Below are 57,671 nucleotides of genomic sequence, written 5' to 3' on the forward strand. Positions count from 1 at the left end.
CCGACAGCGCCAACCCCAACACCGCCTCCTACCACATCACCATCGACAACCTCGCCAACTGGATCGCCACCCGCGGCTACAGCACCACCTGACACCACCCGAACAAACAAGGGCCCGACCCCACGAACACGGGGTCGGGCCCTTTCGCGTATCGAACCGCTGCCTTCCGGTCACCTCGCGGCCACGTCGGCGACGTCACCCGGACGGCTCGCCCCACCACGCTGGGTGGCATCGGACGGTCTACCAGCGGAGGAGCAACAGTGGCAGCCGAGGAGCCGACGGACCGCCCCGACGTCAGCGTGATCGTGCCTGTCTACAACACGCTGCGCTACCTGCGGGCCTGCCTCGACTCACTGCTGCGGCAGACCATCGGGCTCGACCGGATGGAGATCGTGGCGGTGGACGACGGGTCCACCGACGGCAGCGGTCGCCTGCTGGACCGGCTCGCCGCGCGGCACCCCGGCACCGTCCGGGTGGTTCACCAACCCAACTCGGGTGGCCCCGCCGCGCCCTGCAACCGAGGGTTGGACCTGGCCACCGGCCGGTACGTCTTCTTCCTCGGCTCGGACGACCGGCTCGGCCCGGAGGCGCTGGAACGGCTGGTCGCCGCCGCCGACCGGTACGGCTCGGACGTGGTGCTCGGCAAGGTCGTCGGCGTCAACGGACGGCACGTCTTCTCCGACGTGTTCGCCGCCGGCAACGCCGTCGACGTGGACCTGTTCGACTCGGCGCTGCCCTGGTCACTGGCGAACACGAAGCTGTTCCGCCGGGACCTCGTCGACCGGCTCGGGCTGCGGTTTTCGGAGGACATGCCGGTCCTCAGCGACCAGCCGTTCACGCTTGCCGCCTGCTACCACGCCCGGCGGATCTCGACGCTCGGCGACTACGACTACTACCACGCGGTACGCCGGCTCGACGCCGGCAACATCACCTACCACAGCCGGATCGAGCAGCGCCTGGTAAGCGTGGAGCGACTGTTCGCGTTCGTCGCCGAGCTGATCCCGGCCGGTCCGCGGCGGGACGCCGTGCTGCGCCGCCACGTCGGGCTGGAACTGGCGAACCTGGTCGGCGACGACTTCCGCCGGCTGGACCGGGCCGCGCAGGAACGGGTGCACGCGACGGTCCGCCGGCTTGTCGAGCGGCACGTCACCGACGGCCTGCGGAACCGGCTCGACATCGAGGCCCGGCTGCGCCTGGGCGCGGTGACCGGCGGCGACGTCGACGATTTGCTTGCCGTCATCGACCAGGACACCCGACACGGCGTGCCGGACACGGTGGTGACGGGCGGCCGGTGGCATGCCGGTTATCGGGGCGCCCCGGCCGCGTGGACCGACGTCACCGACGTGCGCGCCGACTGGCTGGCCCGGCTGGACACCGTCGAGGTGAGCTGGGTCGACGGTCAGACCGTGACGGTGACCGCGCGCAGCCCGTACCCCCGGTTCGCCGTGTCGGCCGGCCCGGTCCGGCTGGTGGCCGGCCAGGTCGCCGGCGCCACCCGGCTGGACGCCCGCGACCCGACCGGCCGGACCGTGCGTACCGACTTCCCGGCGGACCGGCTCCTCGCCGCCAGCGCGGCCAGCGGCCAGCGCCACCCGGTGCGCGCCGAGGTGGACGGCGACCAGGGTCGCGGCGCCGCGCCGGTACGCGCGCCCCGCCTCGCCGCCGGCCGGCCCCGCCTGCTCCGGCACGGCGCCCGGCTGTACGGGGTGGCCGCGACCGTCGACCCGCGCAACGGCCAACTCGTCCTGTCGGTGGTGCCGGTGACCGTGGGCCAACTCGTCGGCCGGTTGCGCCGCCGCTGGCGGGGCAGCCCGCCTTCGGTGGCGTCCCGGCCGGCCCCGGTTCTGGTCCCGGCCGCCACGCCGCGTCCCGGGCCGGGCCACCACGCCGAGCCGGCGCCGACCCGGGTGGAGCGGTTGACCGTCACCAGCTAGCTCGCCGCGACGACCCGGACGGGGTCGGGCACGACGGCGTCAGCCCGAGGGTGGCATCGGGACCTGGAGGTAGGTGGTGCCACGCAGGTCCAGCCAGGCCCGCTCCGGCGCCCGGACCAGGCGCACCATCACCCCGGTGCAGGCCGGGCAGCGCCCCACCAGGCCCGGTGCGTGCGAGTAGACGTGCAGGCCGGCCATCGGGCCGGTCATGCCGCAGCTGTCGCAGCGCCCGGTGGTGGCGCTGAGGTCGACGGCGAAGAGTTCCCGCAGCGGTCCGTCGAGCATGTTGCCGTCCAGGTAGGACAGGTCGGTCATGTGCCCTCCTCGGGTCGTCAGCCGGTCGGGCCGAACCGCTCGGTCCGCACCCGCCGGGTCTGGTGGCCCAGCCCGACGAGCAGGTCGGCCACGGTCTCCACGAACCCGGTGGGGCCGCAGACATAGCAGAGCGGCTCCAGGTCCGGCGGCCAGCCGTGACTGTTCACGTCGGCCAGCCCGATCCGGTGCGGCTCGCCCCGCCAGCCCTCGGGCGCCGCCCGGGTGTAGACGTACGCGACGTCCAGGCCCTGGTCGTCGCGGGCCCGGCGGCGCAACTCCTCGGCGTAGATCACGTCGTCCGGCGTCCGCACCGAGTAGACGAGCCGGAACGGCGTCCGGCTGCCCGCAGCCCGACGGGCCCGGACCATGGCCATCAGCGGCACCACGCCGGAGCCGCCGGCCACGAGCAGCACCGGCGCGGTCTCGTCGGTACGCCACACGAACCAGCCGCCGACCGGCCCGCGGACCTCCACCGGGTCGCCCTCGGCATAGGTGTCCACCAGGTACGGCGACACCTCGCCGTCGCGCACCCGCTGGACGGTCACCTCGATCCGCTCGCCGTCGGCCGGGCCGGCGAGCGAGTAGGAGCGGGCCGCCTGGTAGCCGTCCGGGGCGGTCAGTCGCACGTCGACGTGCTGCCCGGGCAGGTGGCCCGGCCAGCCGGGCACGTCAAGCACGAGCGTCTGCGCGGTCGGCGTCTCGACCCGTCGCTCGACCAGCCGGGCCACCCGCCAGGTCAGCGGCGCCACCCGGCTCCCCGTGGCCGGTGCGGTCACCTCAGTCGCCCTGGTAGCGCTGCTCGCGCCACGGGTCGCCGTAGTCGTGGTAGCCGGCCGTCTCCCAGAACCCCGGCCGGTCGTCGGTGAGCAACCGGATGCCGTTCACCCATTTGGCGGACTTCCACAGGTAGAGGTGCGGCACGAGCAGCCGGGCCGGGCCGCCGTGCTCGGCCGGCAGTGGCCCGCCGTCGTACGTGTGCACCACCCAGGCCCGCCCGCCACGGAGGTCGTCCAACGGCAGGTTCGTGGTGTAGCCGCCGTACGAGTGGGCCAGGGCGTAGCGGGCGGCGGTGTCCACGCCGTCGAGCAGCGTGTCGAGTGAGACGCCCTGCCAGGTGGTGCCGAGTTTGGACCAGCGGGTGACGCAGTGCAGGTCCACCGTCGGCGTGTCCTGCGGCAGGCTCATCATCTCGTCCCAGGACCAGCGGTGTTCCGCCCCGGTCTCGCTTGTCAGCACGAACTCCCAGGTTTCCGGCGACACCCGCGGCGTCGGTCCGGCGGAGAGCACCGGGAAGTCCTCGGTGAGATATTGCCCCGGCGGCAGGTCCGGGGCGGACGAACGGGGCCGGCCCTGAAAGCCCGGCGACACGATTCCCACCCGTCAGTCCTACCACCCCCGACGGCGTCCGGGAACGGCTTCTGCGGTGTAAGGCGGGGGCCCTTCTTAACACGCGGTGTTAAGAAGGGCCCCCGCCTCTACCGAAAGCGTTAAGCGGGGCCCCCGCCTTGCACCTCGTGCACGACGGTGCGGTCGCTGTCGCGGGTGGCGCGCAGGCTGGTGATGGTGACGATCACCAGGACGCCGATGATCACACCGAGCGAGGCGAGCGTCGGGATCTGCGGCACGCCGGCCCAGATGCCGTGCGCCCAGTGCAGGCCGAGCTTGAGCCCGATGAACGCCAGGATGACGGCCAGGCCGTAGCTGAGGTGCACCAGTCGGCTCAGCGCGGCGTGCAGCACGAAGTAGAGCGCCCGCAGGCCCAGCAACGCGAACGCGTTCGTGGCGAAGACGAGGTAGGGATCCTCGGTGATGCCGTAGACGGCGGGCACCGAGTCGACCGCGAAGACGATGTCGGTGGCCAGCACCGCGACCACGACAAGCGCGAACGGGGTGAGGGCCCGGCGGCCGTGCTGGCGGATGGTCATCCGGGTGCCGTGGTAGTCCTCGACCACCGGCATGACCCTGCGGAGCAGCTTCACCGACCGCATCTTGTTGATGTCGACCTCCTGCTCGTGCCCGGAGAGGGCGTCGCGCAGCAGCTTGATCGCCGTGGCGACCAGGATGACGGCGAAGAGCAGGAAGGCGAAGTCGAGCGTCTGGAGGGCCGCGGCGCCGAGCGCGATGAAGATCGCGCGCAGCACCAGCGCGCCGGCGATGCCGTAGAGCAGCACCCGCTGGGCGAGCACGGCGGGCACCGCGAACGCGGCGAGCAGCAGCATGAAGACGAAGAGGTTGTCCACCGAGAGCGACTTCTCGACCAGGTAGCCGGTGAGGTACTCGATGCCCTGCTGGCCGCCCCAGCGGGACCAGATCCAGGCGCCGAAGGCCAGCGGCAGGGCGATGTAGAAGGCCGACCAGGCCAGCGCCTCCCGGATGGAGACCTCGTGCGGCTTGCGGGTGACCAGGAAGTCCAGCACGAGCAGGGCGAGCACGCCGGCGATCGTCACCGCCCACAGCGTGGGCGTGCCGATCGACGACAGCTCACTCGCGGACAGGTAGGACACTTCGGTCATGGGGCCTCCTCGAACACCGTGTCATGTTCGAGGTCTCCTTCACCCACCGTTCGTGGGCAACCACCCGAGGCTCGCCCCGGGGCTCGCCGTACTGACCGGAATGGTTCGTGGGAAGTACTCCCCTCGCCGACCCCAGGCTAGGCCAACCGGGGGCCGGACGCCAAGTGGGACCCCCGTTGATTGCCCTGGTCAACCGCTGTGCACGTAGGTCGGGCGTGGCGTCGGCCCGACCCGGACCCTAGGGTGACGCGGGTGAGCAACTCCGGACCGCTTACCGGCGTACGGGTGATCGAGCTGGCCGGCATCGGCCCGGGCCCGTTCGCCGCGATGATGCTCGCCGACCTGGGCGCGGACGTGGTGCGGGTGGACCGGCCGGGCGGCGGCGGCTTCGGCGCCTTCCCCGGTGACCTGCTGAACCGCAACCGCCGCTCGGCCGCGCTGGACCTCAAGCACCCGGACGCGCGGGATTTGGCGCTGACCCTGGTGGCCGGCGCGGACGTGCTTGTCGAGGGCTTCCGGCCCGGGGTCGCCGAGCGGCTCGGCCTCGGCCCGCGGGAGTGCCTCGCCGCCAACCCACGCCTGGTGTACGGGCGGATGACCGGCTGGGGGCAGGACGGGCCGCTCGCCCGGACGGCCGGCCACGACATCGACTATCTGGCGCTGACCGGCGCGCTGCACGGGGTGGGCCGGCCCGGCGAGCGTCCGGTGCCCCCGATGAACCTGCTCGGCGACTTCGGCGGGGGCGGCATGATGCTGGCCCTCGGCGTGGTCGCGGCGCTGTACGCGGTCCGCGGCGGCGCTCCCGGCCAGGTGGTCGACGCGGCCATCGTGGACGGCGTGTCGGTGCTGGCCACCCAGGTTCACGCGCTGCGCGGCCTCGGCCTCTGGCAGGATCCGCGCGGCGTGAACCTGCTCGACGGCGGCGCCCCGTTCTACGACACGTACGAGTGCGCCGACGGCCGGTACGTGGCGGTGGGCGCGCTGGAGCCGCAGTTCTACGCCGAACTGGTCCGACTCACCGGTTTCCCGCTCGACGGCGACGAGGCCCACGACCGGGACGACCCGGCGAACTGGCCGGCGCTGCGGGCCGCCTGGACGCGGCTGTTCCGCACCCGCACGCGGGACGAGTGGGCGGAGTTGCTGGCCGGCACGGACGCCTGCGTGTCGCCGGTGCTCGACTGGGCCGAGGCCCCGGACCACCCGCACCTGGCCGCCCGTGAGGTGTTCGTCGCGCCGGAGGGGGTCACCCAGCCGGCGCCGGCCCCGCGTTTTTCGGCCACGCCGACCTCGGTGCGCCGCCCGCCGCCGCGACCGGGCGAGCACACCGACGAGGTGCTTGCCGAGGCGGGCGTCGACGCGGCCCGGATCGCCGCGCTGCGCGCCGCCGGCGCGATCGGCTGAGCGCGCCCGCCAGCGCCGGCCAGGGCCGGCCAGCGCCGACGGGCGGGGTCAGCGCCGAGGGGCGGCGGCCGGCGCGAGGGCCGGCTCCACCAGGTCCCGGTAGTCGCGGGGCAGTTGCACCACCACGTCGGAGAACTCGCCGCCGCTGATCGCCTCGTGCAGCGCGGTGAACACGGCCCGCGCCGCGCCTCGGGCGGTGTTCTGGTCGCATTCGGCCCGCCGGGCGACGCGGGCGACGAACTCGGCCGCGCCGAACCGCTCGGCCGCCTCGGTACGCGGGTGCGGGCGCAACATGGCCCACAGCGGCTTCGGCAGTTGCGCGGCGAGGTCCAGCACCTCACCGCCGGTCAGCCGTTCGGCGAGCGTCTCAAGCGTGGCCGCGGTGAGCGTCTCGGCCCGGTCCCCGGCGGTCCCGGTCAGCCCGGCGACCCGGGCCACGAACGTGTGATGGTCCATCGGTTGCTACCCCCTTCGGTGCGCGCAGGGCGGCTACCCGTCCCGGCGCGGCGGAAACAGCGGAGGATCACGGGCGTGAGCCGCCGCCCGACGGGTAACCGCCGCGCGGTCACTACCCGACGACTGGCGCGAGGAGCCCGGCCCATGGCGAGTTATTCGGACGTCCTTGAATACCTGTCCGCGCTTGACTACCCGGCGGGGAAGGACGACGTCATCCGCGAGGCCGAGCGGGAGGGCGCGCCACCGGACGTGTTGCGGGCGTTGCGCGCGCTGCCACCTGTGGACTACGCCAACGGCGTCGAGGTGGCCCGGTCCGCCGGGATCGACGCGGCGCCCGAGTTGGACCGGTCGCAGCGGGCGGCGCAGGCAAGGGACGACCACACGCGCGTCTCGCAGCACCTGCGCGGCATCTGAGCCGCACGCCTGACGCCCGGTCGCCGTCGCGGCCGGGCTCGGCGCTGGCTAGGTCAGGGCTGGGCTGGGCTGGGCTGGGCTGGGCTGGGCTGGGCGAGGTCGGCCCTCGACAGGCGGGCGCCCCGGGTCACGAACCGCGACCTGGGGCGCCACGCAGCACCTGTGCCTGACGGTCCGCGCCCGAACCGGGTCGCGATCACCAGGCGGTGGATGTTCGCCCGAACCGGGCGGGCATCACTGCCACGATCATCATACGGTGCGGCATCAGCCGAACGGGTGAGATTCGCGAAAGTGTGTCACGCGGCACGTGGCCGGCCCGGACGCGGAAGTCAGCCCCGCACGCCGCCGCTGCGATCGCGGGCCTTGAGCCGGGTGGTGGGCAGCGCGGGCGCGGGCAGCGGGGGCGCGACGTCGTCGGCCACCGTGCCGAACCGGCGGCCGGCCGCCCAGTCCTCGCGGGCGGCGGCGACCTCCTCGTGCGAGCGACCGACGAAGTTCCACCACATCACCAGCGGCTCCTCGAACGGCGCGCCGCCGAGCAGCAGCAACCGGCTGCCCGGTGCGGCACGCAGCGTCAGCGACGTTCGGCCGGAACCGAGGTAGAGCAGCGCGCCGGGGGCGAGCGCCACGCCGTCGGCCTCGGCGGCGCCGGACATGGCGAGCATTCCGTACTCGAAGTCGGGGCGCAGCGGCAGCGTGGCCGGCGCCGGCCCGCGCGCCTCGAGCTGCACGCCGAGCAGCGGGGTGTGCGCGACGGCAGGCGAGCGTTCCCCGCCGAACTCGCCGACGAGAAGCGTCAGGTCCAGATCGCCGTCGCGCCATCCGGGCAGCTCGGCGTGGTGGGCGAAGTCCGGCTCGCCGGCCCGGGCCGGGTCGGGCAACGCCACCCAGAGCTGCACGCCGTGCATCAGCGGCGGGTGGAACCGCGGCGAACGCTCCGAGTGGGCGATGCCCCGGCCGGAGGTCATCACGTTGAGCTGGCCGGGGCGGATCGGCTGCACGTTGCCGAGGCTGTCCCGGTGCAGGATCTCGCCGTCGAGCAGCCAGGTGACCGTCTGGAGCCCGGTGTGCGGGTGCGGCGGCACCTCCATCCCCGGACGTTCGGCGACGTCGTCCGGGCCGAAATGGTCGACGAAGCACCACGCGCCGACCATCCGCCGCTGCCGCTGCGGCAGCAGCCGGCGCACCGTCGTGTAGCGGCCGAGGGGAACGTCGTGGCCGGGCAGCAACACGCTGCCCGGGTCGGTGGCGCCGACGCCGGGCGGGAGCGTCTGCGCGGGCAACGATTCGGTGCGGTCCACCGACCGAACTGTACGCTCAACCGGCGGTGACGCTCACCGTGTTCGCGCCGGCCACCAGGTCGAGGTAGAGCCGGTCGCCCGCCCGGTCCCAACCCGGCGAGCTGACCACGTCGCCGGCGGCGATCCCGCCGTGGCTGTCGTCGTAGAGGGACAGCGAGCCGGCGCCGGCGGCCACCCGTACCCGGGCCGGCGGCCCGCCGGGCACGGTGACGGTCAGGTCGCTCACGCCGCCGCTCATCCGCACGGCGAGCGTGCCGTCCAGCGGGGGCAACCGCAGCCGGGTACGCGCCGCGCCGCCGATCAGGTCGATCCCGGCGAGCCGCGCCGCGCCCAGGTCGAGCTGCTGCTCACGGACGCCGCCGACCAGCCGCAGTCGCCAGGTCAGCCGGGAGTTGAGCACCACCTCCACCGCGGCCGGGCCGGGACGGCGGTTCTCGACGATCCGCAGCCGGACCCGGTCCCCGGTGACCTGCGGGCGCGGCGTCACGCCGGCGCCGTCCGGCGCGCCGATCCGGTAGAGATCGTCGCCGAGGTCGGCGGCCCGCAGGGTGAAGCTGGTCAGGCCGTCGGCAAGCTCGAAGTCCGCCCGCCGGCGGTCCCCGCGCGGGGCGGTGAGCGTCTCGGTGGCGGCGACCTCGGCCCCACCCACCCCGCCCGAGCCGGCGTCCGTGGCCGGCGAGTCCGCGCCGCCGGAGAAGACCACCCCGAGTCGGGCCGGGTTGGACATCGTCGCCGCGACCGCAAGCGCGCCGAACGCCACCACCACCACGGCGGCGGCGACAAGCAGCCGGGCGGCCCCGGACCAGCGTGTGTCGGTCAGGTCAGCGTCGTCTCCCGAAGGTGCAGTCATGGTTGTCCCCTCTCACCGGTCCCCACCGGGTCATACGTCTCCGTTTCCGCTCCGGTTCATTCCCGCGGCGGGGATCGGCGTCCAGATCATGTCGTCCACCCGGCCGGTGAACCGGAGCGCGGTGACGATCCGTACCCGGGGGCGGCGCGGGCAACGGTGCGCGTGCCGGAGGCGGAAGGACGTGTCCGTGATGCCGGAGCCCGTCGAGACGGTGTTCGCCAAGGTGGTCGCGCGCAATCCCGGGGAACCCGAGTTCCACCAGGCGGTCCGGGAGGTGCTGGAGAGCATCGGTCCGGCGCTGCACCGCCACCCCGGGTACGCCGAGGTGGTCGAGCGCGTCTGCGAACCGGAACGGCAGGTCATCTTCCGGGTGCCGTGGGAGGACGACCACGGCCGGGTCCGGGTGAACCGCGGCTTCCGGGTGGAGTTCAACAGCGCGCTCGGCCCGTTCAAGGGCGGGCTGCGCTTCCACCAGTCGGTCTACCTGGGCATCGTGAAGTTCCTCGGGTTCGAGCAGATCTTCAAGAACGCGCTGACCGGGCTGCCGATCGGCGGGGGCAAGGGCGGCGCCGACTTTGACCCGAAGGGCCGCTCCGACCGGGAGGTGATGCGGTTCTGCCAGAGCTTCATGACCGAGCTGCACCGGCACATCGGCGCGCAGACCGACGTGCCGGCCGGGGACATCGGAGTGGGCGGCCGGGAGATCGGCTACCTGTTCGGGCAGTACAAGCGGATCACCAACCGGTACGAGGCGGGCGTGCTCACCGGCAAGGGCCTGACGTACGGGGGCGCGCAGGTGCGCCGGGAGGCGACCGGCTACGGCGCGGTCTTCTTCGCCGAGGAGATGCTGAAGCAGACCGGGGACAGCCTGGACGGCAAGCGGGTGGTGGTGTCCGGCTCCGGGAACGTGGCCATCTACGCCGTCGAGAAGGTGCACCAGCTCGGCGGCACGGTGGTGGCGTGCTCCGATTCGGACGGCTACGTGCTTGACGAGAAGGGCATCGACCTGGCGCTGCTGCGGGAGTTGAAGGAGGAGCGCCGGAGCCGGCTCGACGACTATGTGCGGCACGTGCCGCACGCCGTCGCGGTCCCCGGCCGTACCGTCTGGGAGGTGCCGTGCGATCTGGCCTTGCCCTGCGCGACGCAGAACGAGATCGGCGGCGCGGAGGCCGCCGCGCTTGTGGCCGGCGGCTGCCGCACCGTGGTCGAGGGGGCCAACATGCCCACCACGCCGGAGGCGGTGCGGATCCTCGGGCGGGCCGGGGTGCGGTTCGCGCCGGGCAAGGCGGCGAACGCCGGCGGGGTGGCGGTGAGCGCGCTGGAGATGCAGCAGAACGCCAGCCGTGACTCGTGGACGTTCGCCCGGTCGGAGCAGCGGCTGCGCGAGATCATGCGGGACGTGCACGAAAGGTGCTGGGCGACCGCCGAGGAGTACGGCCTGCCCGGCGACTACGTGGCCGGCGCGAACATCAACGGGTTCCGGCGGGTGGCCGAGGCGATGCTGGCGCACGGCGTGGTGTGATCGGCCGGTGTCAGTCCTCGTCGGCGCCGTACCAGCCGCCCCGGTAGACGGTGCCCGGCCGGGGTGGGGCGTCGGGCGTCGGGTCGGACCGGCGGGACCGGCGGACCCGGCTCACCACGAACCAGCCCACCCCGGCCACCACCGCCAGGATGACCACGTTCTGCAACGTGCCGGCGTACGCCTCGACCACGTGCCAGTTCTCGCCCAGCAGATAACCGGCGAGCACGAACGCGGTGTTCCAGATCAGACTGCCAAGCGCGGTGAAGAGCAGGAACACCGGCACCGGCATCCGTTCCACGCCGGCCGGGATCGAGATCAGGCTCCGGAAGATGGGAATCATCCGGCCGAAGAAGACGGCCTTGACACCGTGCCGCAGGAACCACGCCTCGGTGCGGTCCACGTCCTCCACCTTGACCAGTGGCAGCCGCCCGACCAGGGCACGCATCCGGTCCCGCCCGAGGGCCGCGCCGACGTAGTAGAGCGCAAGCGCGCCCAGCACCGAACCGAGAGTGGTCCACGCGATCGCGCCGAGCAGGCTCATCCGGCCCTGGCTGGCGGTGAACCCGGCCAGCGGCAGGATGACCTCGCTCGGGATGGGCGGGAACAGGTTCTCCAGGGCCACCGCGAGCCCCGCGCCCGGGCCGCCGAGCCGTTCCACCAGGCCGGTGACCCAGCCGACAGGTCCTTCGCCGGCCGGCTCCGCGGCCCGCGCGGCACTCGCCCGGGGTCCGGCGAGCAGTGGTGCGTGTCCGATCATCCGACCACGTTACGGGGCGAGGTGGGCAACGGCCACGCAAAGCCGGGCCGGTTACGCTGCCGCACATGCGTACGCCGCTGCGGATCGCGGTCGCCCAGCCGCTCACCCTCGCCCACGACGTCGCCGGCAACGCCGAACGGCACGCCGCCGCGGTCCGGGCCGCCGACGCCCGGGTGGTGGTCTTCCCCGAGCTGTCCCTGACCGGGTACGAGCTGGCCGCCGCCGAGCTGGACCCGTCCGACGCCCGGCTCGCGCCGCTGCGGGCGGCGTGCGCCGGGACCGGGACGCTGGCGCTTGCCGGCGCGCCGGTGGCCGGGCCGCACATCGCGGTGCTCGCGGTCGACGGCGAGGGCGTGCGGGTGGCGTACCGGAAGATGTGGTTGGGTGGCGCGGAGCCGCAGCGGTTCCGTCCGGGTCGGGAGCCGGCGGTGCTCGCCGTCGACGGCTGGCGACTGGGCCTCGCGGTCTGCAAGGACACCGGCGTGCCGGCGCACGCGGACGCGACAGTCGCCGCGGGCGCCGACGCCTACCTGGCCGGGGTGCTGGAGTCGGCCGACGACGCGGCGGTGCCGGACGAACGCGCCCGCCGGATCGCCGCCGCGCACGGCATCTGGGTGGCGATGGCGAGCTTCGCCGGGTCGACCGGCGGCGGGTACGCGCACGCGGCCGGCGGGTCGGGTGTCTGGTCGCCGGCCGGCGTGCCGGTGGCCCGGGCCGGTACGGCCACCGGCGAGCTGGTCACCGCCACCCTGCGCTGAGGACACCCATGAGGCGGCGGGGCGGGCTCAGCCCTCGTCGCGGGCGGCGCCGCGCAGCCGGTCGTAGGCGTCGAGCACCTTCCGCAGGGCCGTGGCCGTGGCACCGTCGATCTTGTCGTCGTCGGCGGCGTCCTCGATCCGCTCGTGCAGGTCCTCGACCCGCTTGGCGTGCTCCTTCGGCTTGCCCCGGTCCAGCTCGGCGGCCTTCTTCCGCAGGTCTTCGGCGGTCTTGCGGTCGACGAGCCGGGCCGTCTCGGCCCGATCCAACAGGTCGGTGAACCGGTCCGCGAGCTGACGCGCGGTGACCGGTTGGGGCGCCCTGGACGTCGGCCCGGGGCGGGTCGACGCGGGCCGGACGGCGGGGCTCTTCGACGTGGCCGGCGGGGCGGCGGCGGGCGACGGGCCGGAGCGGCCCTCGAAGACCAGCGCGCCGACAAGCGCGAGCAGCAGCACCACCGCGCCGGCGACAAGCACGCCGGTCAGCCGGTTCGGCGAGACCTCCGGCCGGGCGGACGGGACCGGACGGGCCGGCGCGGGTCGCCGTTCGACGAGCGTGACCGGGCGCTCGGCGCGGGGCACCGTGGGCAGGAACGCGGTCGGCGGATCGACCGGTCGGCCCGCGCCGAGCCGCTCGGCGACCTGGGCCGCGGTGGGCCGCCGCGCCGGCTCCACGGCCAGGCAGGCCAGGACCAGGTCGGCGACGTCGGCGGGCAGCCCGGGCACCCGGAGCGGCGGCACCGCGGGGCGCCGGTCCCGCAGGTCGAGCACGTCGTCCCAGGTCCGCACCGGCAGCGGGGGCCGGCCGGTGAGGCTGCGGTAGAGCAGCACGCCGAGCGCGTACACGTCACCGGCCGGGTGGGTGGGGCCGGGATCGAGCCGCTCCGGGGCGGAGTATGCCGGGGTGCCGGCCAGTGGCTCACCGGCCGGCCCGGTGACCGGCTGGTGCGGGCCGGCCGGCGCGGCGATGCCGAAGTCGAGCACCTTCGCGCCGGTCTCGGTGAGCATCACGTTCGCCGGCTTGACGTCGCGGTGCACCACACCGATCCGGTGCGCGGCGGCCAGCGCGGCGCCGACCTCGCCGGCGGTCCGCACCGCGTCCGGCCAGGCCAGCGGACCGCCGGCCAGCCGGTCGGCGAGCGTCTGCCCCTCCACAAGTTCCATCACCAGGTACGGCGTCACTACGCCACCGGGCAGGGTCGCCTCGCCGTAGTCGTACACCTGGGTCACGTGCGGGTGCGTGAGTCGCGCCGCCGCGCGGGCCTCGCGCTGGATGGTGGCGCGTAGCTGCGGGTCGGCGGTGAGGCGGCCGGCGAGCGCCTTGACCGCGACCGGACGGTGCAGCACCTCGTCGTCGGCGCGCCACACCTCGGACATCCCGCCGAGCCCGATGCGCTCGCGCAGGACGTACCGGTCGTGCAGCCGGAGGTCGGGCGTGAACGGCGACATGATGAATCCAGTCTGCCCGCCGGGCCCTGGGTCGCACCAACCCCGCACCCGGTTCGTCTCGGTTGATGGAGTCAGGGCTTACGGGCCACCCCGCCGTAGAGGCTCACGTCGACGGCCGCGGGTCGGGGTTCGGGCTCACCCTCGGCGCGCCAGTCGGCCACCGGGCAGACGCCCGGCTCGACCAGATCGAGGCCGTCGAAGAAGCGCGTGAACTCGTCCCGCCCGCGCACGTTGATCATCCCGTGCGGGCCGCCGCCACGGGCCGTCGCCTTCGCCTCGGCGGCGAGGTGGGCCGGCAGGTGGTCATGGGTGGCGTGCGAGGCGGCCAGGTAGCTGCCGGCGGGCAGGGCGTCGAGCAGCCGGCCGACCGTGGCGTGGGGGTCGTCCGCGTCCGGCACGAAGTGCAGCACCGCCACAAGCATCAACGCCACCGGCTCGGACAGGTCGAGGGTGCCGCGCAGCTCGGGGTGGACGAGGATCCGCTCCGGGTCGCGCAGGTCCGCGTCGAGGTAGGCGGTGGCGCCCGCCGCCGAGCTGGTGAGCAGCGCCCGGGCGTGGGCCAGCACGATCGGGTCGTTGTCGACGTAGACCACCCGGGCGCGCGGGTCGACGGACTGCGCCACCTCGTGGGTGTTGTCGGCGGTCGGAATGCCGGTGCCGATGTCGAGGAACTGACGGATCCCCGCCTCGGCGGCCAGGTGCCGCACCGCGCGGCGCAGGAACCGCCGGTTCTCCAGCGCGCTGACCCGGATGGTCGGGAAGCGGGCGGCCATCGCGTCGCCGGAGTCGCGGTCGGCCTGGAAGTTGTCCTTGCCGCCCAGCCAGTAGTTGTATCGCCGGGCCGGGTGCACCACCGAGGTGTCGATCCGGTCGCCCGGGCGCTCCGGCTCGGTCACCGTGCCGTTCGCGTCGCTGGTCAAGGCCGCCTCCACGACTCGCGTGCCACCGCCGTGGCATGGCGTCCGTCCACTGTCACCGGTGTGCCGGTCATGGCATCTCCCGCCGCCACGACGGTCAGGCCGGGTAGAGCTCGTCGCGGATGCGGGCCAGCAGCTCGCGGGTGCGCTCCGGCGGCGCGGCCTCGACGCACAGCCGCTCCATCGCCTCCGCGTAGTAGTCGAGGTCGTCGCGCTTGTCGAGGTAGATGGCGCTGGTGAGCTGCTCGATGTAGACGACGTCGGGCAGGTCCTCGTCGCCGAAGCGCAGGATGCTGAAGGCGCCGCTGGCGGCGGCGTGCCCGCCGGCGGTGAACGGGACGATCTGGAGCCGCACGTGCGGCGCGGCGGTCGCCTCGATCAGCGCGTCCAGTTGCTCACGCATCACCGCGGCGCCGCCGATCGGCCGGCGCAGCACGGCCTCGTCCAGCACCGCCCAAAGCTGCGGGGGGTTCGCGCGGCGCAGCAGCCCCTGGCGCTCCATCCGCAGGTCGACCCGGCGATCCAGCTCCGCCGCCGTCGCGCCGCGATGCCCGAGCAGGATCACCTCCCGCGCGTACGCGGCGGTCTGCAACAGGCCGGGCACGAACTGCACCTCGTACGTGCGGATCAGCGCGGTGGCCGCCTCCAGCCCGAGGTAGGACTGGAACCAGGCGGGGAGCACGTCGCTGTAGCGGTGCCACCAGCCCGGGCTGTTCGCGTCCCGGGCGAGCTTGAGCAGCGCGTCCCGGTCGTGCGGCGCGGTGACCCCGTAGAGCGTGAGCAGGTCGGCCACGTCACGCTCCTTGAAGCCGACCCGGCCCAGCTCCATCCGGCTGATCTTGGACTCGGAGGAGCGGATCTCCCAGCCGGCGCTCTCCCGGCTGACCCCGGCGCCCTCCCGCAGCCGGCGTAGCTGCGCCCCGAGCAGCATGCGCAGCACTGTCGGACCGCTTGTCGGTCCGCCCTCGACAGGCACCGTCGTCACCTGACCGCCCCTCGCATCCCGGCCGCTCCCGGACCGGGCGCCCGCCCCGGCCGACGAGTAAGCATGCCATGAACCGACAGTGAGGTGAACTCCTCCGGACGGGCGAATCAGTCCCGTGTACGGGACGGCGGGATGAGGTGGTCGAAGTCCCCGTCCCGGGCGCCGAGCACGAACGCCGCGATCTCGTCGACGGTGTAGATCAGCGCCGGCCCCTCGGGGTGCCGGGAGTTGCGCACCGCGATGCCGCTGCCGCCGGGTAGCTCGGCCAGCTCGACGCAGTTGCCGCTGGGATTGCTGCGGCGGCTCTTCAACCACCTCATCGGGGGCAGGTGGGGCACGGGTACGCCGTTCGGAGGCGGTTGCATGGGCGTCCTTCGGGAAGGCCAGCCGAGGCCGCGGGGAGGAGCGGTGGGTGGCGACGTCTGTCGACTGAGGAATGAGATGCACGTGCATCTGCTATTGCATCTGCAATGGACTGCGAGCATGATAACCGAACGTACGGTGTGCCGGGTCGCTCACGTTCGGTGACCCGAACCCGGCCCCCGGAAGCCGCCCCGCGCGGCCGGGGACTGCGGTGAGGAGGACGCGTGCCGGATCCGATGACCGTCGCCTCCGGCATCTCCGCCGCCGGCGCCCTGATGTCCGCCTGGCAGATGCGCCGGCGGGCCGTGCGCGCCGAGGCCGAAATCGAACTGCTCCAGGCCGAGCTTGCCGCCGAACGGCACGCCGCGAGCCACGACCCGCTCACCGGCCTGCCCAACCGCCGCGCCTTCTTCCGGCTGGCCGCCGCCCTGCTCACCGACCCCGCCGGCCAACCGCTGGTGGCGGTGGTCCTCGACCTCGACGGGTTCAAGCAGGTGAACGACCGCTACGGGCACGCCGCCGGGGACCAGGTGTTGATCAGCGCGGCCCAGCGGTTCGCCGCTTTCGCCGGCAACAACCTGGTGGCCCGGCTCGGCGGCGACGAGTTCGCCGGCCTGCTGGCCTGCCCGACGACCGACCGGCGGTGGATCGAGCACGCCACCCGCCGGCTCTGCGAGGCGCTCGCCGCGCCGATCCCACTCGGCGGTCGCAGCATCCGGGTCACCGCCTCCGTCGGGCTCGCCCCGGTGCACGGCCCCGCCCATCTCACCGACGCGCTCTGCCGCGCCGACGCCGCCATGTACGAGGCGAAGACGCTCGGCGTCGCCCCCTCCCACCGCCAGCTCGTCGCCGAGCACTGACCGGGGCCGGCCCGCGCCGCCGCGTCAGCGCCAGCCGCGACCGGCCCACGCCGCCGCGTCAGCGCCAGCCGTAGCCGGCGCGCAACGCCTGGCCGACCCGGTCGAACCGGGGCCGGTCCAGCACCGCGCCCTCCCGGCGGATGCTGTCCTCGCGCATGGTGAGCACCCGGTCGAGACGCACCCAACTGGGCCGCTTCTCCCGGTCCCACTCCCCCGGGCCGAGTGACAGCCAGTGCCGCTGGCCGTCCCGGTCGCTCTGGCTGGACAGCATCAGCCCGAACAGCGTGCGGCTGTGCCGGCCCACCACAAGCACCGGACGGTCCTTGCCCTGCCGGGGATCGTCCTCGTAGGGCACCCAGGTCCACACGATCTCGCCCGGGTCCGCCTGCCCGTCCGGCTCCGGCGCGTACGACAGCTCGCGGCGCTGCAACGCGCTGACCTGACGGCGCCGGGCGGGCTGGGCCGGAATCGGCCCGCCGGTGCGGTTCGGCGCGGCGGCGCCCCCGGTGATCCGGCCGAGCCGGGACGCCACGTTCCTCAACAGTCCTGCCACGGCGGGCAGCCTATCCCGCCGGTGCGCGGCGGAATCCGGTGGCGGTCGCGCCGCCCGGTTCACCACCGTGCCCCGGCGCTGCCGGGCAGCGGCGACTCGCCCCGGCCCCGGCGGCGGATCGCCCCGGCCGGGCGAGGACTCGCCCCGGCCGTGGCCGGCAGCGGCCCCGGTCGGGCGCGCGCCGGCCGATCAGGGCGACCGGTCAGGCCGGACGGCGGGCCAGGGCCAGCGTCGTGCGCAGGTCCAGCACGACGGTGCCGCCGAAGCCGTCGACCGCCGCGCCGACCGCGGCGCGGACCCGCTCGCGCAGCTCGGGCGGGCGGCGCAGCTGCGGCGAGAACGTGCCGACCAGCCGCAGGTAGGCCGCGGTGTCCAGCGGCACCGCGCGACGGAACCGGGACAGCCGCACGTCGGTGAAGCAGCCGCTGTCGGCGATGTCGTCGTGGAACCAGCCGTCGGGCCGGTCACCCCGGTCGCCGGGGTCGGCGGAGGCGAACGCGGCCCGGATCGCCTCGGCCTGCTCCGCCTCGACGTAGGCGTAGCGGTGGCCGAGGACGGCGAGCGTGCCGCCCGGGCGCAGGGCGTCGCGGGCGCGCTGGTTGCGGGTGGCCGGGTCGAGCCAGTGCCACGCCATCGCGCACGCAAGCACGTCGACGCCGCCGACCGGTGGGCTCCACCGCTCGAAGCTCTCCGTCACCACCTGCACGCCCGGGAACCGCCGGGCGAGCACCCGGGCCATCCGGGTGTCCGGCTCGACGCAGGTGGTGGCCGCGCCGAGGGCGAGCAGCGTCGCGGTGGCCAGGCCGGTGCCGGCGCCGACCTCGACCAGGGTGTCGGGCGGCCCGCCGTGGTAGTCGCGGACGGCGTCGGCGACCTCGACCGGGTAGCCCGGTCGCGCCTCGTGGTAGGTGTCGGCCGTCTCCCCGAACAGTTGCGACATGCCGCCATCCTCCCAGGTTCGGGCGATGTCGGATGCCCGTCACGCGCCGCGCCCGCCGGGCCGGCGCCCGACGGCGACGATGAGCGGAGGTGAGGAGGACAGCCGTGGGTGGTCTGGTGCAGGAGTTGGTGAAGAAGCTCGCCGAGGAGCTGTTGAGGATGCTCCTCACCTGGGTCGTCCCGAAGGTGCTGCGGTCGGCGCCGCAGTTGGCCCCGCCGGACTGCCCGCGCTGCGGCGGGTACGGCGTGGCACGGTGGGCGCCACCGTCGGCGACGGCGGTGTTCGTACTCTCGCTGCTGACGTTCGTCTGGGGATTCGCCGCGACCGTGCTCGGCGTACCCGTGGCCGTGCTCCTCGTCGCGTTCGGGGTGCGTGACGCCTGGGCGGGTGACCTGACGGCGGCGCTGCCCGGACTGGCCGCGCCGCTGGGTCTGGTGGCGTCCGGCACGGTGATGGTGGCGGGCGCCGCCGGGATGGCCTGGTACCACAGCTTCCCGCCGCGGGTCTGCCGGCGCTGCCACGGCCGGTGGCCCCGCCGGGACCGGGCGGAGTACCTGCGGATGGTGCGGTCGGTGGTGTTCGCCTGCCGGTGCGGCCAGCGGCTGCGCGCGCCGGGTGCCCCGGCCGGAGTCCGGGTGCGTTGCCCGGGCTGCGGCACGGAGCGGGTCGCGCCGGTCGTCAAGCCCGGTGCGGAGAGGGGCCCCTTCCTTCACCGGAGGCGTTGAGCGGGGCCCTCCTTAGGCTGCGGGCATGGAGTTGCCGAGCGATCTGCCGCTGTTCGAGCGAAGCGCGGTGCGGGTGGTGGTGCTCGACGCCGCCGACCGGCTCCTGCTGTTCCACACCCGCGACCCGGAGCACCCCGACCTGGGGGTGTGGTGGGAGCTACCCGGCGGCGGGCTGGACCCGGGCGAGACGTACCGGGAGGCGGCGGTGCGCGAGCTGCGCGAGGAGACCGGCATCGTGGTGACGCCGGACGACATCGGCGCGCCGAGCTGGCGGCGGCGGCCTGCCGGCACTGTTGCCGGCGTTCCTCGCCGGCGAGGAGATCGACGAACCGTTCGAGCTGTGGTCCTGACCGGCGTGCCGGTGGGCGCGTCAGCGGGCAGAGTGGAGCGGTGATTCCTCTCCACGCACCCCTGGCCCACTACGCCGAGCGGCTGCACCGCGCCGCCGGTGAGACCCACCACGTCGCCTCGCCGCTCGGCGCCTGGCTGCTGCTGGCGCTGACCGGCCCGGCCGCCACCGGACAGGCCCGGTCGTCGCTCGCCGAGGCGCTCGGCGTCGACCCGGACGACGCCGCCGCGGCGGCCCGGGCGCTGCTCGCCGCGCCGCACCCGATGGTCGCGGCGGCCACCGCGCTGTGGGAACGGACGCCGTTCGAGGAACTGGCCGAGTGGCGGGCCTCCCTGCCCGCGCACACCGAGCGCGGCCCGCTGCCCGACCAGGCGGCGCTTGACGCCTGGGCCCGGGAGCGCACCGGCGGACTGATCGATCGGTTCCCGGTCGACGTCGCCCCGGAGACGCTGCTCGTGTTGGCCAGCGCGCTTGCCACCCGCTTGTCCTGGGCCGATCCGTTCGAGGTGGCGCCGGGCGCGGAGCTGGGCGCGGACAGCGCCTGGGCCGGCCGGCTGCGGCAGGTGCTCCGGACGCCCCCGGTCGGGCACCGCTGCTGGGTGTCGGCCACCGACCGGGCCGGTGACGTCGCGGTGCACGTGGCGCCGGCCCGGTCTGACGACGACGGGGCGGGAATGCTCGTGGTGTCCGTGGCCGCCGCGCCGGGCGTGCCGGCCGGCGAGGTGCTGGCCACCGCGTGGGACCTGGCCGTGGCCGCCGCCACCGTCCCGGACGGGCCGGTGCCGGGCCGCCGGTCGCTGTTCGACCTGCCGCTGGGCGAGAGCCCGCTGTGGGCGGTGCGCGAGGAGCCGACCCGCACGTTCGCCCGGGACGGCCGGGAGGAGCGTGCCGCCGCCGTGCTGCCGTGCTGGGCGGCGCGGAGCCGACACGACCTCACGCCGCCCGGGTTCGGCTTCGACGCGGCGGCCCGCGCGTTGGGTGAGCTGCTCGGGCTGGTCGAGCCGCCGTTCTCCGCGGCGCAGTCGGCGGTGGCGCGGTTCGGCCGCTACGGCTTCGAGGCCGCCGCGGTGACCGCGTTCGGGATGGTGGCCGGGCTGCCGCCGGAGGGCGTCGCGCGCATCGCCGACCTGCGCTTCGGCCACCCGTACGCGGTGGTCGCGGTGGCCACGGACGCGGCGGGCGGCCCCTGGCACGGCCTTCCGGTCTACTCCGCCTGGGTCGCCGACCCGGAGGACGTGCCCGCCGACGAGGCCGGCTGACGACCACCGTCGAGGATCTGCTCGCGGAGGATGTCCGCGTGTCCACAGTGCTGCGCGAGTTCGCGCAGCACGTGCAGATACACCCACCGCAGCGGAAGCGGGCCCCGCCGGTGCCCACGAAGGATGTCGTCCAGCCCCAGGGCGGACGTGGCCCGGCGGGACGCCGCGCAGGCGTCGCGGTGCGCCCGCCGGACGGCGGGGATCGTGTCGTCGGCGTCGAGGACGAAGGACTCCCCGGAGTCCTCCGGGATGCCGATCTCGGCCCGCGACCGGCACGTGACGGCTTGGTCGAACCAGACCTTCTCCACGAAGGTCGCGTGTTTCACCAGACCCAGAAGCGTGGTCCGGGAGGCCACCAACGATCGGCGTGCCTGTTCCTCGGTCAGCCCGTCCAGGCAGGCGTTGAGCGCGTCACGGTGCTCGTCGAGGAACGCCTCGAACTGGGCGCGGGCCGGCAACGCGACGACCCGGTCCGCGAAGGTGGGCGGAAAGGAGGGCATGAGCGAAGCATTCCAGACCGTCGTCCCGGCGAGGGTCCCGTTCTGTCGACGGACCGGGGTCAGCCCGCGCTGAGGTCGGTGCGGCGGACGATCCACCAGACGGCGAGCAGGGCCAGCACGGTCAGACCCAGGTAGCCGGACGCGACGATCAGGTGGAAGTCCGGGATCCGGCTGCCCGGCTGGTACAGCAGGTGCTGCTCAAGGTGGTTGTCCGCGAAGCAGGCGAGCGTCTCGCCGGTGCCGTTGTCGGGCTGGCAGAGGCGTTGCAGCTCGACGCCGGTGAGCTCGCGCCCGGAGGCGGTGAACGCGCCGGACGGCCCGTCGATGCCGTAGTCGATCATGCCGCCGTCGACGACCAGGGCGTTGCCGCGAAGCACATCGAGGTTCGGCCCGCCGATGGGGCGGTGCACGGACAGCGGCTCCATCAGGGTGGGATAGCGCCACTGGACGAGGTAGGTCAGGCCGATGAAGCCCGCGATCACGACGAACACGGCGGGGAGCGTGCGTCTGATCACGGCGCCGAGCGCGACGCCGACCGCGAACCAGGCGACGCTGATCGCCACCGGCAGCATCCCGGTGTTCAGGAACGGCAGGTAGTCGAAGAGCGTCACCGGGCCGACCAGGGCGGTCGTCCGCTGGAGGTGGTCGCTCACGACGCCGACGACCGCCGTCACCGCTGCCACGAACAGGCCGAGCGCGCCGAGCCTGGTCCACAGCCAGCGCGTCGGAGAGACGTCCTGGCTCCAGGCCAGCAACAGCGTCCGCTGCTCGTGCTCCCGGCTGAGCACCGGAACGCCGATGAACAGGCCGACCAGCAGCGGCATGTACTGCACCAGCCGCTCCAGGGCGGCCAGGGTCAGGCTCAGGGGTGCGGACCCGCCGAGCCGCCGGCCCTGCGGGGACGTCTCCGGGCAGAACGTCTGGTGGCACTGGTGCCACAGGTCGGTCAGCTCCATCGACAGGTAGGTCATCCAACCCGCCAGGACCCCGGCCAGGACGAGCGTGGCGACCAGGGTCCAGCGGTGCTGGCGCCAGGTCAGCCACAGCAGGCCGCGAAGCCCCGCGCCGGACCCGGCATCCTCCTGGCGCTGCGCGGGGGCCGTGTCGACGACCACGTTCATGAGACCGCCTCCAGATTGCGGGATTCCGTGGCCGACGCCCTGAGGTAGGTCAGGATCAGCTCGTCCAGGGTGAGGGGCTGGGCCGCCCAGCCGGGCGCGACCATGGCGTGCGCCGTCGGGGTCGCCGGCCGCCGGAGCACGAACGTGGACTGGCGGTCGGTGTGCCGCGCCTGGACGATGACGCCCGGGCCGGGTGGCTGGTCCGCGCGCGGCCCGGTCATCCGCACGTGGCTGTCGAGCAACTCCTCGACATCGCCGGTGAGCACGGGACGGCCCGCGTCGAGCAGCAGCAGATGGTCCCCGACACCACTGAGCTCGGCGATGATGTGGGTGGACAGCATGACGGTCATGTCACCGTCGGCGGCCTCCGCCATGAGTTCGCCTGTCACCTCGGTGCGGGCCACCGGGTCCAGATTCGCCAGCGGCTCGTCGAGCAACAGCACCGCCGGGCGGGAACCCAGGGCGACCGCCAGCGCGACCTGCGCCCGCTGCCCGCCGGAGAGCCTGCCGCAGCGGCGGTCCATGGGGATGTCGAAGCGTTCCAGCCAGGACAGCGCCCGCCGCTGGTCCCACACCCGGTTGGTCGACCTGCCGAAGCGGAGCATGTCCGACACACTGAAGTCCCGGTAGAGCGGCTTGTCCTGGGCGAGGATCGCGACCCGACTGCCGGCGGAACCGCCCTCGTCGCCGGACCTGCCCCGCACCACCGGCCGGCCGTGGACCAGCAGCGAGCCGCCGGTGGCCGCCAACGTGCCGGCGATGATGCTCATCAGCGTCGACTTGCCCGCGCCGTTCGCGCCGACAAGCGCGATGATGCGGCCGGCGGGCAAGCGGAAGCTGCACTCCCGCAGAGCCCACACGCTGCCGTAGCGCCGGCTCACGTCGCGGGCCTCCACGGCGACGGACCGATCGGTCATGCCGCGCCCTCCTTCTTCCCGCGGCCCGCGACCGGCGCCGGCGTCGCGGCCCGGCGGGTGGAGTTCTCGACGATCACCGAGGCGAGCAGCGCCTGGACGTCCTCGTCCTCCAGCCCGGCCTCACGCGCCTGGTCGAGCCAGCGGGCCAGGCTGCCGCGAAGCCGGGCCATGACGTGCGGATCGGCGTGGCCGAGCGTGCCGCTGACGAAGGTGCCCGCGCCCTGCCGCGCCTCGACCAGGCCGGACAGCTCCAACTCCCGGTAGGCCTTGAGCACGGTGGTCGGGTTGACCGTGCACGAGGTCACCACGCTGCGCACGGTGGGGAGCTGATCCCCCGGCCGCAGCGTCCCGATCCGGAGACCTTCGCGCACCTGCCGCACCAGCTGCGCGTACGCGGGAACGCTGCTGGACCGGTCGACATGAAAGTTGATCACCTGATGTCCTCCAGATTGTTCTGCTCTAGTAGAACACCAGCTAACCAGTATGACAAGAATCGCGTAGTCACGATCCGGCGTGTTAAAAGGGGGCCCCGCCTCTACCGGAGGCGTTAATAAGGGCCCCCGCCTTGCACGTCAGGGGCGGGGGCCCAGGAACAGGCCGCCGCTGGCGTCGATGACCTGGCCGGTGATCCACCGCGCGGCGTCGGAGGCGAGGAACGCGACCACGTCGGCGACGTCCCCGGGGCCACCCAGCCGGTCGAGCGCCGTCATGCCGGTGATCAGCTCGACCAGGCCGGGCGTCTCGAAGACCGGCCCGTTGGCCGGGGTCCGGGTGGCGCCCGGCGCGACCGCGTTCACCGTGATGCCCCGGGCGCCGAGCTGGTTGGCCAGGGTCAGGGTCATCGTCTCGACCGCGCCCTTGGTCATGGCGAACGAGGTCTGGGTGGCGTTTGCCATCCGGGTCGCCACGGACGAGAGGGTGATGATCCGGCCGCCGTCGCGGAGCAGGGGCAGCGCCCGTTCGATGATGAAGTACGGCGCCCGCACGTTGACCGCGAACAGCCGGTCGAACGCGGCGGGCGTGGTGACGCCGAGCGGTCCGGCGGGTGGCGCCGCCGCGTTGTTGACGAGGATGTCGAGAGGCCGCCCGGCCAGGTGCTCCTGGACACCCGCGAACAGCGTGTCGACGTCGCCGTCGACGCCCAGTTCCGCGCCGACGGCGTACGCCGTGCCGCCGGCGCGCGTGATCTGGTCGATCGTCTCCGTCGCGCCGTCCGCGCCGGTGCCGTGGTGGGCGATGACGACGGCGCCCCGCGCCGCCAGCCGGACCGCGATGGCCTGGCCGATGCCGCGCGACGCGCCGGTGACAAGCGCCGTCCTGCCGACAAGTTCACTCATGATGTGAGCCGCTCCCAAACTGGTAGTAACTATCAGGCTGATAGTGTCTACCAGATGGATGGGCGGCACTCAACGCTGCGGGAGCAACGGCGGGCCGATACGCAGCGCATGATCCAGGCGCATGCGGTGCGGTTGTTCGTCGAGCGCGGCTACGACGGCACGACCGTGAACGACGTCGCCGAGGCGGCGGGCGTCTCACCGATGACCGTCTACCGGCACTTCCCGACGAAGGAAGATCTCGTGCTCGTCGACCAGAACGGCCCGCTTGTCGCCGAGCGGATCGCCGCGACGCCGGCCGGGCAACCGCTCGTCCGCCGCATCGGCGCCGCGCTCGTCGACTCGGCACGCACGCTTAGCGAGGGCGACGACAGGTTCCTGCTGGCCCGCCTACGGCTGATGATCTCGACGCCCGCCCTGCGCGCCCGGCACCTGGACAACCACTACGTGCTGCAACAGGCAATCGTGGACGGCCTCGGCGACGGCGACACCCCGGAGGCGGCCTTCCACGCCGCGGCGGCGGCCAGCGCCTGCCTCGCCGCCATGCACACCGCGCTGGTCCGGTGGGCGGAGGACGACGGCCGCGACGACCTGGCCGACCTGATCACACATGCGTTCGCGGCGGCCTTCGGCGACCAGGCCGCGGCCGGCGGGACGCCGGCACACCCGTGAGCGACAGGACCGCGCCGGGCCCGGACCGCGATGGTGGACCACGGGTGTTGGTGGGAGCCGGATCGGCTCAGGACGTCGCCGCCCGCGGGCCGTACCGTTCGGCCGCGCGCGCCTTCGCCTTCGCGGCCTCCACCTCGCGGTCCCGGGAGGGCGCCTTCGTCACGAGGTGGTCCAGCAGGGTCCGAGTGGCCTCGGTGACCGCGCGGACCGCCTCGTCGAACGCCTCCTCGTTGGCCGCGGACGGCCGGGTGGCGCCGCTGACCTTGCGCACGTACTGCAGGGCGGCGGCTTCGATCTCGTCATCGGTCGCGGGCGGCTCGAAGTTGTGGAGCACGCGAATGTTGCGGCACATGCCTCCACCATGCCAGCCCGGTCCGACACCCGCACCGCCCCGGCGCTTGACAGGGTGAGGTCAGACCGGGACGGCCTCCCGGGCCTCCGCCTTGGCGGCCAGGCGCTTCTCCCGCTCCTGGGCGCCGATCAGGTCGTCGGGCAGGGAGTCCTCGACCTCCAGGTCGAAGCGGCGCAGCAGCCGGATCGCGAAGCCGCCCACGGTGATCAGGATCAGGACCACCCCGAAGCAGACGTACGCGAAGCCGATGCCGCGGCCCGGACCGGTGCCGATCACCTCGCCCACGGTGCCGGCGAGGGTGCCGTCCGGGGCGAGCATCGGCTCGAACAGGGCGGTGGCGGCCGGCGCGAGCAGCGCGAACCCGATCGGCAGCGTGGACCAGGAGATGGTCTGGTTCAGGCTGAACACCCGGCCGTGGAAGCGCTGCGGCACCTTCACCTGGACGATCGTCGCGTAGATCGACTGCGCGGTGGTCATCGCCATGGCCAGCCAGCAGAAGCCCACACAGATCATCACGATCGACGCGTCCAGGCCGATCAACACGCAGCCGATCGCGGTGCCCAGGTTGCCGATCAGCACGCCGATCATCCGCCGCTTGCGCGGCCCGCCCCACAGCGACATGAGCACGCCGCCGAGCACCGCGCCCACCGCCTCGGCCAGCGCGACCTGCGCCACCTGGGTCGGGCTGCCGAACGACAGCACCAGTGGGGTGGTGAGCACAAGCGCCGGCGCGAGGAAGACGTTGCCGAGCGCGAAGTAGCCGAGCATCAGCCGGAACCCACGGTGCCGCCAGGAGTAGCGCAGACCGTTCGCGATGGCCACCAGCAGCCGTTCCCGGGGCCGCCAGCCGAGCAGGTCCGGGAAGCGCACCACGGCCAGGGTGAGGATCGCCACCACGTAGCTGGCCACGTCGACGACCAGGATGCCCTTCAGCTCGATCGCGGCGAGCAGGCCGGCGGCGAACGCCGGCATCAGCAGCGTGGCCACGCCTGTGGAGAGCTGGGTGATGCCCATGGCGTGGCCGAGGTAGCGCTTCGGCACCAGTTGCGGCACCGCCGACTGGAACGCGATCCGCTGGAACGACCCGGCCACCGAGCTGAACGCCACAAGCAGATAGATGTGCCAGAGCACCAGGTTGTCGGTCCACAGCAGGGCGGCCAGCACCAGTTGGACCGAACCGGCCACGGAACTCGCCAGCATCATGATCCGACGCCTGCTGACCCGGTCGACAAGGGCGCCGGCCACCGGCAGCATGAGCACGCCGCAGATCAGCGCGAGCGCCCAGAGCAGGCCGAGGTCGGCCACCGAGCCGGTCCGGCTGAACAGCCAGATCGGCAGCGCGAACGCGGTGAGCGCGGAGCCGGTGCTGGAGACGAGCTGCCCGACCGTGACGGCCAGGAACCGGCCCATGCTCGGCTTCACCGTGGCGGCCGGCGGCCCGCCCGTACCGACCCGCAGCGTGTCGTGCACCGCCCAGCCGGCGTCCTCGCCCCGGGCCTGCGGGTCGAGCGCGGTGACGTCACCGGCCACCACCGCGGGATGCACCCGGTTGACGATCTCGGCCAGTTCCTCGGCGCGGTACTTCAGGAAGAAGTGCCCGGCCTGGTCGAGGACGACAAGCCCGAGCGTGTCGCTGAGGAACTGCCACTCGGCGTACCGCTCGCGGTGGTAGTCGGTGACCGGGTCCTCGGAGCCGACCACCGAGACGATCGGCGCGCGCAGCTTCGTCGCCTGCCGGTCCAGCAGCCCGGTGAAGTACTCCTCCGAGGCGCGGGAGTCGGCCCGCATGTTGCTGATGATCCGGTCGGCCTGCTCCGGGTCCAGCTCGTCGGTGTCCACGCCCATCGACTTGAGCCAGCTCGCGTAGTGCTTGTTGCTGCGGAGCTGCTCCAGCCGGTTGCGGGCGGCTGAGAACACGCCCTTCGGGCGGGCGAACGGGAACATCGCGCCGATGTAGACGGCGGCGAGGTCCCGACCGGCCGCCTCCACCTTGCGGGCCACCTCGGCGACGATGGCGCTGCCCACGCCGCAGTGACCGTAGAGCGCGAGAGGCCCCTCGACGCGCTCCATGATCTCGTCGGCGACCCGGGTGGTGAGCTCGTCGAACGGCAGCGCGTCCTCGCTGAGACCGACGTCGTGACCGGGGATGGCGAGCGACCACAGCGCGTGCCCGGCCGGAAGCGCGTCGGCCAGGGGCTGGTAGACGATGGCGCTGCCGCCGCCGTACGGGACGCAGACGTAGGTGAGCACCCGCTTGCCGGCGGGGATCGGCCTGGTCAGCTCGTAGAGCAGGCGGCGCGGCCCCTCCTGGGCGGCGTCGCCGGCGACGAACACGGCCAGCTCGCGGATGGTGCGCTGCTGGAACAGGTCCATCACGCCGACCGCCCGGCCGCCCAGTTCGGCCTTGCGGATCCGCGCCACCACCTGGGTGGCGAGCATGGAGTGCCCGCCCAGGTCGAAGAAGTCGTCGTCGATGCCGAGCGTGTCGACGCCCAGCACCTCGGACCAGATCACGGCGAGCGCGCGCTCGGTGTCGTCGCGCGGCTCGACGAGCGCCACCGACGCCTCGCGGGTGACCACCGGGGCGGGCAGCGCCCTGCGGTCGAGCTTGCCGTTGGGGGTCAGCGGCAACGCGTCGAGCGTGACGAACGCGGCCGGCACCATGTACTCCGGCAGCGTGTCCTTCAGCGCCGCCTTCAGCGCGGCGTGCTCGGCCGGCCCGACCAGGTACGCGGTGAGCCGCTTGTCGCCCGGGCTGTCCTCCCGGACGATCACCGTGGCCTCGGTGACACCCGGCTGCCCGCGCAACGCGCTCTCGATCTCGCCCAGCTCGATGCGCAGGCCGCGCAGCTTCACCTGGTGGTCGATCCGGCCGAGGAACTCGATCACTCCGGCGCCGTCCGGCCCGACGACCCAGCGGGCCAGGTCCCCGGTGCGGTAGAGGCGGGCGCCCGGCTCGGCCGCGTACGGGTCGGGGACGAACCGCTCCGCGGTCAGGGCCGGCCGGCGGTGGTAGCCGCGGGCCAGCCCGACGCCGCCGATGTGCAGCTCACCGGCGACGCCGACCGGGCAGCGGGCGCCGGACGGGTCGAGCACGTGCAGCCGCAGGTTGGCGATCGGCGCGCCGATCGGCACCGCGCTCACCTCGGCCAGCCGTGCCGGCTCGCACTCCCACGCGGTGACGTCGATGGCCGCCTCGGTCGGGCCGTAGAGGTTGTGCAGGCCGCACCGGGGCAGCCGGGCGGTGAAGTCGACCGCCGTGGCCAGCGGCAGCTCCTCGCCGGAGCAGATCACCCGGCGCAGCGCGGTGGCCGCCTCGACGCCGTCCTCGGCCAGGAAGACGGTGAGCATCGACGGCACGAAGTGGGCGGTGGTGATCCGCTCGGACACCAGCAGGTCGCGCAGGTAGCCGGCGTCCTTGTGCCCGCCGGGGGTGGCGAGCACCAGGCGGGCGCCGGTGCGCAGCGGCCAGAAGAACTCCCAGACCGACACGTCGAAGCTCGCCGGGGTCTTCTGGAGCACCGCGTCGTCGGCGCCGAGACCGTACGTCTTCTGCATCCAGTCGAGCCGGTTGACGATGCCCCGGTGGGTGTTCGGCACGCCCTTGGGCCGGCCGGTGGACCCGGAGGTGTAGATGACGTACGCCAGGTGCGCCGGCCCGGCGAGCGGCGCCGGGTCGGTGGCCGGCTGGTCGGCCCAGACCGCCGGGTCGTCCAGGTCGAGCACGGTGGCGTCGGTGGCCGGCAGCACGTCGCGCAGGCGCCGCTGGGTCAGCACCACGGGCGCGTCCGCGTCGGTGACCATGAAGGCCAGCCGGTCGGCCGGGTATTCCGGGTCCAGCGGCAGGTAGGCGCCGCCGGCCTTGAGCACGCCGAGCAGGCCGGCGACAAGCTCGACCGAGCGTTCCGCGCACACCCCCACGAGCGTCTCCGGGCCGACGCCGACCGCGCGCAGCCGGTGTGCGATCCGGTTGGCGTCCGCGTTCAGCTCCGCGTACGTGCGGCTGTGCCCGTCGATGGTGACCGCGACCGCGTCCGGGGTGGTGGCGGCGCGCTCCTCGATCGGGACGTGCAGCGTCTGCGCGTGCGGAAAGTCCGCCGCGGTGTCGTTCCAGCCGGCCAGCAGCGCCCGCTCGGCGTCGGGCAGCAGCGGCAGCCGGGAGATCGGGGTGTCCGGCGCGGCGAGGACCGCGTGCAGCAGGGTGGTCCACCGCTGCGCCATCCGCTCGACGGTGGCCCGGTCGAACAGGTCGGTGTTGAAGACCAGCTTGCCCCAGAGCCCGTCGACGGTCTCCACCGCGTGCAGCTCGAAGTCGAACCGGGTCGCCTTCAGCTCCATCGGGGTCCACGCGAACGTGACGTCGTCGGCCCCGGACACGCCGCGGAACCGGCCCATCTCGTAGTTCTGGAGCACGAACATGGTCTGGAACACGGGTGAGCGGCTGACGTCGCGCGGCAGCCCCAGCTCGTGCACGACCTTCGCGAACGGCACCTCGGCGTGTTCGAAGCCGTCAAGCACGGTAGGCCGGGTGCGGGCCAGCAACTCGGTGAAGGTCGGGTCGCCGGCCAGGTCGGCGCGCAGCGGCAGCATGTTGACGAACATGCCGACGACGTCCTCCAGCTCCGGCGCGGACCGGCCGGCCACCGACGCGCCGACGGCGAAGTCGTCCTGCCCGGCGTGCCGGGCCAGCAGCACCTGGTACGCCGCCAGCAGCGTCATGAACAGCGTGCCGCCGCTGTCCCGGGTGAGCGCGCGCAGCGCCTCGGTGGCCGCCGGGTCGAGCTGGAACTCGACGAAGTCACCCCGGTAGGTCTGGGTGGCCGGGCGGGGCCGGTCCAGCGGCAGTTCGAGGGGGGTGATCCCGGCGAGGCGCTGCTTCCAGTAGTCCACGTGCGACCGGGCCCGCTCCCCGTCCAGCTCCCGCGCCTCCCAGACGGCGAAGTCGCCGTACTGGATCGGCAGGGCCGGCGGCTCGCCACCGCGGTAGAGCGTGATCAGGTCGCGCAGCAGCACGTCCACCGACCAGCCGTCGCCGACGATGTGGTGCTGGCCGAGGAAGAGCACGTGATGATCGGCGGCGACCTGGATCAGCAGGGCGCGCAGCAGCGGCCCGTGCGCCAGGTCGAACGGCTCGGCCGCCGCCGCGTCGACGAGCGCCTGCGCGGCGGCCTCGTCGGCCGCCTCCACCACGGTGAGCGGGATGTCCGGCGTCTCGGCGATCACCACGGTCGGACGGCCGTCGGCGTCGGCCGGGAAGCGGGCCCGCTGCGACTCGTGCCGGGCGCCGAGCGCGGCCAGGGCCGCGCGCAGCGCGTCGACGTCGAGCGGTCCGCGCACCCGCATCGGCACCGCGATGTGGTACGCGGCCTCGCCCGGCGCGAGCTGGTCCATGAACCAGACCCGTTCCTGGGCGTACGACAGCGGCACCGGCGCGCCGTCCGGCCGAGGGGTGATCCGGGCCGCGGGGGCGGCGCCGTGGCGGGCGCGTAGCCGGCGGGCGACGAGCGCCTGCCGGGCCGCCTCGCGGGCCGGATCCTTCAGGTCGGTCATGAGTTGGTGTCCTCTTCCGCCGCGAGCAGCGCGGCGACCTCGGTGTCGGAGAGCCCGTCGAGTTCGGCGGCGATCAGCTGTTCGATCTGGGCGGCCAGGTCCGCCACCACGGGGCTGCCGAACAGCGCCCGCATGGGCAGCTCGACGTCCACCTCGGCCCGGATCCGGGCCATCGCCCGCATGCCGCGCAGCGAGTTGCCGCCGAGGGCGAAGAAGTTGTCGAGCGCGCCGACCTTCTCCACCTGGAGGATATCCGCGTACACCTCGGCGACCAGGGCCTCGGCCTCGGTGCGCGGCGCGACGTAGCTGTCCCGCGCCGGCCCGCCGGCCGCCGGGGCGGGCAGCGCGGCCCGGTTCAGCTTGCCGTTGGGGGTCAGCGGCAGCGCGTCGAGGCGGACCAGGGCGGCCGGCACCAGATGCGCCGGCAGCTCGCGGGCCAGCTCGGCGCGGACCGAGTCCTCCCGGGCCGGCCCCACGACGTAGCCGACGAGCGTCGGATCGCCGTTGTCGGCGCGTACCGCCGCGGCGGCGGCCCGCACGTCCGGGTGGGCCAGCAGCGCGGCCTCGACCTCGCCCAGCTCGATCCGCATGCCGCGGACCTTGACCTGGTCGTCACGGCGACCCAGGTAGTCGAGCGTGCCGTCGGCACGCCGGCGGGCCAGGTCGCCGGTGGCGTACATCCGGGCGCCGGGCGGGCCGTACGGGCAGGGCAGGAACCGCTCGGCGGTGAGGCCGGGCCGGTCGTGGTAGCCGCGGGCGAGTTGGACGCCTGTGACGTACAGCTCGCCGACCACGCCCGGCGGCACCGGCTGGAGCGCGCCGTCGAGCAGCAGCGCTCCGGTGTTCGGCGCGGGCGTGCCGATCGGCACCGGACCCGGGGGCAGCGGCGCGCCGGGGGCGATCCGGGCCGCGACGCAGCCGACGGTGGCCTCGGTCGGGCCGTACTCGTTCGTCACCGCCACCTCGGGGTGCGCGGCCCGCCAGCCGGCGAGCTGCTCGCCGGTGAGCGCCTCGCCGCCGATCACCAGGTCGGCGGTGGGCGACAGGTCGGCGTCGAGCAGTGGCAGGTGGCTCGGGGTGACCTTGAGGAAGGACGGTCGGCCCCCGGCCCGGGCGGCGGGCGAGTCGATCGCGGCCAGCCGCACCGTGCCACCGGCGGTGAGCGTGCCGAGCAGCCCGGTGACGGTGAGGTCGAACGACACCGGCGAGTGCAGCAGCGCCACGCCGGCCAGGCCCGGGTAGGCCGCGCGGGCCCAGGCCAGGTAGGCGGTCACCGCGCGGTGCGCGACCACCACGCCCTTCGGCCGGCCGGTGGAGCCGGAGGTGTGCAGCACGTACGCCTGGTGCTCCGGGCGCAGCGGGGTGACCCGGTCGGCGTCGGTGAGGTCGTCGCCGGGCTGGTCCGCGCCGACCTCACCGTCGAGCACGAGCGCGTCGCCTGGTGCCAGCGCGGCGGTGTCCGGCATCGCCACCACAAGCGCCGGGCTGGCGTCCGCCAACAGGTAGGCGATCCGCGCGGCCGGGTAGGCGGGGTCCACCGGCACGTACGCGGCGCCGGACTTCAGCACCGCGAGCAGCGCCACCACCAGCTCGCAGGAGCGGGGCAGGACCAGCGCGACCCGGGTCTCCGGGCCGGCGCCCCGGGCCACCAGCAGCCGGGCCAGCCGGTTCGCCGCGGTGTCCAGCTCGGCGTAGCTGAGCGTCACGCCGTCGCAGTCAAGCGCCACGGCGTCCGGGGTGGCGGCGACCTGCCGCCGCACCTCGTCGACCACAGTGGTCGCCGGCACCTCCCGCGCGTCGCCGGTCGAGGCGTCGAGCGCCAGGTCCCGCTCGTCGTCGGTGAGCAGCGGCAGCGCGCCGACCGTCCGCTCCGGCTCGGCCACCGCGGCGGCGAGCAGCCGCGCGTAGCGACGCGCCACCGTCTCCGCGGTCGCCCGGTCGAACAGCGCGGTCCGGTAGACCAGGCGGCACTCCCCGCCGGTGATGTCGAAGGCCAGGTCGTCCTTGGTGGTGCCCAGCTCCGCCGGGTCGAGGCCGGAGTCCGGGATCCAGTTCAGCGCGGTCTGGAAGATCGGCTGCACCGACGGGTCCCGCTGCGGGGCCACCGCCTCGACGATCTTCTGGAACGGGGTCCGGCCGTGTTCCATGGCGTCGATCAGGCCGTTGCGCACGCGGCCGAGCAGGTCGGCGAAGGTCGGGTCGCCGGAGACGTCGCAGCGCAGCGCCACCGGGTTGACGAACATGCCGATCAGCGGCGCCAGCTCGGGGTTGTCACGGCCCGCGGTGGAGACGCCGACCACCACGTCGGTGTCGCCGGAGATCCGGGACAGCAGCGCCGCGAAGCCGGCCAGCAGCACCATGTACGGCGTGGCCTGCGCGCCGACCGCAAGCGCGCCGATCCGGTCGAGCAGCCCGTCGGGCAGCGTGAAGCGCACCTCGTCACCGGCGAATCCGAGCTGGGCCGGGCGGGGCCGGTCAAGCGGCAGGCCGGTGACCGGCGGCGCGCCGGCCAGGTGACCGGTCCAGAACGCGAGCTGCCGGTCCAGTTCGTCGCCGGTGAGCTGCTCGCGCTCCCAGACCGCGAAGTCGGCGTACTGGATGGGCAGCTCGGGCACGACGGGCTCGGCGCCGGTGGACGCGGTCAGCTCGGCGTGGAACAGCACCGCCGAGTGGCTGTCGAAGACGGCGTGGTGCACCACGAAGAGCAACCTCCGGGTGTCGCCGAGGTCGACCAGGCGGGCCCGCCACAGCGGCGGCGCGTCGAGCGGGATCGGGGTGCGGACCAGCTCGGTCCGGAGCCGCTCGAACGCGGCCGGCCGGTCGCCGGCGGGCAGGTGGCTAAGGTCGGTGGTGGGCAGCGTGACCGGCTCGTGGGCGCGCACCACCTGCACCAGCGCGCCGTCGTCGACCCGCAGGTGGGTGCGGAGCGCCTCGTGCCGGGCCACCACCCGGTCCAGCGCGGCGGTGGCCGTGGCGGCGTCCGCCCCGGCCGGGACGGCCCACGGGACGGAGATGTTGAACACCGGCGAGCCGGCGTCGAGCTGGTTGGCCATCCACACCCGCTCCTGGGCGTACGAGGCCGGGAAGGTCCACTCCTGGCTCATGAGAGCCCCTCGCGCACCGAACGGGGACGCATGTCGGTCCAGACCTCGTCCACGTGGGCCAGGCACTCGTCGCGACCGCCGGCGAAGCCGGTGTCGTGCCAGCCGGCGGGCAGGTCCCGGTCGGCCGACCAGATCGAGTACTGCTCCTCGTCGTTGCGGACGACAAGGAATCGGGGTTCGGCCATCTCAGTTCGCTCCAGCGGTGTCGGGGGTGTACGCCTCGGCCATCGCCACGGCGATTTTTCGCGGGCCGGTGAACGGCTCCCGGCCGTGCGCGGCGGTCATGTTGTCGACCACGAGCACGTCGTCGCGCTCGTAGTCGAAGCGGACCGTGGCCGCCCGGTAGGCGGCGCGCAGGTGGTCCATGACGTCGGCGGGGATCTCGCCGCCGTCGCCGTAGTAGGTGTTCGACGGCAGCCCGTCGGCGCCGAACATGGCCAGCAGGCCCTCCTGGTAGTCCGCCGGAAGCGTGCTGAGGTGGAAGAACGTGGCGTGGTTGAACCAGCGCGGGGTGTCCGACCCGGGCCGGTGGTGCACGACGTCGCGCACCGCGCGGGTCCGCAGGCCGTCCGCGCCGACCCACTCCACGGTGATCCCGTTCGCCGCCGCGTACGCCTCGACCTCGGCGCGGCTCTCGGTGTTGAACACCTCCTGCCAGCGGGTGCCGAAGTCGCCGTGGAAGTTGCGGACCAGCATCCAGCGACGCCTGACGAACTCCTCCCGCACCGCGGGGTCGATCAGCTCGTACACCCGGCGCACGTCGGCCAGCGGGGTGGCTCCGAGCGTCAGCGGCGGGGTGACGCACCAGAAGAACAGCGTCAGCGGCCAGCGCGCCTGGTAGGAGTTCTCGTTGTGCAGGAAGATCTCCTCGTCCGGCGGGTAGTCGGTCGAGGTGTAGACCCGTCCGGAGATGGAGTGCCGGGGCGAGGAACGCTCGGTGTAGGTCAACGGCTCGCCGGCCAGCGCGCGCACGGCGGCGTCGAAGCCGTCCACGCCGCCGACGTCGAAGCCGCGGAACAGCAGCCCGCCGTGGGCGACGAGGGTGTCCCGCAGCTCGGCGCGGCGGGCCGCGATGAGGTCGGTGAGCGCCCGACCGTCGTTCTCCACGACCACCGGGAGCGTGGCGGTTGTCTCGCTCATGATGCGGTGTCTCCTTGTTGGGTCGGGTCAGCCGCGGGGTAGCCGCGGGATGGCCGGGATCGCCGCCGGCGCGGTCGACGGGTCGGCGGGCGCCTCGGCGCGCAGCTCCTCGATGCGGGCGGCCAGGCCGGCCACGGTCGGGGTCTCGAAGAGACTGCGCATCGGCAGTCGCACCCCGGTCGCCTTCCGCATCGCGGCGATGAGCTGCACGGCGACGAGCGAGTTGCCGCCGAGGGCGAAGAAGTCGTCGTCCACGCCGACGTCTGTGACGCCGAGGCCGTCGCGCCACACCTGCGCGATGGTCCGCTCCAGGTCGGTGCCGGGCGCGGCCGAGCCACCGGTGGCGCCCGGCGCGCCGGCCGGGGCGTCGGTCTCCCCGGCCAGGCTGTCCGTGGTGACCCGGGCGGCCCGGCGCCGGATGTCGGCCACCGCGCGGGTGGCGATCACCACCTGCGCGCCGAGGCCGGCGCCGAGGCTGCGGCGGAACGCCTCCGCGCCGTCCACCGGCCGGATGTCCTCGGTGACCGGGGCCGGCTCGTCGGTCGCCGGGGTCTCGGCCAGGGTGCCGGCGACCGCGCCCCGGTCCACCCGGCGCAGCACGAAGTCGCTTATCGCGACCAGCTCCCGGCCGTGCGGGTCGCGCAGCGACAGGTCGGCGGCGACCACCTCGTCGGTGGCGGCGGGCCGGTGGCGCAGGTGACTGTGGAACGTCTCCGGCAGCGTCCCGCGCACCACGATCCGGCCGTACGACAGCGGCAGGTAGGTGCCGGCGCCCTGGCCCCGGCCGAACGCGGTGGCCACGTCGAGCAGCGCCGGGTGCAGCCCCCAGGCGGGCAGGTCGTCCCGCGCGGCGGCGGGCGCCTCCACCCGGGCCAACTCCTCCCCCTCGCCCAGGTGGTGCTCGGTGAGCGCGGCCCAGCGCGGCCCGAACGTGAGCATGCTGGTGCGACCGTGCCCGAACGAGGCGTCGTCGTCGACCCGCCGGCCGGCGACCTCGGCCGGCGCGGCCGGCGGCGCGGCCTCGGTGGTCCAGCCGGCCGTGCCCCGCACGTGCGTACGCGACCGGCCGGCGGTGAGGCTGGCCACGGTGAAGTCCACGCCGTTCTCGGCCGGGGCCAGCTCGACCCGGTACTGCGCGACGGAGCCGTCCGGCACGCCGAACGGCTCCAGGAACACCACGTCGCGCAGCTCCACCGCGGCGTCCGGCGCCGGCGCGGGCAGCGCGGCGACCACGGCGGCGCGCACCGACTCCAGGTGGGCGGTGCCCGGCACCACAGGCACGCCGCCGATCCGGTGCTCGTCGAGCAGCCAGTGGGTGTCCGCCGCGACGAGACCGTGCAGCACGGCGCCGTCCGGGCCGATGACCATGGTGGTCAGCACCGGGTGGTTGACCGCGCTTGTCACGGTGTCCCGCCCGGCGGCCCGGAAGGCGGCCGGCGCGGCGGTCTCCACCGCCATGCCGACCTCGGCCCAGCCGCCCCAGTTCTGCGACACCACAGGCGCGCGGAAACCGGCGCCGGAGCGCGCGAAGGCGTCCAGGACGTTGTTCGCGGCGCAGTAGTCGACCTGGCCGAACCCGCCGATCACCGCCGTGACCGAGGAGCAGAGCACCACGAAGTCGAGCGGCAGGTCGCCGAAGACCTGGGCCAGGGCCAGCGTGCCGGCGAGCTTCGGCGCGAGCACCCGCTCCGCCTCGGCCCGCTCCTTCACCTCGGCCATGCCCCCGCCGGGCAGACCGGCGGCGTGCACGATGCCGTCCAGCCCACCGAAGCGGCGCTCCGCCTCGGCGCGGGCCCCGCGCAGGTCGTCCGGGTCGGTGACGTCGACGGCGAGCACAAGCACCTCGGCGCCCGCGGCCTCCATCCGGCGGATCGCCGCGATGGCCCGGCCGGCCCGGTCCGCGCCGCCGTGCACCGCCAGGTGCGCGTCCCAGTCGTCCCGCTCGGGCAGGCCGGAGCGGGCCAGCAGCACCAGCTTGGCGCGGGCCCGGACCGCGAAGTCCTCGGCCAGGGTGACACCGATGCCACCGAGACCGCCGGTGATCAGGTAGCGGCCCTCCTCGCGCAGCACGCCCGGCTCGTCCTCGGGCCCCACGGTCACCTGCTCGTAGCCGCCCACCCAGCGCCGGTCGCGGCGCAGCGCCACCTCCGGGTGCTCCGGGTCGACCGGGCTGCGCAGCTCCACCACGAGGGCGGCCACGCCGCGCGCGACCGGGTCGGCGTCGAGCAGCCGGACGGTGAGGCCGGGCAGCTCGACCGGGAGCACCCGGGCCAGTCCGGTGAGCGTGGCGTGCTCGGGCCGGACCACGTCATCGCCGCGCACGTCGCCGATGCCGGCGGTGACCAGGTCGAGGCGGACGCCTGCCTCCTCGGCGGTCAGGCCGGCGCCGGCGAGCGCCTGCACCAGGTGCAGCGCGCCGAAGAAGCCGCGCTCCTGGGCGGCCCAGGCGGCCCGCACGTCGGTGCCGGCCGGCTCGCCGTCGAGCGCGAACGCGTGCACGATCCGGCGGGGCAGGTCCGGTCCGAGCGCCGCGACGAGCGCGTCGGCGTCGGACCGGTCGCCGGGCCGCAGCCGGAAACCGGTCGCGGTGGCCGCGAACGCGCCGCCGGCGCGTACCTCGACCGGGTCGTCGCCGGCGGCCCGCAGCGCGGCGACGAGCGCCTCGCCGCGCGGACCGTCGGCAAGCACCAGGCAGCGGCCCAGCGGCTCCACCGCGCGGGCCGGCGCGACCTGCCGCCACACCGGCACGGCGAACCACTCCGGCAGCGGCCGGGGGCCGGCCTCGGCCGGGGTCGCGGCCGTCTCCTCCACCGGGTCCGGCTCGATCCAGTAGCGGCGTCGCTCGAACGGGTACGTGGGCAGCGGCACCCGCCGCGCGCCGGGGTCGGCGGCGAGGTTCACCGCCGTCCCGGCGCACCAGAGCGCGCCGGCCGTGCCGAGCAGCGTGGCCAGGTCACCTGTCGACTCGCCGGGCCCGGGCAGGCTGCCCAGCGGGGTGAACGCCCGCTGCGCCGCGCCCGCCCTGGCGACCTGCATCCGGGCCAGGTTGGCCAGTTGCCGGCCCGGGCCGCACTCGACGAGCGCCCACGCGCCCTCGGCGAGCAGGGTGGCCACGCACGCGCCGAAACGGACCGGTCGGCGCAGGTGCGCGGCCCAGTACGCCGGGTCGGTGGCCTGCGCGTCGGTGATCCAGGTGCCTGTCACGTTGGACACGAACGGCACCGCCGGCGGGCGCAGCGGCACGCCCGCCATCAGCGCGGTGAACTCGTCGAGGATCGGGTCCGTCATCGGCGAGTGGAACGCGTGCGAGGTGCGCAGCAGCTTGGACTTGTGCTTCCCGCCGAGGCTCTCGGCGAACGCCTCGACGAGCGCGGTCTCGCCGGCCACCACGCAGGTGCCGGGGCCGTTCACGGTCGCCACCGACAGGCCCTCGGGCAGCAGCTCGGCCACCGCCGACTCGTCGAGCGTGACCGCGAGCATCGACCCGGCCGGCAGGGCGTGCATGAGCCGGCCCCGGGCGGCCACCACCCGCAGCGCGTCCGGCAGGGTGATCACCCCGGCGAGCGTCGCGGCCACGTACTCGCCGATCGAGTGGCCGATCATCGCGGCCGGGGTGACGCCGGCGGCCCGCCACGCGGCGGCGAGCGCGTACTCGACGGTGAACAGGGCGGGCTGGGTCCAGCGGGTCTCGGTGAGCAGCGCCGCCGCGTCCGGGTCGCGGCCGAGGATCAGGTCCCGGATGTCCCGGCCCAGCTCGGGGCGGAGCAGCTCGGCGCACTCGTCCACGGCGGCGGCGTACGCCGGGTCCTCGGCGTACAGCTCGGCGCCCATCCCGGCGTACTGCGAGCCCTGGCCGCTGAACAGGAAACCCACCCGGGGGGCGGTGGTGGCGTCGCCCCGGTGCGTCCGGCGCCTGTCGCGAAGCGCGGCGGCGGCGGCCTGCGGGTCGCCGGCGACCACGGCCGCGCGGTGGGCGTACGGCTGGCGGCCGACGCGCAACGTGTGCGCGACGTCCGCGAGCGACCCGTCGCTGTCGCCGGCCAGGTGGTCGGCGAGCCGGCGCACGGCCGCGTCCAGCGCGGTGGGGGTCTTCGCCGACACCTGGAGCAGGTGCGCCGGGCGGACCCGCCGCTCGGCCCGGTACGCGGCCGGCGCCTCCTGGAGCACCACGTGGGCGTTGGTGCCGCCGATGCCGAACGAGCTGACCCCGGCGCGGCGCGGCCCGCCGTCGGTGTCCCACTTGGTAAGCGTGTTCGCCACGTAGAACGGGGTGTCGGCGAAGTCGATGGCCGGGTTCGGCGTCTCGTAGTTGATGGTCGGCGGGATCAGCCCGTGTTCCATCGCGAGCACCGTCTTGATCACGCTGACGATGCCGGAGGGCTGGCTGAGGTGGCCGATGTTGGACTTCACCGAACCGATGCCGCACCAGCCCCGGTCGTCGGTGTCCCGGCCGTACACGGCGGAGAGCGCCGCGACCTCGATCGGGTCGCCGAGCGCGGTGCCGGTGCCGTGCGCCTCGACGTAGCTGATGCTGCGCGGGTCGATCCCGGCCAGCCCGACGGCCTGGGCCACCGCCTCGGTCTGCCCGTCGATGCTCGGCGCGGTGAAGCCGACCTTACCGGCGCCGTCGTTGTTGATCGCGTTGCCGAGCACCACCGCGCGGATGGTGTCGCCGTCGGCGACCGCGTCGGAGAGCCGCTTGAGCAGGGTGACGCCAACGCCGCTGCCCCAAACCGTGCCGTTGGCGTCGGCGTCGAACGGCCGGCACCGCCCGTCCGGCGAGGTGAAGCCGTCCATGCCGAGGTAGCCCACGTGCGGCAGCTCGATGTTGACGCCGCCGGCCAGGGCCATGTCGCACTCGCCGTTGCGCAGCGCCTCGCAGGCGAGGTGGAACGCGACGAGGGAGGTGGAGCAGGCGGTGTGCACGGTGAGGCTGGGGCCGCGCAGGTCCAGCCGGTAGGAGACGTTCGTGGCCACGTAGTTCGGCGAGGTGCCGGTGGCGATCGAGACCAGGCCGTGCGGGTTGCCGCCGACCCGCTTGTTGCGCAGCACGTGGCGGTGCAGGTAGGTGTTGCCGCCGGCGCCGGCGTAGACGCCCACCGCGCCGTCGTAGCGGCCCGGGTCGTAACCGGCGTCCTGTAACGCGGTGTAGCAGGTCTCCAGGAACAGCCGGTGCTGCGGGTCGGTCACCTCCGTCTCGCGCGCGGTCATCCCGAACAGGCCGGCGTCGAACTCGTCGTAGCCGTCGACGAGCGGGGCGCGGTTCACCCAGCCCGGGTCGTCGACCTCGTCCGGGCGGGCGCCCCGGGCGAGCTGCTCCTCGCGGGTCAGCTCGGTGGTCGACTCCACGCCGTCGACCAGGTTGCGCCAGAACTCGTCGAGGTCGGCCGCGCCGGGCAGGCGGGCGGCCAACCCGACGATGGCGATGGGTTCGACGCCGTCGTCGGCGGCGGGAAAGTCGTTATGCATGGGAGGTCCTTCACTCGCACGGGGTTGCGGCATCACGGCTGCTGAGGTCGGCGGGGCGGCGGGGTACGCCGGGCGCGGCCCCGCCGGGCGGCGGCGCGCAGCGCGGCGCGTGCCAGCTCCGGCCGGTCGGCGGCGCCGTCGAGGCTGGCGGCGAACGCGCGCACGGTCGGGTGGCGGAACAGGTCGAGCATGGTGATCGAACGGCCGGTGGCCTCGACGAGCCGGGCGTGCACCGCGGCGAGCGCCATCGAGTGGCCGCCGATGTCGAAGAAGTTGTCCGCGACGCCGACGGTGTCCCGGCCGAGGACGTCCCGCCAGATGCCGGCGATCAGCGCCTCGGTGCCGGTGAGGGTGCCCGGGCCGGCCGGCAGCGGCGCCCGGGCCGGCTCGGCGGCGACGGTCATCGCGCCGAGCGCCGCCACCCGCACCGCCGGGCGGGGCAGCTCGGGCGCCACCTCGCCGGCCGGCGCGTCCGGGTCGGCGGCGAGCGCGCCGACCAGGGCGACCAGGTCGGCCAGGAGCGCGGCGATCCGGTCGGCGTCGAACAGGTCCGGGTTGTGCACCACCTCGACGCCGGCCCGCCCGTCCCGCTGCACCACGTAGACGGTCAGGTCGAACGGCGACCCGGGTTTCGGCACCGGCACCGGCTCGGCGGTCAGGCCGGGCAGCGCCAGCCGGGGCGGGCTGAAGTTGAGCACGTTGAACAGCACCTGCACCAGCGGCGCGCGGGAGGTGTCCCGCCCGACGCCGAGCGCCTCGACGATCCGTTCCAGCGGCGCGCCCGGGTGGTCGGTGACCTCGCGCAGTTCGGCGGCGCACCTGTCGACCTGCTCGGCGAAGCTGCCGCCGGCGCGCACCCGCACCGGCACGGTGTCGATGAAGAAGCCGATCACCTCGTCGAACGCGGCCAGCCGCCGGTCGGCGACGATGGCGCCGAGGAGGTGGTCGTCGCCGCCGGTGAGCCGGCGCAGCAGCTCACCGAAGCCGGCCAGCAGCACCGCGGCGACAGTGGCGCCGCGCCGGGCGGCCAGGTCGCGGACCGCCCGGTCGGCCGCCGCGTCGAGCCGGACTGCGGCCTCCACGCCGGCGTACGTCTGCACGGCCGGGCGGGGCCGGTCGCGGGGCAGCTCCAGCACGGTCGGCGCGCCGGCCAGGTGCCCGGTCCACCAGGCCAGGTCCGCCTCGCCCCGACGCCTGTCGCGTTCCGCGCGCCACACCGCGTAGTCGGCGTACGTGGCGGCCAGCGGCGGCCGGCCCGGGGCCGGCCCGCCGACCGCCCGGGCGTACGCGGCGGCCAGCTCGTCGTAGAGCACCGCCTCGGACCAGCCGTCGAAGACCGCGTGGTGCACGGTGATCGCGAGCACGTGCTCCGCGGCGGCGAGCCGGTAGACGGTCACCTGCCAGGCCGGGCCGGTGGCCAGGTCGAACCCGTGCCCGGCGCCGGCCGCGAGCATGCCGGCCAGTTCGGTGTCCGGGTCGGCGGCGGCGGTCAGGTCGACCACCGGGACCGCCACGTCTGTCGGTTCCTCGCGGACCGCGTACGGCACGCCGCCGGTCTGCGGGATGCGCCAGCGCAGCACGTCGTGCCGCTCGGCGACGGCGCGCAGCGCGACGCCGAGCGCGGCGACGTCAAGCGGCCCGCGCAGCCGGTGCGCGACCGCGATGTTGTAGGGCGCGCTGGACGCGGTGAGCTGGTCGGTGAACCACAGCCGCCGCTGCGGTGGGGACAGCGTGGGCGGGTTGCCGGTGGTCAGCCCGTCGCCGTCGGCCGGGTCGGCGGCGCGGACCCGGTCCACGAGCGCGGCGAAGGTGCGGTCGGTGAACAGCACCCGGGTGTCGACCTGCCGGCCCAGCTCGGCGCGGAGCCCGGCGACCAGGCGCATCGCGGCGACGGAGTTGCCGCCGGCGGCGAGGAAGTCGCTGTCCGGGGCGGGGGCGGAGCCGAGCAGCCGGGTCCAGAGCCGCCGGACCGCGTCGCGCACCGGATCGTCGCCCTCGGGCGTGTCGTCCACGATGGCGGGGGTGGTCGCGAGCGCACGCAGCGCCGGCCGGTCCAGCTTGCCGGTGGTCGGGCTCACCGGCAACGCCGCCAACCGCACCGTCCGGGCCGGCAGCATCGCGGCGGTCAGGCGCTGCCGCGCGTACGCCCGCAGCGTGTCGTGGTCCGGCCCGCCGGCCGGGGTGAGGAACGCGACAAGTTCGGTGCCGGCCGGGCCGGGCACCGCCTCCACCACGGCCCGCTCGACGCCGGGGTGGGCGGCCAGCACCGCCTCGACCTCGCCGGGTTCGATCCGCTGGCCGCGCACCTTGACCTGCCGGTCGGCCCGGCCGAGGTAGACGAGCCGGCCATCAGGCGCCTGCCGGACCAGGTCACCGGTGCGGTAGAGCCGCTCGCCCGGCGCGTCGCCGAACGGGTCGGGCACGAACCGCTCGGCGGTCAGCGCGGGCCGGTCGAGGTAGCCGTCGGCCAGGCCCGGCCCGCCGATCAGCAGCTCACCGGTCTCCCCCGGCGACACCGGCCGCAGGCCGGCGTCGACCACGTACGCGCGGTGGTTCGGCAGCGGCCGGCCGATCGGCACCGGATCGGAGTCGGCCGGGGTGAGGTCGCCGCTCACCGCCAGCACGGTGGTCTCGGTCGGGCCGTAGGCGTTGAGGAACCGCCGGCCCGGCGCCCAGCGGGCGACCAGCTCGGCCGGGACCGCCTCGCCGCCGCAGAGCAGCACCCGCCACGACGGCGCGGTGGCCGGGTCGAGCAGCGCGAGCACGGTCGGGGTGACGAACCCCCAGGTCACGTCGTGCGCGGCGAGGAACCGGGCCAGCCGCGCCGGGTCGGCCCGGTCGTCGGCGCCGAGAAGCTGCACCGCGCCGCCGAGGGTCAGCGGCACGAACAGGTCCATGGTGGCCGCGTCGAAGCCGAGCGAGGCGATGCCGAGGCTGCGCATCGAGCCGTCGGCGCCGGTGAGCGCGGACACCCCGGTGACGAACTCGACCGCGTTGCGGTGGGTGGTGAGCACCCCTTTGGGACGGCCGGTGGAGCCGGAGGTGAACAGCACGTACGCCGGGTCGCCGGGGCGGGCCGGGCAGGGCGTCAGCGGCGCGGGGCCGGTCCGGTCGAGCGTCCGCACGCCCGGTTCGTCGCCGAACTCGGCCGCCGCCGCGTCGCCGGCCACCACCCGCACCCCGGCGTCGCGGGCGATCTCGCGCAGCCGGGTCCGCGGGCCGCCCGGCTCCAGCGGCACGTACGCGGCGCCGGCCAGCAGCACGCCGACCACGGTGACCACCAGGTCCGGGGTGCGCGCGCCGCAGACTCCGACCCGGTCGCCCCGGCCGACGCCGTGTGCGCGCAGCGCGGCGGCCACCCCGGCTGCCCGCTCGACGAGTTCCCGGTAGGTGAGCCGGTTGTCCCACTGGCGCACCGCCACCGCGTCGGGCACGAGGGCGGCCCGCGCGGTGATGAGGTCGGCGAGGGTGGCGTCCGGCCAGGGCAGGTCCGCGCCGGAGGTGGCGGTGGCGGTCAGGATGTCGGTCACCGCTGTGCTCCCAGGTGCTCGGCCGGATCGGTGATGTGCAGGCGCAGCTCGCTGAAGTAGCGGCGGCCGGCACCGTCGGGCACCCAGGCGTGCTCCGGGCCGGGCAACATCTCGCTTACCGTGAGCGGGACGCCGTCGCCGCCGTCGCCACGGGCCGCCCGCACCAGCGCGCAGAGCATGGTGGCGAACCCCGGCGCGGCCAAGTCCACGAAGCAGGGCTTGGTCTCGGTGCCGAGCTTGACGTAGACCCGCTCGGGCAGACCGAGCCGGCGGCGCCAGGCCCGGACGGCGAGGAACCGGTTCCGCTCGCCGGTGGCGGTGGCCAGGCCACTCTCCCCGACCGTGGTGCGCCAGGTCTGCCGGGCCACCACGAGGCGGTCCACAGTGATCCGGGGCGTGTAGGGCGCGGCGGCGACCAGCTTGAAGCCGTCCACCGCGTGCGCGCTGAACGCCTCGGCGAAGATCTCGGCGAGCGGCCAGCGCTGCCCGTCGGAGGCGGTGGCGACCAGGTCGCCGTCGATCTCGTCCACGGTGAGGTCCACGGTGGGCAGCACCCGGGAGGGGTCCGCGCCCGGCGCGTCCTGGAAGGCGAGTTGCCTGTCGGTCGGCCCGGCCAGCGACTCGGCGGTGCGGCTGGTGCGGCGCGGCCAGTCGGCCGGGAAGAGCAGCCGGACCCGCCGTTCGCCCAGGTCCGCGGCGAGCGCGTCGCGCAGCCGTTTGACCTCGGGGTGCGACGGGGTGAAGACCGCACAGTCGAACGAGGACCAGGCGGCGTGCAGCTCACCCAGCACCACGGTGTAGTCGCCGCGGCCAAGCGCCGCCGCGTCGGTGGCACAGATCTGCAGGTCGGGGCTGTGCATGGCGGCGTTGGACCAGGTCGGCCGCACGCCGGGGAAGACCCCGTCGATCCGGCCGGCCAGGTCGGCCGCGCGCAGCCGGACCTCGGTGGCCCCGGCGGGGAGCGTGTCCAGGCCGAACAGCCCGGCCCAGCGGGCGGCGAAGTCGGTCGCGACGGCGTCCACCGGCCGTTCGCCACCGCCCCAGAACATGCCCTGGGCGAGGAACCACAGGTCGGCAAGCGCCACCGGCCCGCCGGACTCGGCCCGCAGCTCGTCGTACAGGCCGCGCAGCACCTCCAGGTAGGCACCGGCAAGCGCGTCGGCCAGCCAGCGGGCGGCCCGCAGCAGCACGTCGAGCGGGGCGGCCAGCTCGGCCAGCAGCGGGCCGCCGAAGACCACGTCCAGGTCCCGCGCGGTGTCCTCGTAGCAGATGGTGCGGCCGGCGTACATCTGGCCGGGACGACGCGCCGCCGGCACCCCGGCCAGCTCGGTGAACGTGGCATCGAGGTGGTCAAGCGCGGCGCGCAGCGGCTCCGGATCGCCGGCCGCCGCGGCCACCGCGTCGCGGGCGGCGCGCAGCCGGTCGAAGCCGGACCGGGCGGCGGCGCGGGCCGGCTCGTCGCCGATCGCGGCGATCCGCTCGGCAAGCACCCGTTCGGCGTCCGGGCTCACCGGCAGCGCCGCGTCCCAGGTGAGCAGCTCCCGCTCCACCAGCCGGTCGAGCAGCGTGTAGCCGTCCTCGGGCCGGCGCAGCCCGATCGCCGGGTCGGCGACCAGGTCGACGGCGGCGCGGCGGCCGTCGGCGGCGCGCAGCAACGCGGCCTCGACCGGGGTCACCGTCAGCGGCGGACGGCCGGGCCGGAGCACCGTCCGGTCCCGGATCGCCAGGTGGGGCCGCAGCATCGGCGGCCACGAGCGGCGGACCGCCAGGTCCGCGCCGAGCCGGTCGGCGTACGCGGCCAGGGCCCAGGACTCGAACCACACCCAGCGCCGCCGGGTGAGCCGGTCGCCGGGGTCGACCCGGGCGACCTCGGTCCGGTCGGGGTCGAGGGTGACCCAACAGCTCGGGCCGAAGAAGCCGACCGTCTCGTTCTTACCGCAGTAACGCTGCCAGTACTTGAGCAACGCCCGTTCCCGGTCCCGTCGCCGCACGTTGCGGGGCGCGTCGGCCCCGCCGCGCACCAGCCCGTCCAGCGCCACCAGGGCGCCCCGGTTCTGCCAGATCACGGCCTCACGCAACAGCGGATCGGCGGCCAGCGCGCTGAGCCGCTCGGCGCCGACGCGGACCGCCTCGTCGAACTCCTTGTCGAACCGGTCCGCGCCGGCGCCGGTGTCGAGCAGTTCGTCGGCGGCGGCGGCGGCCCGGGGCGCGGTCAGCAGCTCCAGGCCGTCGGCGGGGAAACCGGTGGTCCGCAGCATCGCATCGCGCCACACCGACCACCCGGTGTCGCCGAGGGGGACCCGGTGCGCACCGCAGGCGGTCCCGCGGCCGGCGGCGCGCACCGGGTCCGGACCCGCGACCGACGCGTCGGCGCGGGGGTCGGGGGTGCCGGGCACGGCGGTCAGGTCGGCCCGGATCAGCGCGGCCAGCTCGGCGAGCCGGTCGTGCAGGAAGAAGTGCCCGCCGGGCAGCTCGTGCAGGGTGAACCCGGCCGCGGTGTGCTCGGCCCAGGCGGCGTTCTGCGCGCGGGTGACCGCCCGGTCCGCGCGGCCGGCGAACGCGACGATCGGCATCGGCAGCGGCTCGCCGGGAACGTGCCGGTAGTCGTCGACCCGGCCGAAGTCGGCCCGCAGCAGCGGCAGCAGCAACTCCACAAGCTCCGCGTGGTCGAGCAGCTCGGCGGAGAGGCCACCACCGTCGCGGAGGCGGCGCAGCAGCTCGTCGTCGTCCACGCGGGACAGCCCGTCGAAGAGGCCCGGCGCGGCGACGTGCGGGGCGCGGGCGCCGCCGACGTAGAGCCGCAGCGGCAGCGGCCGGCCGGTGCGGCGCAGTTCCCGGACCACCTCGAAGCCGAGACGGCCGCCCATCGAGTGACCGTAGATCGCGTACGGGCGGTCGGCGCGGGAGGCGATGGCGTCGGCCACGTTGGCGGCGGTGAAGCGCGGGTCCTCCATGATCCGGTTCTCCCGGCCGGGAAGCTGCACCGGCAGCACCTCGACGCCCGGACCGAACGCCTCCGGCCAGTGCCGGAACGCGCTGGCGCCCGCGCCGGCGTAGGGCAGGCAGAACAGCCGCACCGGCGCCTCGGGGCGGCTTCCGGTGGAGACGAACCAGTTCACCGCGGGCCTCTCTGCACGGGGTCGATCCAGTGCCGCCGGCGCTGGAACGGGTAGGTGGGCAGGCCGGTACGCCGGACGGCGCCCTCGGGGTGCAGGGCGTCCCAGTCGACGTCGCGCCCGGCGACCCAGTCGGCGGCCAGCTCACGCAGTGGCCCGGCCGCCCCGGCGATCCGGGCGTCGGTGTCGAGCAGCACGTCAAGCGCGGACAGCGCGGCGGGCAGGTCGGGAGCGACCACCGCGGCCCGGTGGGCGAACGGTCGCCGGCCCAGTGCCAACGTGGCGGCCACCTCGGGCAGCGGCGGCGCGGTCCCGGCCAGGTGGCTGCGCAGCCGGGCCAGCGCGGCCCGCAACGCCGCCGGGGTTCGCGCCGAGACCGGCAGCAGCCAGGGCCCGTCCCCGGGCGGGTCGCCCGCCTCGATCGGCGGTGGCTGCTCCACCACCACGTGGGCGTTGGTGCCGCCCAGGCCGAACGCGCTCACCCCGGCCACCCGGCGGGCGCCGTCGGGCCAGTCCCGCGCCTTGGTCGGCACGTAGAACGGGCCGGCCGCCAGGTCGATCTCCGGGTGCGGGCGGGTGAAGTGCAGGTTCGGGGGGATCATGCCGTGCCGGACGGCGAGCACCGCCTTGATCAGCCCGGCGATGCCGGCCGCCGCGTCGAGGTGGCCGATGTTCGTCTTCACCGAACCCAGCGCGCAGGCGCCGGCGGGCGCAGCGCCGGCGTACACCTCGTGCAGCGCGGCCACCTCGATGGCGTCGCCGAGCGGGGTGCCGCTGCCGTGCGCCTCGACGAGCCGGACCTCGCCCGGGTCGACCTCGGCGGTGGCGAGCGCGTTCGCGACGGCGGCGGCCTGCCCGGCCGGGCCGGGCACGGCGAAACCGGCCCGGTCCGGGCCGTCGTTGGTGACCGCCCAACCGGGCAGGATGGCGTAGATCCGGTCGCCGTCGGCCTGCGCGTCGGCGAGCCGGCGCAACGCGACCACGCCCGCGCCGGAGCCGAACCCGGAGCCGTCGGCGGCGGCGTCGAAGGCCCGGCACCGGCCGTCGGGCGAGGCGAGCCCGCCGGGGGTGGCCCGGTGCCGGGGCCAGGTCACGGTGGCGCCGCCGGCCAGGGCGAGGTCGCACTGGTAGTCGGCGAGGCTCTGCGCGGCCAGGCAGACCGCGACGAGCGAGCTGGAGCAGGCGCTCTGCACCGCCACCGCCGGGCCGGTCAGGCCGAGCCGGTAGGCGACCTGCCCGGGCAGGTGGTCGGTGAACTGCCGGCCGAGCAGCCGCGCCTCCCAGTCGTCCGGGTCGACGTCGCCGACCACCGCCGGGTTGTCCATCAGGTGGAACAGGAAGTAGCGGTTGGCGGAGGTGGCGGCGTAGACGCCGACCGGCCCGGGGAAACGGCGCGGGTCGTGCCCGGCGTCCTCCATCGCCTCCCACGCGGTCTCCAGGAAGAGCCGGTGCTGGGGGTCGGTGCGGGCGGCCTCGTCGGCGCCGAAGGAGAAGAACTCGGCGTCGAAGTCGGTCACCCCGTCGAGCCGGCCGGTGGCGCGGACGTGCCGGGGGTCGGCGCGCAGCTCCGGCCCGATGCCGAGCGCGGCCAGCTCCTCGTCGGTGTGGTCGTGGACGGAGTCCACCCCGGCGCACAGGTTCCACCAGAACGTCGCCACGTCCGGCGCGCCGGGGAAGCGGCCGGCGAGGCCGACCACGGCGATCTCGTCGCCGGTGTGCGCGCGGGCGACGCCGACCGGCGCGGCGGGCGCGGGCAGCACCGGGACCCGGACCGCGTCCGGCGGGGCGTCGAGCAGCGCCGCCTGGGCCGCGACGGTGGGGTGGTCGAACAGGCGCAGCATCGGCAGGCGTACGCCGAACCGCTCGGCGATCCGCTGCTGCACCAGGCCCAACAGCAGCGACTGCCCGCCCACGTCGAAGAAGCCGTCGGTGCGGCCGACCGCCGGGCGGCCGAGCACCGCGCACCAGATGTCGTGCACGGCGCGTTCGGTGTCGGTGGCCGGCGCCGCGTCGGCGGGCACCTCGACGACCGGGTCGGGCAGCGCCCGCTCGTCGACCTTGCCGCTGACGGTGAGCGGGAACTCGTCCACCACGACCACGGCGCGGGGCACCGCGTGCTCGGGCAGGGCGGCGGACAGCGCCGCGCGCAACGCGGCCGGGTCGGGGCGGACGCCGGCCGGTCGGACGTACGCCAGCAGCTCGCCGTCGCGGACGATGGCGCGGACGCCGGCCACGCCGGGTCGGCCGGCGAGCACGGTCTCGATCTCGGTCAGCTCGATCCGGTGCCCGCGCACCTTGACCTGCCGGTCGAGCCGGCCCAGGCAGACCAGCTCGCCGCCGGGCAGCCACCGGCCGAGGTCGCCGGTGCGGTACGTGGGCACCCCGTCGGCGTCCGTGCCGAAGCGGTCGCTGTCGTGGTTGAGGTAGCCGGGGGCGAGGTGTCGGCTGCGGACCACGATCTCCCCGGTGCCGGCGGCGAGGTCGAGCCGGTAGCCGGGTAACGCCGCGCCGACGGGCAGCGGCCCGGTCGCGGTGGGGTCCACTCCGGACAGGGTCAGCACGTGTCGGGCGGCGAACGTCATCTCGGTCGCCCCGTAGCCGTTGACCAGCCAGCAGTCCGGGGCGAACCGGTCCCGGCCACGCGCCGCGTCGGCCCAGGTGGCCTGTTCCCCGCCGAGCAGCACCGCCCGCACCGAGGGCAGCCGCCGCTCGCCGAGCGCGTCGAGCAGGAACCGGTAGACGGTGGGCGTGCAGTGCAGCACCGTGGTCCGGTGCCGGTCGAGCTGCTCGACGGCGTACGCCAGGCCCTGCCGGCGCAGGTCGACCGGGACGACCGCGGCGCCGGTGAGCAACGCCGGGTAGAGGTCGGGGATGGCGGCGTCGAAGCTGAACGAGGCGAGCAGGCTGAGCCGGTCGGCCGGGCCGACAGCGAGCGCGTCGATCTGGTTGTCGACGACGTGGGCCAGGTTGCGGTGGGTCTGCCCGACGGCCTTGGGCACGCCGGTGGAGCCGGAGGTGAACAGCACGTACGCGAGCGCGTCCGGGTCGACCGGCACGGGGCGCAGCGGGGCCGGCGGCACCTCGTCGAGCGGCACCACGGCGCGTCCGCCGGCGAGCGTCCGGGCCAGCTCGCGGTGCTCGGCGGCGCAGGCCACGGCGGTCACCTCGGCGGCGGCGACCATCTGCCGCAGCCGCGCGACCGGGAAGCCGGGGTCCAGCGGCACGTAGGCGCATCCGGCGGCGAGCGTGCCGAGCAACGCGGTGACGGTCGGCGCGCCGTGCGCGGTGAGCAGCGCGATCCGGTCGCCGGGCCGGAAGCCGGCGGCGACGAGCACGGCCGCGTACCCACCGGCCGCCTCGGCCAGCTCGGCGTAACCGACCTCGTGGGTCTCGCCGAGAAGCGCCGGGCGGTCACCGTGGACCGCTGCGACCGCGCCGAAACGATTGATGATCGTCGTCTCTGCCATGTCAGGAGACGGATTGCTCTCCACCGACGGCGGGCACGCAGCATGGAATGAACGTGATCATTGATTCCCCCCCAGGACTTCACGTTGGAAGCAGAATATGGCCCGACCCCTCGACCGGAAGAGCATCGATGCGGGTCGAGCCGAAGGGGGGAAGACCCCTGGCACCACGGGCGGAGGAATCCGTCCGATCATCCCTCTAGCGCGAAGACGATTTTCAGCGTAGGCACCTACTGGCGAGTTATTTTACGGTGAAAATACTTTCGGGCCGCGAAATCTTCACCTGGCGGCCCCGATGCCCGCAGCTCGACCCGGATCGCGGGGAGCCTGCTCAGACATCGTACGGCGGGCGCGGAATCGGGTCCACCATCGCGTCGAACCCCTTGGGCAACTGCGCCACCAGATCCTGGAACTCGCCCACGGTGACCGTCTCACGAAGCGTCGCCAGCACCGCCCGGACGCCCACCTCGGCGACCGCCGGATCCACCGCCGCCCGGTCGGCCACCCGGAAGAGGAAGTCCACCATGGCGCCGGTCGCCCCCGCCGGCTCGGGCGTCGTCAGGTAGCCGCCGACGTCGTCCGGGAGCTGGGCCGCCAGATCGGCCGACTCGTCGGCGGTGGTCCGCTCGGCGAGGGTCTGCAACACCGCCCGGGAGATGGTGGCGGCCTGGTCGCCGGGAAGCTCCGCGCGACGCGCCACCGCCTCGACGAACATGGGAAACCGCATGCCGCCCCTCCCCTCGTCGCCCGACCGCCGACCCGCCGCCGCCCGCCGACCCCGGCGAGTACCCGCGCCCACCCCCACCAAACGGCCACCCCGACGGCGTGACGCCACGGCCGCTCAGCCCTCGACGAGCGCGTCGAGCACCAGCGCGGCGGTCCAGCTGAACGCCGGTGAGCCGAGGCCGACGCCGGTGTCCGGGTGGAAGTACTCGTGGCAGCCGGCGCCGTCGACCAGGTCGAGCAGGGACTCGCGCAGCCCGGCCGCCAGGTCGGCCCGGCGGTGGGTCCGCAGCCCCTGCCAGAGCAGCCAGCAGGTGTTCACCCAGCTCGGCCCGCGCCAGTATCGCAACGGATCGAAATCCGGCGCGGTGCGGTCGTGCGTGGGCAGCGGCCGGTCCATCCGGGCGGCCAGGCCGAACCGGGGCGAGCACGCCTCGGCCAGCACGGCCCGCACCTGCGGCTCCGGCAGGTCGGGCAGGGCCAGCGGCATCAGCCCGAGCACGGTACGGGCCGGCACGAGCCGGTCGGTGCGGACGTCGCGGGGGCGGAACGTGCCGGCGACCGGGTCCCACAGGCGGGTCACAAGCGCCTCGGTGATCCGGGCGGCCCGGTCCCGGTGCGGGCACGGGTCCGCGCCGACCACAGTCGCGATCCGGGCCAGCGCGTACTCGGCGACGCCGAGGGCGGCGTTGACAAGCGGGCACTCCACCAGGAACGGATGCCGGCCGAGCAGCCGGTCGTCGCGGTAACGGCCGGCGCGGTAGCTGTCCACCAGGGCGACGTAGCGCGCGTAGTCCAGGTCGGTGGGCCGGTGCGCGGCGTCGGCGTACGCGGTGTCGTGCCGGCGGTACGCGCGCATCACCGACTCGTCGGCCGGCACCCCGGCCAGCGGGGCGTCCCAGGCGGGGCTGTTGTCCAGGCCGGACTCCCACGGGTGCACGATCGCGGCAAGCCCGCCCCCGCCGACGTCCCGCCGCCCGGTCAGGTAGCGCTGCTGGGCGACCAGCCGGGGATAGAGCCGGCGCAGCGCCGCCACCGACGCCTCGGAGGGCGCGCGGCGGTGCACCAGCCAGGCCGCCGGGGCGTGCACCGGCGGTTGGACGATGCCGGAGGTGGCCACCGTCGGAGCGCCGTCGGCACCCGACGAGGCCCAGAACTCGGGCCCGGGGAAGTACGCGCCGACGCGCAACGCCGGGTTGAACACGATGTGCGGCACCCGCCCGTCGGCCCACTGCGCGGCGAACAGTGTCCGCAGCTCGCGCCAGGCCCGATCCGGGCGTACGTGGGCCAGCCCGACCGCGATGAACGCCGAGTCCCAGCTCCACTGGTGCGGATAGAGGGTGCGGGACGGGACCGTGTGGTCGTGTTCCCAGTTGGCGTCCAGTGTGGCGAGCGCGAGCCGGCGCAGCCGGGCGTCGCGTTCCGCGCCGGCCCGGACCCCGGCGGCCAGGCTGCCGGTCACGCGGCGGCCCGCCACACCCGGCGGGCGCCCAGCCCGGTGGCGTGCGCCAGCCGCGCGGGCACGGTGTCGACGGCCACCACCCGGGTGCCGGAGAGCACCGCGAGCCGGGTGCCGAGCAGCCCGATCACGCCCTGGCCGAAGACGCCCACCCAGTCGCCGAGGTGGAGGTCGCCGGCGAGCACCACGGTGAGCGCGATGGCGCCGGGGCGCGCGAAGACGGCGGCGAGCGGATCGAGGCCGGGGGCGAGCGGGTGCGCCGCCGGTGCGGGGAGCACGGCTTCCCCGCGGTGCCCCCAGACGAGCTGGCCGACCCGGCGATCGACGACGTCGGGTGCGACCTCGACGATCTCGCCGACCTCCTCGTACCCGAAACCGACCACCGGGTGCGCGGGCCCGGCCTGCCGGGGCACGAACATCCGGGCGACGGCGTCCCAGTCCTTGCGCAGGCGGGGGTTGCTGCCCCGGTAGAGGGTCAGCTCGGTGCCGGCGGAGATGCCGGAGTAGCGGGTGCGGACGCGGACCTGGCCCGGACCGAGCCGGTCCGGAGGGCCGGGCTCCAGGCGGACGCGCCGGGGCCCGGCCAGGGAGACAACCCAGTTGCCCATGGCGTCGCTCCGAAGATAGTGCCGGACTCGATTCTAACCATAAAAAATGGGCATATGTAATTACATCGAGGAACCGACGGGTACTGAGCGCACGCGGAGAAGGGGTGAGCAAGGAAGGGGCCCCGCTTAACGCATCCGGTAGAGGCGGGGCCCCCGCTTAACATGGGGCCATGGCCAAGCCGACCCGCTGGGTGACCGACACGAAACCCGGCCACTCGCAGTGGTACGTCGACAGGTTCCGCCGCCTCGCCGCCGAGGGGGCGGACCTGGCCGGCGAGGCCCGGCTGCTGGACGCGCTCGTGCCGCCCGGCGCGCGGATCCTGGACGCCGGCTGCGGCACCGGCCGGGTCGCCGCCGCGCTGGCCGCCCGGGGGCACACCGTGGTCGGGGTGGACGCCGACCCGACGCTTGTCGAGGCGGCCCACGCCGACCATCCCGGCCCCCACTTCCTGGTCGCCGACCTGGCCGAGCTGGACCTGCCCGCGCACGGCGAGGCCGAGCCGTTCGACGCCGCCGTGGTGGCCGGCAACGTGATGGCCTTCGTCGCCGCCGGCACCGAACGGGACGTGCTCACCCGGGTCGCCGCGCACGTCCGCCCGGACGGCCTGGTGGTGGTCGGCTTCGGCACCGACCGCGGCTATCCGGTCGCCGAGCTGGACGCCGACGCGGTGGCCGCCGGGCTGCGCCCGGAGCACCGCTTCGCCACCTGGGACCTGCGGCCGTGGCGCGACGACGCCGGGTTCGCGGTCACCGTGCTGCGCCGCCCCGCCTGAGTCGCGGCCCGGCTGAGTCGCGGACCGGCCTGAACCCCGGCCCGGCCTGCTCAGGCCGGGGCGGCGACCGTGCGGGCGGCCTCCGGATCGAGCGGGCTGCCCGCCGGCAGCAGGTCCACCAGGCCCGCCGGCAGCCGCACCGGACGCACCCCGGCGTAGCCGAGCATGCCCGGCACGTCGGCGCCCGCGAGCGCGTACCGCCGGCCCAGGTCGGTGACCACGCAGACCGTGCCGCCGGTGGCGCCCGGGGCCGCCGCCGCCTCCACGAGCGCGCCGCGCCCCGGCTCCACCACGACCTGGTCGGCCAGCCCACCCCGACCCCCCGAGGTACGCGCGGCGGCAGCCAGGTCCGGCGCGGTCACCCCGAGCCGGATCTCGCGTACGCCCGCGTCGTCGCCGGCCCGCGCGCAGAGCGTGCCCCCCTCGGACGCGGCCAGTCGGGGCGGCACGGCCGGCGGCGCGGCCGGGCCGGCGGGCACCAGGTCGGGCAGCTTCGGCAGCGCGGCGAACCGGCCCAGCGTGATCGGCTCCGGCTCACCCTGCCCGGTGCGCGCCAGCAGCAGCGCGGCCTGCAACTCGGTGATCCCGGCCAGCCCGTCGCGGGCGGCCACCGCGTACTGCCGGCCGCCACCGGAGTTGCGCACCAGGTAGACGTCGCCCACGGTGGCGCCGGTGACCCGCCCGGAGGGGGCGCCGAGGTCACCGACCGGCGGCGGGGCCAGGTCGGCGCCGGCCGGGATCGTGTTGAGCAGCGCCGCCGCGACCGGCACGGCCCGTTCCCGGGTGGCCGCGAGCGCGGCGAGCACCCGGTCGGTGTCGCGCAGCAGGTAGCGCCGGTCGTGCCAGAGCAGGTGCAGGCCGCCGTCCGGGTGGCGGACCAGCAGGCCCTGGTCGCCGAGCGCCCGGCCACCGGCCGCGGCCCGCCCGATCAGCAGCGCCGAGCGCGCCTGGTCCCGGCCCGTCTCCGCGGTCACCGACGAGCAGAGCGTCCAGCCGTCGCGGACCAGCCGGTTCGGCGCGGGCAGCGAATCCGGGGCGTCGGCGATGCCGAGCGGCAGGCCACGCGGCACCCCGTCGATGGCCCGGCGGGCGACCAGCACGGTCTTCGGCCGGTCCGCGCCGATGATCAGCAGCGCCGAGGCGTAGTTGAGCACCGGGTGCAGCTTCTCCTCCCGGTAGACGAACCGGGCGCCGGACTCCTTCTCCACGATCACCGCGCCGGTGTCCCGCCAGGAGCTGCCGCCGCCGGTGAACAGGCCGTACAGCGCCACCGCGCCGAGGGCGATCACCGCGACCAGCACGCTTGCCAGGCCCGCGCCGGCCAGCCGGCGAAACGGCGACTGCGCGGGATCGGTCTCCCGCATGACGAGCGCGGCCACCGCCCGCTGGACAGTGAACTGGTACGAGTGGAGCTGGTCCTGCCGCGACGCCATCGGGGTCCCTCCGCCAGGATCGTCGGCGCACAGGATAAGCACTCCGTCGATCCCCCGGCCACCCTGCGTGTCCCCGCCGACTCTCGTCCCCACGCCCGCCGACCCGCCCCACCTCGTCGATCATGAGGTTGGCGGCCGACATAACGGACAGGGCCGCCGCCAACTTCATGATCAGCCCTGCGGAGATCGCATGACAGTCGCCGGACTCGGGCTGGCCGTTCTTGCCACGGCCGGTACGGTCACCTGGGCGGTGTGGGGCCGCCAGAGGAGGTAACACTGTGGACAGTCATGCCTGGAACGAGCGGTACGCCAACGCATCCGGACTGGTGTGGAGCGCCGAGCCGAACCGTTTCGTAGTCGAGTCGGTCGCCGGCCTGACTCCCGGCTCAGCACTGGACATGGCCGCGGGCGAGGGGCGCAACGCGGTGTGGCTCGCCGGTCAGGGGTGGCGGGTCAACGCGGTGGACTTCTCGACCGTGGCCGTCGAACGGGGGCGTGAGCTGGCCGCCGCGCGCGGCGTCGCGGTCGACTGGCGGATCGCCGACGTGACCGCGTACCGGCCGGTGCCGGGCAGCTACGACCTGGTGCTGATCAGCTATTTGCACCTGCCCGCCGCCGACCTCGCCGGCGTGCTCGCCGCGGCGCGCTCGGCGCTGCGTCCCGGTGGCACGCTCGTGGTGGTCGGCCACGACCTGGCGAACCTCGACGGCGGCACCGGCGGTCCGCAGGATCCGAGTGTGCTGCTCACTCCGGAGGCGGTTGTCGACGGGCTGGCGGGGCTGCGCATCCGGCGGGCGGAGACGGCCCGCCGACCGGTGCCGACCACGGACGGCGGCACGGTCGACGCGCTGGACACCGTGGTGGTGGCCCACCGCCCCGCCGACTGAGCCACCGGAGGTGGTCGTTCCCGCCGGCCAGCCCGGCCCCGGCCGGTAGCATCCGGGGACGGAATCGGCGGAGGGGACACCGGGTGGGCGTGCGTTTCGAGGAACTGGCCTGGCGGGAGACGCCGATCGGTGAGATCAGCCTGCGCCGGCGACGCGACCCGGCGCTGGACGCCGACGTGTACGAGGTGAAGCTCGGCGACGAATACCTCATGTCCAGCGCCTTCCCGGTGGCGGAGATCGAGCTGGCCCGGCTCGGGCTGGCCCCGCTCACCGGGGAGTCGCTTGACGTGGTGGTCGGCGGGCTCGGCCTCGGCTACACCGCGCGCACCGCGCTCGAGGATTCCCGGGTGCGCTCACTGCTTGTGGTCGAGGCGATCGAGGACGTGATCGACTGGCACCGGCAGGACCTGCTGCCGTTCGCCGCCGGCCTGGCGGCGGACCCGCGTACCCGCTTCGTCCGGGCGGACTTCTTCGCCGCGGTCGCCGACGGCGGCTTCGACCCGGACGAGCCCGGGCGGCGGTTCCACGCGGTGCTGCTCGACGTGGACCATTCCCCCCGCCACGTGCTGCACCCCGGTCACGCCCCGTTCTACACGGTCGACGGGCTGCGTCGGCTGGCCGCGCTGCTGCACCCGGACGGGGTGTTCGCGCTCTGGTCGAACGACCCGCCGGACCCGGCGTTCCAGCGCACGCTGACCGAGGTGTTCCCGACCTCGGTGGCGCACGTCGTCCGGTTTCCCAACCCGTTGCAGGGGCGGGAGGCGGCGAACACCGTCTACGTGGCGCGACGTTGACCGTCGGCGGCGGGCATGGTCGCCGCAGCAGTGGGAAAGCGCGCGGCCGACCGTAGGAGACGGGAGGCACCACATGCGCGCGTTGCTCTGGGTGGTCGGCGTGGTCG

At 74.9% G+C, this 57,671-nt stretch carries 46 protein-coding genes and 1 pseudogene (1 of these 47 running past the window's edge); 15 read left to right on the forward strand and 32 right to left on the reverse strand.

Going from position 1 to position 57,671, the window contains the following annotated elements; genetic code table 11:
* Both SM450_RS26110 and SM450_RS26115 read left to right on the forward strand, forming a co-directional pair.
* Window positions 1-92, forward strand: a pseudogene (locus SM450_RS26110) (C39 family peptidase); the annotation flags it as partial.
* Window positions 93-260: 168 nt separating this feature from the next.
* A complete protein-coding gene (locus SM450_RS26115) occupies window positions 261-1,934 on the forward strand; it encodes a glycosyltransferase family 2 protein (RefSeq protein ID WP_474622424.1) in 1,674 nt (557 codons plus the stop codon).
* 39 nt (window positions 1,935-1,973) lie between these two features.
* On the opposite strand, the gene SM450_RS26120 is transcribed toward SM450_RS26115, so the two are convergent.
* The 4 genes from SM450_RS26120 to SM450_RS26135 form a co-directional block, all read right to left on the reverse strand.
* Window positions 1,974-2,249: a DUF6510 family protein gene (locus SM450_RS26120; RefSeq protein WP_474622425.1), complete on the reverse strand. Its 276-nt coding sequence runs from the start codon at window positions 2,247-2,249 to the stop codon at window positions 1,974-1,976.
* A 17-nt stretch (window positions 2,250-2,266) separates the two neighbouring features.
* Window positions 2,267-3,025, reverse strand: a complete 759-nt coding sequence (locus tag SM450_RS26125; RefSeq protein ID WP_474622426.1) for a ferredoxin reductase — start codon at window positions 3,023-3,025, stop codon at window positions 2,267-2,269.
* 1 nt (window position 3,026) lies between these two features.
* Entirely contained in the window at window positions 3,027-3,617 is a 591-nt protein-coding gene (locus SM450_RS26130; protein ID WP_474622517.1) for a sulfite oxidase-like oxidoreductase, read from the reverse strand.
* A gap of 119 nt (window positions 3,618-3,736) precedes the next feature.
* The gene (locus SM450_RS26135) at window positions 3,737-4,762 is read right to left on the reverse strand and encodes a TerC family protein (RefSeq protein WP_474622427.1); all 1,026 of its coding nucleotides are present in this window, start codon (window positions 4,760-4,762) and stop codon (window positions 3,737-3,739) included.
* 243 nt (window positions 4,763-5,005) lie between these two features.
* Here SM450_RS26135 and SM450_RS26140 point away from each other — a divergent pair, with 243 nt between their 5' ends.
* On the forward strand, window positions 5,006-6,163 hold the full coding sequence (locus tag SM450_RS26140) for a CaiB/BaiF CoA transferase family protein (protein ID WP_474622428.1): 1,158 nt from the start codon (window positions 5,006-5,008) through the stop codon (window positions 6,161-6,163).
* Between the two features lie 48 nt (window positions 6,164-6,211).
* Here SM450_RS26140 and SM450_RS26145 read toward each other — a convergent pair whose 3' ends face one another.
* Window positions 6,212-6,619 (reverse strand): DUF2267 domain-containing protein, encoded by a 408-nt coding sequence (locus SM450_RS26145; RefSeq protein ID WP_474622429.1) that lies wholly within the window; start codon window positions 6,617-6,619, stop codon window positions 6,212-6,214.
* Window positions 6,620-6,763: 144 nt separating this feature from the next.
* Between SM450_RS26145 and SM450_RS26150 the strand changes: the two genes are divergently transcribed.
* Window positions 6,764-7,033, forward strand: a complete 270-nt coding sequence (locus tag SM450_RS26150; RefSeq protein WP_474622430.1) for a DUF2795 domain-containing protein — start codon at window positions 6,764-6,766, stop codon at window positions 7,031-7,033.
* Between the two features lie 329 nt (window positions 7,034-7,362).
* On the opposite strand, the gene SM450_RS26155 is transcribed toward SM450_RS26150, so the two are convergent.
* Complete coding sequence (locus SM450_RS26155; RefSeq protein WP_474622431.1) at window positions 7,363-8,334, reverse strand: pirin family protein; 972 nt, start codon at window positions 8,332-8,334, stop codon at window positions 7,363-7,365.
* 16 nt (window positions 8,335-8,350) lie between these two features.
* On the reverse strand, window positions 8,351-9,184 hold the full coding sequence (locus SM450_RS26160) for a hypothetical protein (RefSeq protein ID WP_474622432.1): 834 nt from the start codon (window positions 9,182-9,184) through the stop codon (window positions 8,351-8,353).
* Between the two features lie 190 nt (window positions 9,185-9,374).
* Between SM450_RS26160 and gdhA the strand changes: the two genes are divergently transcribed.
* Window positions 9,375-10,706, forward strand: a complete 1,332-nt coding sequence (gene gdhA / locus SM450_RS26165) for an NADP-specific glutamate dehydrogenase (RefSeq protein WP_474622433.1) — start codon at window positions 9,375-9,377, stop codon at window positions 10,704-10,706.
* Window positions 10,707-10,716: 10 nt separating this feature from the next.
* Here the strand turns inward: gdhA and SM450_RS26170 are convergent, their stop codons facing one another.
* Complete coding sequence (locus SM450_RS26170; protein WP_474622434.1) at window positions 10,717-11,463, reverse strand: DedA family protein; 747 nt, start codon at window positions 11,461-11,463, stop codon at window positions 10,717-10,719.
* 65 nt (window positions 11,464-11,528) lie between these two features.
* Between SM450_RS26170 and SM450_RS26175 the strand changes: the two genes are divergently transcribed.
* Entirely contained in the window at window positions 11,529-12,221 is a 693-nt protein-coding gene (locus SM450_RS26175; RefSeq protein WP_474622435.1) for a carbon-nitrogen hydrolase family protein, read from the forward strand.
* A gap of 27 nt (window positions 12,222-12,248) precedes the next feature.
* On the opposite strand, the gene SM450_RS26180 is transcribed toward SM450_RS26175, so the two are convergent.
* The 4 genes from SM450_RS26180 to SM450_RS26195 all read right to left on the reverse strand — a co-directional run bounded on the left by SM450_RS26180 (window position 12,249) and on the right by SM450_RS26195 (window position 15,934).
* The gene (locus SM450_RS26180; protein ID WP_474622436.1) at window positions 12,249-13,667 is read right to left on the reverse strand and encodes a serine/threonine-protein kinase; all 1,419 of its coding nucleotides are present in this window, start codon (window positions 13,665-13,667) and stop codon (window positions 12,249-12,251) included.
* 71 nt (window positions 13,668-13,738) lie between these two features.
* A complete protein-coding gene (locus tag SM450_RS26185; protein WP_474622437.1) occupies window positions 13,739-14,587 on the reverse strand; it encodes an SAM-dependent methyltransferase in 849 nt (282 codons plus the stop codon).
* 94 nt (window positions 14,588-14,681) lie between these two features.
* A complete protein-coding gene (locus SM450_RS26190; protein WP_474622438.1) occupies window positions 14,682-15,569 on the reverse strand; it encodes a helix-turn-helix domain-containing protein in 888 nt (295 codons plus the stop codon).
* Window positions 15,570-15,676: 107 nt separating this feature from the next.
* On the reverse strand, window positions 15,677-15,934 hold the full coding sequence (locus tag SM450_RS26195) for a DUF397 domain-containing protein (RefSeq protein WP_282281906.1): 258 nt from the start codon (window positions 15,932-15,934) through the stop codon (window positions 15,677-15,679).
* Window positions 15,935-16,156: 222 nt separating this feature from the next.
* Between SM450_RS26195 and SM450_RS26200 the strand changes: the two genes are divergently transcribed.
* Window positions 16,157-16,792, forward strand: coding sequence for a GGDEF domain-containing protein (locus tag SM450_RS26200; protein WP_474622439.1), 636 nt, complete (start codon window positions 16,157-16,159; stop codon window positions 16,790-16,792).
* A gap of 58 nt (window positions 16,793-16,850) precedes the next feature.
* Here the strand turns inward: SM450_RS26200 and SM450_RS26205 are convergent, their stop codons facing one another.
* Both SM450_RS26205 and SM450_RS26210 read right to left on the reverse strand, forming a co-directional pair.
* The gene (locus SM450_RS26205) at window positions 16,851-17,345 is read right to left on the reverse strand and encodes a type II toxin-antitoxin system PemK/MazF family toxin (protein WP_474622440.1); all 495 of its coding nucleotides are present in this window, start codon (window positions 17,343-17,345) and stop codon (window positions 16,851-16,853) included.
* A 202-nt stretch (window positions 17,346-17,547) separates the two neighbouring features.
* Window positions 17,548-18,285: a class I SAM-dependent methyltransferase gene (locus SM450_RS26210; RefSeq protein ID WP_474622441.1), complete on the reverse strand. Its 738-nt coding sequence runs from the start codon at window positions 18,283-18,285 to the stop codon at window positions 17,548-17,550.
* Window positions 18,286-18,389: 104 nt separating this feature from the next.
* Between SM450_RS26210 and SM450_RS26215 the strand changes: the two genes are divergently transcribed.
* Genes SM450_RS26215 through SM450_RS26225 form a run of 3 tightly spaced genes read left to right on the forward strand, consistent with a single transcriptional unit; the run spans window position 18,390 to window position 20,618 of the window.
* Window positions 18,390-19,010, forward strand: coding sequence for a hypothetical protein (locus SM450_RS26215; RefSeq protein ID WP_474622442.1), 621 nt, complete (start codon window positions 18,390-18,392; stop codon window positions 19,008-19,010).
* A gap of 25 nt (window positions 19,011-19,035) precedes the next feature.
* Window positions 19,036-19,404 (forward strand): NUDIX domain-containing protein, encoded by a 369-nt coding sequence (locus SM450_RS26220; RefSeq protein WP_474622443.1) that lies wholly within the window; start codon window positions 19,036-19,038, stop codon window positions 19,402-19,404.
* Complete coding sequence (locus SM450_RS26225) at window positions 19,401-20,618, forward strand: hypothetical protein (RefSeq protein ID WP_474622444.1); 1,218 nt, start codon at window positions 19,401-19,403, stop codon at window positions 20,616-20,618. The genes SM450_RS26220 and SM450_RS26225 overlap by 4 nt, the downstream gene beginning before the upstream one ends.
* Here the strand turns inward: SM450_RS26225 and SM450_RS26230 are convergent.
* The 5 genes from SM450_RS26230 to SM450_RS26250 form a co-directional block, all read right to left on the reverse strand.
* The gene (locus SM450_RS26230) at window positions 20,564-21,118 is read right to left on the reverse strand and encodes a DinB family protein (protein WP_474622445.1); all 555 of its coding nucleotides are present in this window, start codon (window positions 21,116-21,118) and stop codon (window positions 20,564-20,566) included. The two genes, SM450_RS26225 and SM450_RS26230, sit on opposite strands and share 55 nt — an antisense overlap.
* A gap of 59 nt (window positions 21,119-21,177) precedes the next feature.
* Complete coding sequence (locus SM450_RS26235; protein ID WP_474622446.1) at window positions 21,178-22,239, reverse strand: ABC transporter permease; 1,062 nt, start codon at window positions 22,237-22,239, stop codon at window positions 21,178-21,180.
* Window positions 22,236-23,156 (reverse strand): ABC transporter ATP-binding protein, encoded by a 921-nt coding sequence (locus SM450_RS26240; RefSeq protein WP_474622447.1) that lies wholly within the window; start codon window positions 23,154-23,156, stop codon window positions 22,236-22,238. The genes SM450_RS26235 and SM450_RS26240 overlap by 4 nt, the downstream gene beginning before the upstream one ends.
* Complete coding sequence (locus tag SM450_RS26245; protein ID WP_474622448.1) at window positions 23,153-23,590, reverse strand: GntR family transcriptional regulator; 438 nt, start codon at window positions 23,588-23,590, stop codon at window positions 23,153-23,155. Before SM450_RS26245 ends, SM450_RS26240 begins: the two co-directional genes overlap by 4 nt.
* A 138-nt stretch (window positions 23,591-23,728) precedes the next feature.
* Complete coding sequence (locus tag SM450_RS26250; RefSeq protein WP_474622449.1) at window positions 23,729-24,493, reverse strand: SDR family oxidoreductase; 765 nt, start codon at window positions 24,491-24,493, stop codon at window positions 23,729-23,731.
* 108 nt (window positions 24,494-24,601) lie between these two features.
* Here SM450_RS26250 and SM450_RS26255 point away from each other — a divergent pair, with 108 nt between their 5' ends.
* Window positions 24,602-25,162, forward strand: coding sequence for a TetR/AcrR family transcriptional regulator (locus SM450_RS26255; RefSeq protein WP_474622450.1), 561 nt, complete (start codon window positions 24,602-24,604; stop codon window positions 25,160-25,162).
* 67 nt (window positions 25,163-25,229) lie between these two features.
* Here SM450_RS26255 and SM450_RS26260 read toward each other — a convergent pair whose 3' ends face one another.
* The 12 genes from SM450_RS26260 to SM450_RS26315 form a co-directional block, all read right to left on the reverse strand.
* Window positions 25,230-25,514, reverse strand: coding sequence for a DUF2277 domain-containing protein (locus SM450_RS26260; protein WP_474622451.1), 285 nt, complete (start codon window positions 25,512-25,514; stop codon window positions 25,230-25,232).
* A gap of 60 nt (window positions 25,515-25,574) precedes the next feature.
* Entirely contained in the window at window positions 25,575-31,064 is a 5,490-nt protein-coding gene (locus tag SM450_RS26265) for an amino acid adenylation domain-containing protein (RefSeq protein ID WP_474622452.1), read from the reverse strand.
* Entirely contained in the window at window positions 31,061-34,168 is a 3,108-nt protein-coding gene (locus tag SM450_RS26270; RefSeq protein WP_474622453.1) for a non-ribosomal peptide synthetase, read from the reverse strand. The genes SM450_RS26265 and SM450_RS26270 overlap by 4 nt, the downstream gene beginning before the upstream one ends.
* Entirely contained in the window at window positions 34,165-34,353 is a 189-nt protein-coding gene (locus tag SM450_RS26275; protein WP_474622454.1) for an MbtH family protein, read from the reverse strand. The genes SM450_RS26270 and SM450_RS26275 overlap by 4 nt, the downstream gene beginning before the upstream one ends.
* 1 nt (window position 34,354) lies before the next feature.
* A complete protein-coding gene (locus SM450_RS26280; protein ID WP_474622455.1) occupies window positions 34,355-35,308 on the reverse strand; it encodes a TauD/TfdA family dioxygenase in 954 nt (317 codons plus the stop codon).
* A 27-nt stretch (window positions 35,309-35,335) separates the two neighbouring features.
* On the reverse strand, window positions 35,336-40,777 hold the full coding sequence (locus SM450_RS26285; protein WP_474622456.1) for a type I polyketide synthase: 5,442 nt from the start codon (window positions 40,775-40,777) through the stop codon (window positions 35,336-35,338).
* Between the two features lie 32 nt (window positions 40,778-40,809).
* Window positions 40,810-44,307: an amino acid adenylation domain-containing protein gene (locus SM450_RS26290; RefSeq protein ID WP_474622457.1), complete on the reverse strand. Its 3,498-nt coding sequence runs from the start codon at window positions 44,305-44,307 to the stop codon at window positions 40,810-40,812.
* Complete coding sequence (locus SM450_RS26295; protein WP_474622458.1) at window positions 44,304-47,426, reverse strand: thioesterase domain-containing protein; 3,123 nt, start codon at window positions 47,424-47,426, stop codon at window positions 44,304-44,306. The genes SM450_RS26290 and SM450_RS26295 overlap by 4 nt, the downstream gene beginning before the upstream one ends.
* Window positions 47,423-50,890 (reverse strand): AMP-binding protein, encoded by a 3,468-nt coding sequence (locus SM450_RS26300; RefSeq protein ID WP_474622459.1) that lies wholly within the window; start codon window positions 50,888-50,890, stop codon window positions 47,423-47,425. Before SM450_RS26300 ends, SM450_RS26295 begins: the two co-directional genes overlap by 4 nt.
* A 328-nt stretch (window positions 50,891-51,218) precedes the next feature.
* Window positions 51,219-51,614: a DUF2267 domain-containing protein gene (locus SM450_RS26305; protein WP_474622460.1), complete on the reverse strand. Its 396-nt coding sequence runs from the start codon at window positions 51,612-51,614 to the stop codon at window positions 51,219-51,221.
* A gap of 114 nt (window positions 51,615-51,728) precedes the next feature.
* Window positions 51,729-53,072, reverse strand: a complete 1,344-nt coding sequence (locus SM450_RS26310) for an MGH1-like glycoside hydrolase domain-containing protein (RefSeq protein WP_474622461.1) — start codon at window positions 53,070-53,072, stop codon at window positions 51,729-51,731.
* On the reverse strand, window positions 53,069-53,677 hold the full coding sequence (locus SM450_RS26315) for a hypothetical protein (protein ID WP_474622462.1): 609 nt from the start codon (window positions 53,675-53,677) through the stop codon (window positions 53,069-53,071). The genes SM450_RS26310 and SM450_RS26315 overlap by 4 nt, the downstream gene beginning before the upstream one ends.
* Window positions 53,678-53,847: 170 nt before the next feature.
* On the opposite strand from SM450_RS26315, the gene SM450_RS26320 reads away from it, so the two are divergent.
* A complete protein-coding gene (locus SM450_RS26320) occupies window positions 53,848-54,450 on the forward strand; it encodes a class I SAM-dependent methyltransferase (protein WP_474622463.1) in 603 nt (200 codons plus the stop codon).
* 50 nt (window positions 54,451-54,500) lie between these two features.
* Here the strand turns inward: SM450_RS26320 and eccB are convergent, their stop codons facing one another.
* A complete protein-coding gene (gene eccB, locus SM450_RS26325) occupies window positions 54,501-55,883 on the reverse strand; it encodes a type VII secretion protein EccB (protein WP_474622464.1) in 1,383 nt (460 codons plus the stop codon).
* A gap of 278 nt (window positions 55,884-56,161) precedes the next feature.
* Between eccB and SM450_RS26330 the strand changes: the two genes are divergently transcribed.
* The 3 genes from SM450_RS26330 to SM450_RS26340 all read left to right on the forward strand — a co-directional run.
* The gene (locus tag SM450_RS26330; protein ID WP_474622465.1) at window positions 56,162-56,770 is read left to right on the forward strand and encodes a class I SAM-dependent methyltransferase; all 609 of its coding nucleotides are present in this window, start codon (window positions 56,162-56,164) and stop codon (window positions 56,768-56,770) included.
* Window positions 56,771-56,853: 83 nt separating this feature from the next.
* The gene (locus SM450_RS26335; RefSeq protein ID WP_474622466.1) at window positions 56,854-57,564 is read left to right on the forward strand and encodes a polyamine aminopropyltransferase; all 711 of its coding nucleotides are present in this window, start codon (window positions 56,854-56,856) and stop codon (window positions 57,562-57,564) included.
* Window positions 57,565-57,637: 73 nt separating this feature from the next.
* Window positions 57,638-57,671, forward strand: the beginning of a protein-coding gene (locus SM450_RS26340; protein ID WP_474622467.1) for a hypothetical protein. It continues 146 nt past the right edge of the window; 34 of the gene's 180 nt are visible here — the first part of the coding sequence; its start codon is at window positions 57,638-57,640; the stop codon falls past the right edge of the window.

The organism is Micromonospora marincola, assembly GCF_056150385.1.

Bases quoted from the DNA above. Each gene is read 5' to 3' on its own strand.
- SM450_RS26120 (WP_474622425.1), bottom strand. From the start codon at position 2,249: ATGACCGACCTGTCCTACCTGGACGGCAACATGCTCGACGGACCGCTG.
- SM450_RS26135 (WP_474622427.1), bottom strand. From the start codon at position 4,762: ATGACCGAAGTGTCCTACCTGTCCGCGAGTGAGCTGTCGTCGATCGGC.
- SM450_RS26145 (WP_474622429.1), bottom strand. From the start codon at position 6,619: ATGGACCATCACACGTTCGTGGCCCGGGTCGCCGGGCTGACCGGGACC.
- SM450_RS26150 (WP_474622430.1), top strand. From the start codon at position 6,764: ATGGCGAGTTATTCGGACGTCCTTGAATACCTGTCCGCGCTTGACTAC.
- SM450_RS26160 (WP_474622432.1), bottom strand. From the start codon at position 9,184: ATGACTGCACCTTCGGGAGACGACGCTGACCTGACCGACACACGCTGG.
- gdhA (WP_474622433.1), top strand. From the start codon at position 9,375: ATGCCGGAGCCCGTCGAGACGGTGTTCGCCAAGGTGGTCGCGCGCAAT.
- SM450_RS26170 (WP_474622434.1), bottom strand. From the start codon at position 11,463: ATGATCGGACACGCACCACTGCTCGCCGGACCCCGGGCGAGTGCCGCG.
- SM450_RS26175 (WP_474622435.1), top strand. From the start codon at position 11,529: ATGCGTACGCCGCTGCGGATCGCGGTCGCCCAGCCGCTCACCCTCGCC.
- SM450_RS26180 (WP_474622436.1), bottom strand. From the start codon at position 13,667: ATGTCGCCGTTCACGCCCGACCTCCGGCTGCACGACCGGTACGTCCTG.
- SM450_RS26195 (WP_282281906.1), bottom strand. From the start codon at position 15,934: ATGCAACCGCCTCCGAACGGCGTACCCGTGCCCCACCTGCCCCCGATG.
- SM450_RS26210 (WP_474622441.1), bottom strand. From the start codon at position 18,285: ATGTCGCAACTGTTCGGGGAGACGGCCGACACCTACCACGAGGCGCGA.
- SM450_RS26220 (WP_474622443.1), top strand. From the start codon at position 19,036: ATGGAGTTGCCGAGCGATCTGCCGCTGTTCGAGCGAAGCGCGGTGCGG.
- SM450_RS26230 (WP_474622445.1), bottom strand. From the start codon at position 21,118: ATGCCCTCCTTTCCGCCCACCTTCGCGGACCGGGTCGTCGCGTTGCCG.
- SM450_RS26235 (WP_474622446.1), bottom strand. From the start codon at position 22,239: ATGAACGTGGTCGTCGACACGGCCCCCGCGCAGCGCCAGGAGGATGCC.
- SM450_RS26240 (WP_474622447.1), bottom strand. From the start codon at position 23,156: ATGACCGATCGGTCCGTCGCCGTGGAGGCCCGCGACGTGAGCCGGCGC.
- SM450_RS26250 (WP_474622449.1), bottom strand. From the start codon at position 24,493: ATGAGTGAACTTGTCGGCAGGACGGCGCTTGTCACCGGCGCGTCGCGC.
- SM450_RS26255 (WP_474622450.1), top strand. From the start codon at position 24,602: ATGATCCAGGCGCATGCGGTGCGGTTGTTCGTCGAGCGCGGCTACGAC.
- SM450_RS26260 (WP_474622451.1), bottom strand. From the start codon at position 25,514: ATGTGCCGCAACATTCGCGTGCTCCACAACTTCGAGCCGCCCGCGACC.
- SM450_RS26265 (WP_474622452.1), bottom strand. From the start codon at position 31,064: ATGACCGACCTGAAGGATCCGGCCCGCGAGGCGGCCCGGCAGGCGCTC.
- SM450_RS26270 (WP_474622453.1), bottom strand. From the start codon at position 34,168: ATGAGCCAGGAGTGGACCTTCCCGGCCTCGTACGCCCAGGAGCGGGTG.
- SM450_RS26275 (WP_474622454.1), bottom strand. From the start codon at position 34,353: ATGGCCGAACCCCGATTCCTTGTCGTCCGCAACGACGAGGAGCAGTAC.
- SM450_RS26280 (WP_474622455.1), bottom strand. From the start codon at position 35,308: ATGAGCGAGACAACCGCCACGCTCCCGGTGGTCGTGGAGAACGACGGT.
- SM450_RS26285 (WP_474622456.1), bottom strand. From the start codon at position 40,777: ATGCATAACGACTTTCCCGCCGCCGACGACGGCGTCGAACCCATCGCC.
- SM450_RS26300 (WP_474622459.1), bottom strand. From the start codon at position 50,890: ATGGCAGAGACGACGATCATCAATCGTTTCGGCGCGGTCGCAGCGGTC.
- SM450_RS26305 (WP_474622460.1), bottom strand. From the start codon at position 51,614: ATGCGGTTTCCCATGTTCGTCGAGGCGGTGGCGCGTCGCGCGGAGCTT.
- SM450_RS26315 (WP_474622462.1), bottom strand. From the start codon at position 53,677: ATGGGCAACTGGGTTGTCTCCCTGGCCGGGCCCCGGCGCGTCCGCCTG.
- SM450_RS26320 (WP_474622463.1), top strand. From the start codon at position 53,848: ATGGCCAAGCCGACCCGCTGGGTGACCGACACGAAACCCGGCCACTCG.
- eccB (WP_474622464.1), bottom strand. From the start codon at position 55,883: ATGGCGTCGCGGCAGGACCAGCTCCACTCGTACCAGTTCACTGTCCAG.